The following is a 43,837-nucleotide window of genomic DNA, read 5'->3' on the forward strand; positions in this document are numbered from 1 at the left end:
AACAGGGAACAGGGAACAGGTTTTGGACAACTTTACTTTTCGTTACATATTTCGGTTTTTTTTCCGTTCACCTATTTAATATGATGTTGGGTAACATACGTCAACCAAACCTACTGGAAATTTACACCTTCATAAATATCACTGAAGGGAATTTGAAAATCTATTGATTTTAAAGACAATATATCATTTACTGATTCATATTCAGTTAATACCCATTGTCCTTCGGCATTTTTGGCAAATTGTTCAATAAAACATTCATATTGGTTAATCATAATATATTCTTTTAATTCAGGAAGAGAACGATAAAATCTAAATTTGTCGGTTTTATCATAATTTATAGTTGATTTAGATAACACTTCGACAATCATTAACGGATTTGTTACTTGAGTAGTTCCAGTTCCTTGATATATTGGTTCTCCTTGAATTACCATAATATCTGGATAAGTATAGATTTGATAACGTTGTAGCCATAATTTAACATCACCCATATAAATCTTGTAATTTTGATTCCGCATTTTTAATTTAAAATGTAGATAAAAATTACCTGAAATTTCATTATGATTTGTAGTTCCACCATTCATAGGTATAATTTCCCCATCTATATATTCGTTTTTAAATTCTGATTTTTCTTCTAGTTCTAAATATTCTTCTGGAGTGTAATATTTGCTGGATGTTTGAATTTGCATATCAACCTCATATTTTTAATATCAATTACCCAGGATAATGCTTGGCTAAAAATTCTTGTGCTTCTGCTTTATCCCTAATTATACCATCTACAGTTGCAGTCAATAAATCATCAAGCATTTGCTTATATTGGGGACTAGGTTTATAACCCAATTGTTTTAAATCATTCCCATTTAACAGCGGTTGAATATTTCCCCAGGTTGTTAAATATTGCCAAATCCGTCTTCTGATTTTGCGGGAACTTTGTAAAGCAATTAAGATTAAAGTTTGCAAATCATATTTTCTGAGTAAATAGAGAGTTTGACTAGGTTTTTCAAAAGTTGGTAATAACGTAATTACCTCAGATTCCACTGAAAATAATTTCTCTAATCTAATAATACTATCATCAGTTAATTGCAGATTTTTAGCGACTTTCCCTCGATATTCCGGTTGTAAATAGGCAATTAATACTTCTAGACGCATTTGCCAATTTATTAAAGTTTGTTTTTTGTCAAATTTTCTTAAACAGTGTTTTAATAAATTTAATTGTCGAGAAAGTTCCACATCTAATTTTAAAGTAGGATGAATACATTGTAAAGCCCCCAAATTATCCAATAATTCTAAAGCTGATTGCCAATAATCTGCTGCTAATATATATTTTAATTCAGTTTTTAGTCGAGTTTGCAAAGCCGGAGTTTTACTATTTTCTTGACTAGTGCGATTATAAACTCCGCTATTTATGGCATAACGAATATAGGCTTCTGTTTGTGGTTCTAGGGAAAATCCAAACCGCACCGCAAACCGCACTCCGCGATAAATCCGAGTCGGATCTTCAATAAAACTATTAGGGTGTAAAATCCGAACTTGCTGATTTTGTAAGTCTATAAAACCACCAAAGAAATCTAATAATTCACCAGCACGGGGAGAAGTTAACCGCAAGGCCATTGCATTAATTGTAAAATCTCGCCGATATAAATCTTGCCGAATGGAACTAGCTTCAACTTCTGGATTTGCTGCTGGATAAGGATAAAACTCCGTTCTTGCTGTGGCAATATCTACCCATAATGAGTCTAATACTAAATCTTTATGCCATAATAAAGCCGCAGTTTGAAAAGCACCATGAATTTCTAATCGTGCATTTGGATAAATTTGCTGTAAGGCTTTAGCTAATTCTACCCCTGCACCAACGTCTGCGGTTTTATGAAAACCATCAACGACTAAATCAATATCATTAATCATCAAACTGCGATTCTCTGCTTTTGATAATAGTAAATCTCGGACTGCACCACCCACTAAATAAAGATGCCAACCACGTTTTTCTGCTTCTTGGGATGCGGTACTGAGTAATCGCCAAAGCTGAGGAGTGAGACGTTTTTTTAATTCAGTATTGAGTCCTAAATTTCGAGAATAATTATCAGTTGTTAATTCTATATTTTGAATCGTTAGTTGGTGTAATTCTCTTAAAATATCGGTGCGGGTGACAATACCAACTAATTGCCCATGATCTAATACTGGTAATCTACCAATATCATAAGTCACCATTAAAGACTCAATTTCTGGTAAAGAAGTATCAGGGGTAATTGTCTTTAAATTACTTGTCATATAACCTTTAACTGGTGCATGACTAAACCCATGATGTAAAGCAATATCTAAATCCCGTCGGGAAATAATTCCAATTAATAAATCTTGGCTATTCACTACAGATAAACCTGAATGTCCATAACGTAATAAAATCCGCTGGGCTTCGGCTATAGTAGTATCAGGGCGAATTGTCCGCACTGGAGAAGACATCAAATCTCTAGCTGTGGGAGGATGGGGAATTTGGGCTTTTAAACCATCTAATAATTGTTGTAAAATTGGTTGGGAATCTGTAGTGCGAAGATTAAAAGATGCGGCTTGGGAATGTCCACCACCACCATGAGGTTGAAATAAGGAATTAAGATTTGTTTGGGGAATTTGCGTTCTGCCAATTACTGTTAAGCGCCAATCATTTTCACCTAAAGCATATTCATTTGCTAACAGTACAGCATCGGTTTCTGTTAAATCAATAATTTCCGAAGCTAAACCTGATAAACCGGGGACAAAACCATCGGTTTTTAGTGTCACCCAAGCTATGGTATATCCCCGCAAACAAAGATATTGTAAATTCTCTAAAGCTGCACTTAATAATTGTTGTAATTGTGGTGATAAACCAGGATCACGATAAGTAGAAATAACTGATAAATTTGCCCCTTGCTGCATTAGCCAAGCCAACGCTAAAGCATCTCTGGCTGTAGATTGTTTATAGGTTAATGAACCTGTATCCACATGAATACCCAAAGCCATTACAGTTGCTTGGGCAGAATTTAAAGAAATATTATTTTTTTGCAATTCTTCTACCATTAAGGTAGTTGTCGCCCCCACTTCGTCAATATATAATTGAGTGCTGGGAATGTCTCTATCTTGTCCAAAATGATGATCGTAAACGATGATTTCTTGAACACTGGGTAAATCGAACCAGATAGCGGCTTTACCGAGGCGATCGCGCTTTTGAGTATCCACAACCATTAAAGAGCGAATATTTTCAGGATTTACGGAACGTCTTTCAATCAACGGATACTCATCACGGTGTAACGCTAAAAAGTCCCGTACAGGAGGATGTGCGCCCCCAGTCAAGACAATTTTACTGCCTGGTTTGAGACAAGTTAACCCTACCGCTGCCCCCAAAGCATCAAAATCCGCAGTTGTGTGACAAAGAATTAAATTCATATATTAAAGGTGACAGGGGACAGGTAACAGGTGACAGAGAAGATAATTTCTATCTTAATCATTTTCCCAATCCCCGAAAGAAAAAAAACAGATTGGAAGATCAGAAGTGAGCAACTGTTACAAACCAGACGTAAAATATTAATTGATCAGGCGATGCCATATGAGTTCATAAGGTTCACTGAAAAACCTAAACTGTTTATACAGCAGCAGTTTCGGGAAAACTAAGATTTAGTTATGTTGGGAAAAACAAAATGAGCATAGTATTTCAAATCGCTTTAATATCATTAGTCCTGTTCTCCTTCGTGCTTGTGATTGGTGTACCTGTTGTTTACGCTACTCCTCAAAACTGGGTAGAATCTAAAAAACTACTCTGGGTTGGTTCAGCAATTTGGGCGGCTTTAGTCGTGTTAGTTGGTATATTAAACTTTTTTGTAGTTTAGTTGAATGCTTTAAATATTCACTAACGCATACCATACACACTTTTAGAAGCAGAAAAGCTTAGGTGAAGAGTCAAAAAGAAAAAACTTTCTTTTTTCAATATCTTCGCCATTTTTTGTAGGCTGGGTTAAGAGGTTGTTTGAAAAGTATTAGATGAAACCGATAACCTCCAGAAACCTAACCCCTCTTCCCCCCCCTTCCCTACCTCTGCTAAAAGGAGAGGGAAGCAGAAAAACTTTTTTTACCTGGAAGGAGGGTTTCAAAGCATCTCCTTTGCACCTCTCCCTAGCCTCTCCTAAGACGCTACGGTGTACACACAAGTTATCGAATCACCATTATTCCTCAAATTACCCCTCCCTAACCCTCCCCGATGCTTTGGGGAGGGAACTAATTCTTCCGGTTTCCCCCCAAAGCATCGGGGGGATTAAGGGGGGTAATTTAACTTGTGTTTACATGACTTTTTCCTGATTGTGCTTTCCCGCTCTTCTATTTTCATGGCAGAAAAGTATATTGATAAAGCAGTTATTATAAATTTATTTAGAGGCAGTTATGGCAGTTTTTGAAGGAAATTTTCAGCACACTGAGTCTTTGCGCTTTGGATTGATCATAGCTCGCTTCAATGATCTTGTTACTTTAAAACTAGTAGAAGGATGTAAAGACTGCTTAAAGCGTCATGGTATAGATTCTGACCCTGAAGGACAGCAGGTAGATTACGTATGGGTTCCTGGTAGTTTTGAAGTTCCCAATGTAGCTCGTCAGTTAGCAATGTCTGGTCGTTATGATGCCATAATTTGCCTCGGTGCAATCATTAAAGGACAAACACCGCATTTTGATTATGTATCTTCAGAAGTTTCTAAAGGTATTGCTGCGGTTAGCTTCCAAACAGGTGTACCTGTAATTTTTGGCATTTTAACCACAGATACCATGCAGCAAGCACTAGAACGAGCCGGCATCAAGAGTAATCATGGTTGGGAGTACGCTATGAATGCTATAGAAATGGCTAGTCTCATGCGGCAATTACGCCCGAATCTAGCAGGTTAATTGGGTAATGGGTGATGGGTAATGGGTAATGGGTAATGGGTAATGGGTAATGGGTGATGGGTAATTGGTTAAAAATTCTTGCCACTGACAACTGACAACTGACAACTGGCAATTGAAAAAAAGTTGAGCTAAGGGGTTGACAAAGTTGAATATATCTGGAATAATAAGTTCATTGGTGAGTCTCGCGGGTGTAGCTCAGTGGTAGAGCGCAACCTTGCCAAGGTTGATGTCGTGGGTTCGAATCCCATCACCCGCTTTCTAGTTAAAGTAGATATGTTAAAATAACACTAAAGACTTTCCATCACCACTAAATTTGTAAATGATGGATATTTAGATTGGGAGTTTGTGAGAAAACTTTCCCAGCTACATTATTAGACGCAATTTTAAGGTTTCCCATACTGATTTTCAGGAAAATTAGGGAATAATGTAAAAAACCGCCCAAGTTATTTATCTCGCTTGTGCAACCTCAAAAACCAGATAAAATTGACTTAAATACGGAATACACTTGTCCTTGTCGTCGCAATGGACAGTTAATTCCTATTACACTCACAGAAGCGTTTGGATGCGATCGCTGTCAGCAGATTTTTGTTGTCGAAGAAAACGGATATGTATTAGAACAACTTTCTACTACTTATCCTTACAAGCGTGCTTGGCGCTGGAAAGGCAATAATTGGCAAATTGTTCAACCCCGATTAGGACAAAACTATTTACCAATAGCACTCAGCATTATTTTTGTGTTAGTGATTATATGGCTACCATTAGCTCTACGATTGGCCAATAGTTCCAACATCATAGCTTGGGCAATTGTAGCATTGCTATTGGTAATTCTGCCAGCACTAATGGTCTGGCTTACTTACAGACGTTAACTCCATGACAGGTGAAGTGATTGATGATTACCCCGAACCTATGACAAGTGCTAACCGCGCTTTTCAGGCTTCCTTAAAATTGGGAACGACTAAGGGGACAGATAGGAGTCGCGCTGTGTTAGCAATGGCACAAGCGATAGAAAGCGATTTTGATGAAATTCTCGAAGCTAATACTCTGGATTTAGAAGCAAGTCGAGAAATGGCAGTTCCCGAATTAATTTTGGACTGGTTGAAGCTAACCCCCTCTAGGTTGGAGAATACTATTAAGATTCTGCAACGATTGGGGGAATTATCTGATCCTTTGCGCCGGGTGAGAACTGCTGATTATCAACAGGAAGACTCTCAAAGTTATACTCAATTAATGCCTTTAGGGGTAATTGCCTTTATTTATGAGGCTTTCCCGGATTTGGGGGCGATCGCTGCTGGTTTTTGCATAAAAACTGGCAATAGTATTATTCTTAAAGGTAGTACGGAAGCTAGTAATTCTAATACAGCGATCGCTAACGCCTTGCAAACAGCCATTACAAAAGTCGGATTACCCGCAGGTTGTGTAGAATTAATCACCGCTGAACATGGTGCTTCAGTGCGAGATTTAGTTACCCAAGATCAGTATTTAAGTTTAGTTATTCCCTACGGACGTTCCAGTTTAATTCAACAGGTAGTCAGACAAGCAACCTGCCCAGTGTTAAAATCAGCAATGGGTAATTGTTATCTGTATTGGTCAGTAAATAGTAGCTTAGAAATGATTCGCTGGATGATTATGGATAGCCATGAAAGCGAACCAGATCAAGTCAATGCCATTGAAAAAGTTTTAGTGCATCGTCAAGCCTTACCATCTTCCTTATCAGTGCTGTGGAGTAGCTTGAAAGAAAAAGGTTTTCAACTTAAAGGAGATGCAGAATTAGTTGCAGCATTTCCCCAATTGCAATTAGCCAAAGATGAAGAATGGGGAACACCGTATTTAACCAAAACAGTAGCTTTTAAGTTAGTAGATAGTTTAGAAAGTGCGATCGCTTGGATTAACCAATATAGTAGCAGTCATGCTGATAGTATTGTCACCGAATCCTACCAAGAAAGTCGCCAATTTGCATTAGGAGTAAATAGTGCTTCCACTTACATAAATGCTTCCCCTCGCTTTTCTCGTCACTCCTCACGGGGAGAGGCTGTATTTTTAGGAATGTCCAATCAAAAAGGACATCGCAGGGGATTTATTAGTTTGGAAACATTGACAACGGTGAAGCATATTGTTCAGGGAAATGGACGGTTTTAATAGAAATGTCTGAATCAGGATATCCAGGATTTAAGGATGAACAGGATTTCATTATCTCCATCTTATTCATATTCTTAATATCCTGTCCTGAAAATCCTAAAATCTTGGAAATCCTGATTCAGACAAAATTAATTCTCTCCTCCCAAAATCAAATCCATAGCTTCCTGAATTACCTCATCTTGATTAACAAAATTCCCTAATTTATCTGCTGTATACCTGCCTTCAAAAGCCTCCAAAGCAGCCTTTCTTAAAGCCGATTCGTAAGCATCTTGTAAAGTTTCTAATAATTCATCCTCCTGCAAATAAAAACCCTTACCCTTGGGACGTTGATTAGTGCGTTGAATTTGCTTAACAGAATTAAAAATAGAAGTTTCCCAAAAACGAGTAGAACGTTTTTCAGCCCCTTGTTTAATCAAATGCAATAATAGAATAATCCCATAACTAAAAATCTTATTTAACTTATCAGACTTACTCATTTCTTCCAACTCTTCCACCAAATCCAAAGCTTCTAAAACTTTCCCTTCATGCAATAATTCTTTTAACATTAATAACTCTTCCATACTCCCTTTCCTCCTCTGAGTCTCTGTTGTTAAATTGGAATAAGATATATATATATATATTTTCTATGATAAGCTATGGCTATCAACGCAGCTTGACAATATATCCTGAAAATCCTCAAATCCTGGAAATCCTGATTCAGACATATTTATTTTCCGTAAATCAAGGTAGAATATCAGATAAATGTGCTACCTACCAAGATCATGAGCCTGTGCATCAATCCTAACTGCCCAAAGCCGCAAAATCCAAACAATATCCTATTTTGTGAAACCTGTAGTTCAGGTTTGTTACTACAAGGACGTTATCGGGTAATAAGTGAGTTAGGATATGGTGGCTTTGGTGTGACATTTGAGATTAATGAAGTTAGAACCAATAAAGCCAAAGTTCTCAAACGCTTAATTAATCATGACCCAAAAGCCCTAGAATTATTTAAACAAGAAGCCGAAGTTTTAGGTCAACTCCATCATCCTGGTATTCCTCAAGTAGAACCAGATGCTTATTTTGAATATTATCCCCATAACAGCCAAACCCCAATTCATTGTTTGGTAATGGAAAAAATTCAGGGAGAAGACTTACAAAAGTATATGCAAAAAAATGGGTTGCGTCCCATTAACCAAACTACAGCAATAGCATGGCTAAAAGATTTACTCATTATTTTAGAACAAGTCCATAATAAAAACTTTTTTCATCGAGATATCAAACCATCTAACATAATGTTGAGGGCTGAAAATGCTCAATTAGTGTTAATTGATTTTGGCACAGTTCGCAAACTTACAACCACAGTGGTTAACCAGCAAGGTGGTGTTACAGGAATCATTTCCGCAGGTTTCACACCCTCAGAACAAATTAACAATAATGCCGTACCTCAATCTGATTTCTTTGCTTTAGGACGAACATTTGTTTATTTACTCACAGGTAAAGAACCGCTTAATCCAATCATGTATGATGCTTACAATGAGAAATTAGATTGGCGTAATCATGCACCAAAAATATCATCTATGTTCGCAGATTTGCTAGATGAGATGATGGAACGTTTATATAAAGATCGTCCTGGAAATACTCAGAAGATTTTGCAAAGGATAGCAGCAATAGAAAAATCTTTACAACCAAAACAACCACCAAAAAATATCTTTAATCGTCGTGATTTTCTACAAACTGCGGGTTTAATAGTTGGAACATTTACTATAGCAGTAGTAGGAAAAAATATATTTGGGAGTGAAAATAAAACCTCAAAACCACAAAATACAACTTCTCCAAATACTCCAACACCAGAACCTATAACATCTCCAAAACCAACCCCACAAAATACAACTTCTCCAAATACTCCAACACCAGAACCAACTCCAGAAATTACAACTCTTCCACTTAAAACCTTCAACTTTGAAGTTGTCACCACAGACGCAACCGGAAACATCATCAACCGACGCAACGCAAGTGCAAAATACTTCACAGAAGACTTAGGAAACGGTGTTTTATTGGAAATGGTAGAAATCCCAGGGGGAACATTTATCATGGGTTCACCCGCAAGTGAAGCAGGAAGACAGAATGATGAAAGTCCCCAACACCAAGTTACTGTTCCTAGTTTCTACATGGGGAAATATGAATTGACACAGGCACAGTATCAAGCTATCACGGGAAGTAACCCTTCCCGATTCAAAGGCGATAAGCGTCCTGTTGAAACCGTTAGTTGGAATAATGCGGTTGAGTTCTGTGAAAAGTTAAGTCAAAAAGCACAGAAAAAATACAGATTACCCAGTGAAGCCGAATGGGAATATGCTTGTAGAGCCGGAACTACCACACCATTTTATTTTGGTGAAAGTATTACCCCAGAACTGGTAAACTATAATGGCAATTATCCCTACGCCTCTGCACCTAAAGGAAAATATCGCCAGCAAACCATAGATGTAGGAACTTTTCCCCCTAATGCTTTTGGTTTGTACGATATGCACGGTAATGTCTGGGAATGGTGTCAAGATGACTATGAAGAAAATTATACAAACGCGCCCATGGGTGGCAGTGCTTCAACACTTCAAAATGCATTATACAAAAGACTGAGGGGCGGGTCTTGGTTCACCTATCCTCGAATCTGCCGTTCCGCGTCTCGCACCTACGACGATAGGAACGAGCGCGGCAACGTCAGCGACCCTGTTGGTTTTCGTGTTGTCTGTGTTGTTGGGAGAATTGTTCGGTAGCCCTGTATACTTTTCCTCTTTTGCACTTTGCGCTTGTTCTTTTTCCCTTCTTTTTCCTCGCCGTCAGGCGGAAAATTTTTTTCTACAAAAAACTGGTTTTGGTGTCTAAATCTAGTAGTCTGTCAGTCTGTCAAGAACTAATTGACGGGTAATAAATTTTTCCTCTTCCTTCTTCCTTCGCGCTCTTTGCGTCTTTCGTGGTTCATTTCTTCTTTATCCGTCAAAATTTATTTGACAGACCACTAGTATAGCACACATTTTCCATTTTGTCTGAATCAGGATGTCTGGTTACTGAGCGAAGTCGAAGTACAGGATTTAAGGATTTACAGGATTGAAGAATACGCAAGATGTGAAGATAACGAAATCCTGTTCATCTTCTAATCTTACAAATCCTGATTCTGACAATAATCAAATACAGTTGTAGAATAAAAGAAAGATATCAACAATTGTGTCAGAAATATCAACATGACTACAAATACACACTTTAAAGCCAGAGTAAATAACGGTAAAATCGAAATTCCCCTTGAGTATCAAGACGAAATACACAATGCGGAAATAGTAGAAATTGTAATTTTACAACTTCCAAAAAAGAAACACTTTCCGCAAACAGGTATGATCAACCAATTAACCGCAAATCCCATTAAGATTGCAGATTTTCAACCACTCACTAGAGAACAAGCAAATGAACGCTGGTGAGATGACACAATACTTTATTGATTCCAATATTTGGCTTTATCGTTTTATCGTAAATACAAATGATGCCAGTTCAATAAAAAAACAACAAATAGCCAATCCTGAAAATCCTAAAATCCTGGAAATCCTGATTCAGACAAATTCCTATCCTGAAAATCCTAAAATCCTGGAAATCCTGATTCAGACAAATTCACATCCTGGATATCCTGATTCTGACAATTAAATCATATATAGTAGTTTACAAATAAAAACCATGAATACACTGTACAATTCTGATTTTTATAGCTGGACAAAAACACAAGCACAACTACTCAGAGAAGAAAAATGGGAAACACTAGATAAACTCAACTTAATTGAAGAAATAGAAACATTGGGAAGACAAGAAAGAAGAGAATTAACCAACCGTTTAGCCTTGTTATTAGGACACTTACTAAAATGGCAATATCAACCAGAAAAACGTAGTAATAGTTGGTTAGCAACAATTCGAGAACAACGGACTCAAATCGAACGAATATTAGCAGATAGTCCCAGCTTAAAATCCTATTTAGAAAAAGCCTTTTTATTAAGTTATCAAGATGGAATTAACTTAGCCGTTAAAGAAACCAACCTCCCCTATGAAACCTTTCCAGAAAATTGTCATTATGCAATCACACAAATATTAGAAACTGAATTTTTACCAGAATCATAACCTTCTTCCTTTGCGTCTTTGCGCCTTTGCGTGAGAAATAAAATTAACCCAACCGTTCCCGCAACCACAAAGCCAACAAAGGCATAGCTAACCGATAACCATGTTCAGCATCATAAATTAAACCCTTATGCTGCAACCCAGTTAACGCCCCTTGCAGACTCCCACCCCGTGAAAGTCCATGCTTTTGAATATACTCCTTACTCTGAGGTTTATCAGTAGGATCAATAGCTAAAGATTCCAATAAATGTACCTGATTTGCCGGTAACAACATCAGCAAAGATTCATAAGTCATTGATAAATCTTTCAATAATCCGGCTATAGCCTTTTGCACATCTTCCTCCCGAATTAATCCATCTGCACAGTGCGACGCAGATAACCGCCGAATAATCGCCATTCCATCCCCAATATGTCCCTGTACCGCCTCTAGAAATAGCTGTAAAGCTTGACTATGACAATCAAAGGTGAAACCTTGCATATGTAATATTTCTCTCGCCCACAAGGCTACAACGTCCTTAGCTAAAGGTGCTAATTGAATAGTTTCTATCGGATAATTAGTATCATCTGGATGTTGGCTAGATTCAGCAATCGTGGCTATTAATACATAACTAACATGAGGATAAGCCTTAACTTCTTTCCTAAATGTAGTTTCCCATAAACCATGACGATCCCAAGAACGAATATGGGGAAAACTTTGTAAAATCAGTAATATTCTTTGATTTAAATCAACCGCCATTATTTCCAATAAGTCTAACAAATTGGCGAATGCTTGCCATAGTTGTTCTTGTTCCAAAGAACGAATCACTTTTAGTTGAGTTTCCGAATTAAAAGTAAAAAATGCCGAAGTATTTTCATTTAACCAATTTTGAATTTTTTCCGCTTCCCAGTTTTGACTAATCGCTTCCGCTAGTAATTGCACAAATCTCTCCGCTTCCGTAGCGCGAATACAGTCTATTTCCAAGATAACTGTATTCACCTCCTGTGCTGCACCTCTCACTAAAGTGCGTCTCCCACTACCAGGAACTCCAGTAATTAACAAATCACCATCTTTTGCCAGGATTTCAATAATCCGCTGAAACTCTACAGAACGCCCAATTAATTGTAAGGGAGTAGATAAATTTAAATTCACTCGGTTCTCACTTTTGCGTAATATTATAATAACTATAGGAATAATATTTGATTTATGAAAAGATACGTAGGGTGCGTCAGACCGCATAAATTCTATCAATAAACAGATTTTTAATATCTGACGCACCCTACAATACCTAATTTTTTTCAAAAATCAAATATGAGTTCTATATTAAGCTAAATTTAAAGGCAACTATGGTTAGTACAATCACTAAACCAAACAATATTACTCCAGAAACTAACCCAGCAGAACAGCGAGTAGTTTTTCACGATATCAGTTGGCAAAATTATCAGCAAATTTTAGCAGCATTAGGGCAAAGTCGTTCTTCTCGACTTATCTATGATCAAGGGACATTAGAAATCACCATGCCATTAGAAGAACATGAAAGTGCTACCAGATTAATTGAACTATTCATCCGCATTTTGGTAGAAGAAAGTGGATTAAAAATTAAAACAATGGGTTCAACCACCTTAAATCGTGATGATTTACAAAGAAGTGCTGAACCTGACAACTGTTATTACATTCAAAATCAACCTCAAGTAGTTGGAAAAAAAGTTGATTTAAACGAAGATCCACCACCAGACTTGATTGTAGAAGTAGATATTACTCATACTGACATCAATAAACTCCAGTTTTATGCCAGCATGGGTGTGCCGGAATTTTGGCGGTATAACGGTGAAATGTTGCGAATTTATCAACTTCAAGATCATCAATATATTGAAATAGAAAAAAGTCCCACATTTTCTATAATTACCAAAGAAAAACTTTATCAATTTTTGCAAGATTGCCAAATAGATGAAGTACAGGCTAGTAAATCTTTTCGTACTTGGGTACAACAGGAAATACAAAGTTAAGATATCCCCAGATAAACTGTCTACGGTGTACACACAAGTTATCGAATCACCATTATTCCTCAAATTACCCCACCCTAACCCTCTCCGATGCTTTGGGGAGGGAACTAATTTTCCGGTTTCCCCCCAAAGCATCGGGGGGATTAAGGGGGGTATGGGGTTTCCCCACCCTTACAATTCTTCTAACTAGCTAACAGTGTCTTTTCCAAAGGAGTCCAGCGGAAAGTGCGATCGCCACCTCTCTCAATTACCACTTTAACCCTTGGTTCTAACTTAGGCAAATCCATCAAATACTCAACTTCCTGATCAGAAAGAATATATCCCTCAATAATCCACAACACCAACCCCTTAGACTTAGGAGGTAATTGTGCCAAATGGGAACTGATCATTGGTGGTAAATAATATACATCACCCACAGCCGCACCACTACTATTGCTTCTTTTGCCTAAATGTGGTGGTCTGACACCATGAACTTGCGTCAGATATGCAGCCACATCACCCAGTCCTCTTGCAGTAATGTGGAGGCTAACATAGCCAGCCGCCCGCAATCGGCGCAGATACCGACCTTCATAGCCCCCCTCCAGAGGAACATAAACACCCAACGCCCCAAATTTCTCCAAATTGCGGATGAAACCGTTGCCAGTGGTAATTAGTGCCATATATTTTCTTCCTATCCCACTTAGATATCTCTATTATTCACTCTCTAGTGGTAGATTAAGTTAAATGAACCTGCATATTTTCAACAATTTTGAAAATTCACAGCCGGAACATGGGTAATTTTCCTTACCCACACCTCAGCATCCCATAACAGAGCAAAAAAATACTAGACAAAAATTAACGAATAGTTTATATTATTAGATTGTGACCGAATAGTATAATTAGATAGCCATCTTTCTTATTTAGACTTCCTAGTTAGTCCTAGCATCTGAGTTTCTAGTTAGTTTCCCCAAAAGAATAAAACTGGCTCACTTCATAAGAGACTGCTAAACTAAAAAAGCTTTCAGGTCAAATAAAGAGCCAAAGTCATATTTAAGCTCCCACTCCAAATCACTCCCGTAAATCCTAAAAAAATTAGGCAAAACCTTAAACAATAGTTTAGGGCATGAAAATAAGTAGTTCCTTAGCAATAATGTTGGTTTCATGGCATGATGTTAAGACTAAGGAAAAGGATACTGAGGGTCAATAACCACTTAAGTCCTGCTACAACGGTAGAGTGCCAAAGCAACTGCTTGGACGAAAGCATTGCTGCACACAGCGCAAAGCCATCAAGCCTCGCATTGAATTCCAGAAGTAATCCCTTCTCAATAGAGTAGGCAGTTATTCCTGTTATTGTGATTGAGTAAGTGAAAATAAACAAATTCACTAAAACAAAAGGGACAAAAACTGTTGCGTCGCCAGGAATTTGCACTGTCTAACGCCAGTCCAAATTTTAGAGGTAAAGTTTACACTCAAGCGACAGTAGCAAAACCTGTCCCCATTCGACTTCCAGGTTTAGCCCAAAAAAATAAAACGAAAGGAGAACCAGTAACTGTGTCTGTAGGTATTCTCGGCACCAAACTGGGCATGACCCAAATCTTTGATGAAGCAGGAGTCTCCATTCCTGTTACCGTCATCAAAGCCGGTCCATGCACCGTTACGCAAGTTAAAACGAAACAGACCGACGGTTACTCTGCCATTCAAGTTGGTTATGGCGAAGTCAAACCCAAGGCACTGAACAAACCATTGTTGGGACATTTGGCTAAGTCATCCGCTCCAGCAGTCCGTCATCTGAATGAATATCGCACCGATAGCGCTGGTGATTATGCTTTAGGTCAAGAAATTAAAGCAGATATTTTTAGTGCAGGTGAAATTGTAGATGTAGTTGGTACGAGTATTGGTCGCGGTTTTGCCGGCAACCAAAAGCGGAACAACTTTGGTCGCGGTCCCATGTCACACGGTTCCAAAAACCATAGAGCGCCAGGTTCTATCGGTGCTGGTACAACCCCAGGTCGTGTTTATCCCGGTAAAAGGATGGCAGGACGTTTAGGCGGTACTCGTGTCACAATTCGCAAATTGACAGTAGTACGAGTAGATACAGAACGCAACTTAATCCTGATTAAAGGAGCAATTCCTGGCAAACCAGGAGCCTTAGTCAGCGTCGTTCCTGCAACTATAGTTGGTAAAAAATAGTCATTTAGTCATTGCTTAGTAGTCATTGGTTAGTGGCAAAAAAAGACAACCGACAAATGACAACCGGCAACTGACAACTGACAACTGACAAAGGACACAAAGATGGTAGAGAGTGTAATTAAAAATTGGCAAGGAGAGCAAGTTGGAGAGACAAACTTCGACTTACGAGTTGCCAAAGAAACAACAGCGGCGCATATCGTACACCGCGCCCTAGTCAGACAAATGACCAATTCTCGCCAGGGAACTGCCAGCACCAAGACTCGTGCAGAAGTTCGTGGTGGTGGTCGTAAACCTTGGCGGCAAAAAGGCACAGGTCGCGCCCGTGCTGGTTCTATCCGTTCACCATTGTGGCGTGGAGGCGGTGTAATCTTTGGACCAAAACCCAGAGACTTCGACCTAAAAATGAACCGCAAAGAACGCCGATTGGCATTGCGGACAGCCTTTATTAGTCGTGCTGAAGATTTAATTGTTGTTGAAGAATTTAGCAACGAATTACAGCGTCCTAAAACCAAGGATCTCGTAGCAGCATTAGCTAGATGGGGTGCTGCACCAGAACAAAAAGCACTATTGATTTTGTCTGAAATTGCAGAAAACGTGCTTTTATCAGCTCGCAATATCGAAAATTTAAAACTGATTCCTGCCGACCAGTTAAACGTTTACGATTTGCTCCATGCTGACAAAATTATCGTCACATCATCAACCCTAGAGAAGATCCAGGAGGTCTACAGTGCCTAAAGTAGTTGCCACCCGTGATCTACCGGATTTAGTGCGTCGCCCCATTCTCACCGAAAAAGCGACCATGCTCATGGAACAAAACAAATACACATTTGAAGTAATTCCTAAAGCCACCAAACCACAAATTAGAGCCGCAATTGAAGACCTATTTGCAGTTAAGGTCGTCAAAATCAATACCGCTAACCCACCCCGCAAACAAAAACGGGTAGGTAGATTTATTGGATACAAACCCCAATACAAGCGAGCTATTGTCACTGTTGCTCCTGGGGACGAAGAAAAAATCAGAAAAGTTCTCTTCCCAGAAGTCTAAAAATTTTAGATTTTAAATTTTAGATTTTGGATTGGGCTAATAAATCAAGAAAATGCCAAACAACAATTAAAAATCGGAAATTGAAATCAAAAAATTCTGACTCCAAAATCAAAAATCAAAACTCCAAAACTGAACTATGGGTACTCGTTCTTATCGCCCTTATACCCCCAGTACTCGCCAAGTAATCATCTCTGACTTTGCCGAAATTACGAAAACTGAGCCAGAAAAATCATTAACTGAATCAGTTCATCGTCCCAAAGGTCGGAACAATCAAGGGCGGATAACCAGCCGTCGTCGGGGTGGCGGACACAAACAACTTTACCGCATTATTGACTTTAAGCGAGATAAGCGGAATATCCCGGCTACAGTTACAGCCATTGAATACGATCCTAACCGGAATGCGCGGATCGCTTTGTTGTTGTATGAAGATGGCGAAAAACGTTACATCTTGCAGCCAAATGGCATGACTGTAGGCACAAAGATCATTGCTGGCCCTGAGTCACCCATCGAAGATGGTAATGCCTTACCTTTATCGAATATTCCCTTGGGTACTGGTGTTCACAACGTCGAAATGACCCCAGGTAAAGGTGGTCAAATTGTCCGTGCTGCCGGTGCAGTAGCACAAGTTGTTGCTAAAGAAGGCAACTATGTGACATTGAAGTTACCTTCAGGTGAAGTCCGGTTGATTCGGCGTGATTGCTACGCCACCATTGGACAAGTCGGTAATACAGACGCAAGAAACCTCAGTGCTGGTAAAGCTGGACGAAATCGCTGGAAAGGCCGTCGTCCCAAGGTTAGAGGTAGTGCCATGAACCCAGTGGATCACCCACATGGTGGTGGTGAAGGTAGAGCGCCTATCGGTAGATCCGGTCCTGTAACACCTTGGGGTAAACCCACTTTAGGGGCGAAGACACGTAAGCGCAAAAAAGCCAGCACTAAGTTGATTATCCGTCGTCGCCGCAAATCATCTAAACGTGGTCGTGGTGGCCGTCAGTCTTAGAATTTTAGATTTTAAATTTTGGATTTTAGATGGGAGGCTATTAATGGGCATTAAATGTTCAACTAATTAATCCATAGATAATTTATCCAAAATCCAAAATCCGAAATCCAAAATAGGTAAATCCAAAATCCAAAATTGAACTATGGGTCGTTCTTTAAAAAAAGGTCCTTTTGTTGCTGACCATCTGCTCAAGAAAATTGAGAAGTTAAACGCAAAAGATGAAAAACAAGTGGTTAAAACTTGGTCGAGAGCTTCGACCATTTTGCCCTTGATGGTAGGTCATACTATCGCTGTTCATAATGGACGGCAGCACGTTCCTGTATTTGTCAATGAACAAATGGTAGGACATAAGTTAGGAGAATTTGCTCCTACCCGTACCTACAGAGGTCATGGCAAAAGTGACAAAAAATCAGGGAGATAGTCATTAGTCAGTAGTCAGTGGTCATTTAGTCCTCTTGCAACTGACAACCGCTGACAATAGACAACTGACAAACATAGAGTAAGTTATGAAAATGGCAACTGACACTACTGAAGTTAAGGCGATCGCCCGTTATATACGCATTTCTCCCTATAAAGTGCGCCGTGTACTTGACCAAATTCGCGGGCGTTCATACAGAGAAGCACTAATCATTCTCGAATTCATGCCCTATGGTGCTTGTGACCCTATCTTAAAGGTTCTCAGAAGTGCCGCAGCTAACGCAGAGCATAATGCTGGTTTGGACAGAGCCAGTTTGGTGATTAGTCAAGCCTATGCTGACCAAGGACCAGTGCTAAAACGGTTTCAACCCAGAGCGCAAGGTCGAGCTTACCAAATTCGCAAACCAACGTGTCATATCACTGTTGCTGTTTCCGCTGGCGCTACTGCTGAGTAAACAGCCAGACAGGCACAAAAAAATTGCGTACAGTAAGAAATTTTAGAGGAAGCTTTTGTGGGACAGAAAATTCATCCAGTCGGGTTTCGACTGGGTATAACTCAAGAACACCAATCCCGTTGGTTTGCAGAACCTGACCGTTATCCAGAACTTCTACAGGAAGACTACAAACTCCGTCAATACATTGAACAAAAACTAGGTAGATACGCTCAAAATAACGCCGGTATTTCCGAAGTGAGAATTGAGCGCAAAGCGGATCAGATTGACCTAGAAGTACGGACAGCTAGACCAGGTGTGGTTGTAGGTCGGGGTGGTCAAGGTATTGAATCATTGCGCCTTGGACTACAAGGAGCTTTGGGTGGTAATCGCCAAATTCGCATTAACGTTGTTGAAGTCCAACGAGTTGATGCTGATGCTTACCTGATTGCCGAATACATTGCTCAACAATTAGAACGTCGGGTTTCCTTCCGCCGAGTTGTGCGTCAAGCAATTCAACGCGCTCAAAGAGCAGGTGTACAAGGAATCAAAGTTCAAGTCGGTGGTCGGCTCAACGGTGCAGAAATTGCCCGCTCTGAGTGGACTCGTGAAGGTCGAGTTCCTCTCCACACCTTACGCGCTGACATTGACTATTCTGGCTGCACAGCTAAGACAATTTACGGGATTCTCGGCATTAAAGTTTGGGTATTTAAAGGAGAAATTATTCCTGGTCAGGAACAAGCTCCCGCCCAACCCGCCAGAGAACGTGACCGTGACCGTGGCGATCGTGACCGTGACCGCGAACCCCGTCGCCGACAACAACAACGTCGTCGTCAACAGTTTGAAGACCGCTCCAATGAATCCTAGTCAATGCTCAATAGTCAGTGGCAAAAAAACTGACAACTGACAACTGACAACTGACAACCGACAACTGACAAATCATGTTAAGTCCTAGAAGAACTAAATTCCGCAAACAACAACGCGGACGCATGGAAGGTCTTGCCAGCCGAGGCAGTACCCTCAACTTTGGGGATTTTGGACTCCAAGCCCAAGAACCATCTTGGATTACCTCACGGCAAATCGAGGCTTCCCGTCGGGCAATGACTCGGTATATTCGCCGGGGTGGCAAAATCTGGATTCGGATTTTCCCTGACAAACCAATCACCATGCGTCCTGCTGAAACCCGGATGGGTTCTGGTAAAGGTAACCCAGAATTTTGGGTAGCCGTAGTCAAGCCAGGCCGGATCATGTTTGAAATTGGCGGCGTTACTGAAGAAATTGCCCGCGAAGCTATGCGATTGGCTGACGCTAAGTTACCAATTAAGACCAAATTTATTGTGCGCTCTCAACCACAGGAGCAGGAGTAGGTTATGCCTCTTCCCAAGATTGCGGAAGCTAGAGAATTAAATGACGAAAGACTGGCCGAGGAAATTGTCGCCGTTAAGAGACAATTGTTCCAGTTGCGCTTGCAAAAAGCCACAAGACAACTAGAAAAGCCTCACCAGTTCAAACACGCACGCCATCGTCTCTCCCAATTGCTGACAGTAGAAGGAGAACGGAAACGGGCAGCAAGTCTTTCAGACCAAGAGCAAAAGTAGGAAATTATGGCAGTCAAAGAACGAGTTGGCTTGGTAGTGAGCGATAAAATGCAAAAAACTGTGGTAGTAGCCATAGAAAACCGCGCTCCTCACCCCAAGTACGGCAAAATCGTAGTTCAAACCCGCCGCTATAAAGTTCACGACGAAGAAAATACCTGTAAAACAGGCGATCGCGTGCGGATTCAAGAAACCAGACCCCTGAGCAAAACCAAGCGTTGGCAAGTTGCAGAAATTCTGAACACCAAAGCTACATAGTAAACAGTTGTATTAACTTACAACGACCCCAAAAGAGAGACCAGTTGTGATTCAACCCCAATCTTATCTGAATGTCGCAGATAATAGCGGTGCTAAAAAACTAATGTGCATCCGCGTATTAGGTGCAGGTAACCGCCGTTATGGTGGCGTAGGCGATAGAATTATCGCTGTTGTCAAAGAGTCTTCACCCAACATGGCTGTCAAAAAGTCTGATGTTGTAGAAGCAGTAATCGTACGAACACGTAAAGCAATAAGTCGTGATAGCGGTATGTGCATCCGTTTTGACGATAATGCGGCAGTGATTATCAACAAAGAAGGTAATCCCAGAGGTACACGGGTATTTGGACCCGTAGCTCGAGAACTGCGCGATAAAAACTTTACTAAAATTGTTTCTCTGGCTCCGGAGGTGCTGTAATGGCAAAGCGCCCACAACCCAAAGTTTTTCATAAAATGCACGTCAAAACTGGTGATACTGTGCAAGTCATCGCTGGCAAAGATAAAGGTAAAGTTGGTGAAGTGATTAAAGCACTACCACAACTGAGCAAAGTTCTTGTCAAAGGTGTCAACATTAAAACCAAGCACGTGAAACCTCAGCAAGAAGGTGAATCAGGGCAAATAGTCACCCAGGAGTACCCCATTCATAGCTCCAATGTGATGCTCTATTCCACCAAGCAAAACGTTGCTAGTCGCGTCTGCTACACTTTCACCGCCGAAGGCAAGAAAGTGAGAATGCTCAAAAAAACAGGTGAGATTCTTGATAAATAGTTATTAGTCATTCGTCATTAGTAAACAACAACTGACAACTGACAACTGACAACTGACAAAGAACTTTCCCTGACCAAGACCAGGGAATAACAGGACAAACACTATGGCCATAACACGACTCAAAACCGTATATCAAGAGACAATTACTCCCAAATTAATTAATCAGTTTCAATACACCAACGTGCATCAAGTGCCGAAGGTGATTAAGGTAACTATCAACAGAGGTTTGGGAGAAGCTGCTCAAAACGCTAAATCACTAGAGGCATCCATTAGCGAAATAGCCCTGATTACTGGACAAAAACCTGTGGTAACACGGGCAAAGAAAGCGATCGCCGGCTTTAAAATTCGTCAAGGTATGCCCGTCGGGATTATGGTGACACTAAGAGGCGAACGGATGTACGCTTTTTTAGATCGTCTGATTAACCTGACACTACCCAGAATCAGAGACTTTCGCGGTGTCAGCCCCAAAAGCTTTGACGGCCGTGGCAACTACACTCTGGGTGTGCGCGAACAGCTAATTTTTCCAGAAGTGGAATATGACAGAATCGATCAAGTCCGGGGTTTAGATATTTCTATCATCACCACGGCAAAAACCGACGAAGAGGGCCGCGCCTTACTTAAGGAAATGGGAATGCCCTTTCGCGATCAATAAGTTCATCTAAAGAGGGAACGATGGCGGCTAACGACACAATTGCAGATATGCTGACGCGCATCCGCAATGCCAATATGGCAAGGCATCAAACTACGCAAGTACCAGCTACAAAGATGACTCGTAGTATTGCCAAGGTACTGCGAGAAGAAGGCTTCATTGCGGAAGTTGAAGAAGCAGGAGAAGGAATTAAGCGGAACCTAGTTATTTCCCTGAAATACAAAGGTAAAAATCGCCAACCCCTAATCACTGCCCTAAAACGAGTGAGTAAACCAGGTTTGCGCGTTTACTCCAATAGAAAAGAATTACCAAGAGTGCTAGGCGGTATCGGTATTGCCATTATTTCTACATCCAGTGGGATTATGACTGACCGCGAAGCACGCCGCCAAAATCTAGGCGGTGAAGTGCTTTGCCACGTTTGGTAGTCGTCATTGGTCATTGGTCATTGGTCAGTGGCAAAACAACCAACAACTGACAACTGACAAAAAACAACTGACAAAGAACAAAAAATCATGTCTCGTATTGGTAAACGTCCAATTACCATTCCCGCCAAAGTGCAAGTGGCGATTGATGGTGTCAAAGTAGTGGTGAAAGGTCCTAAAGGTGAACTTTCCCGTCAACTACCTAACAATGTCATACTCTCCTTAGATGGAGAAACATTGCTAGTTACTCGTCGTGATGAAACCCGCACCTCCAGACAAATGCACGGTCTGAGCCGCACCTTGGTGGCCAATATGGTGGAGGGAGTATCCCAGGGTTTTCAACGTCGCTTGGAAATCCAAGGGGTTGGTTATCGCGCCCAACTTGAAGGCCGTAACCTAGTTTTAAATATGGGTTATAGCCATAAAGTGCAAATTGAACCGCCAGAAGGAATTCAATTTGCAGTAGAAGGTACTACTAATGTCATAGTCAGCGGTTATGACAAAGAAATTGTAGGAAATACAGCAGCTAAAATTCGTGCAGTCCGTCCCCCTGAACCTTACAAAGGTAAAGGTATTCGCTATGCAGGTGAAGTGGTCAGACGCAAAGCTGGTAAGACTGGTAAGGGTGGTAAGAAGTAAACATGAAACTTACACGCAAAGAATCAAAACAACGTCGTCATCGGCGCGTTCGGGGCAAAGTCAAAGGTTCTCCAGAACGTCCACGTTTGGCTATATTTCGATCCAATGAGCATATTTATGCTCAGGTAATTGATGATACCAAGCAAGAAACTATAGTTGCCGCATCAACCGTAGAACCAGAATTGAAATCTAACGTAGTTTCTGGTGCTAACTGTGACGCATCAGTGCAAGTTGGTAAATTGGTAGCTGTACGCGCCCTAGAAAAAGGCATCACTAAAGTCGTTTTTGACCGTGGTGGCAACCTCTATCATGGTCGCATTAAAGCACTGGCTGAGGCGGCACGCGAAGCTGGTCTAGATTTCTAAGTCCGTCAGTAGTCAGTAGCAACTGACAACTGACAACTGACAACTGACAACTAAAAGAGAGCATTGATTATGGTAACCGGTCGTCGTAAAGCAAGCCGTACAAAAAAAGAAGAAACCACCTGGCAAGAGCGAGTTATCCAAATCCGCCGGGTGAGTAAAGTCGTCAAAGGTGGTAAAAAACTCAGCTTCCGTGCCATTGTCGTCGTCGGTAATGAACGAGGACAAGTGGGAGTCGGAGTTGGTAAGGCATCAGATGTAATTGGTGCAGTTAAAAAAGGTGTCGCTGATGGTAAAAAACATCTAATTGACATCCCTATCACTAAATCCAATTCCATTCCTCACCCCATTGATGGTATTGGTGGCGGAGCTAAAGTCATGATGCGCCCAGCCGCACCAGGTACAGGGGTAATCGCCGGGGGTGCTGTACGGACTGTACTAGAGTTAGCAGGAATACGGAACATTCTTGCTAAACAACTAGGTTCAAATAACCCTTTGAACAACGCCAGAGCCGCAGTTAATGCTCTATCTACCCTGCGGACATTAAGTGAAGTTGCTGAAGATCGCGGTATCGCCATTGAGAAACTCTATATTTAGTCACCCTTTGTATCAGATTCTCAATCTAAAATCCAAAATCTAAAATCTAAAATCCCAAATCAAAATGAGACTTAATGATGTTAAGCCCCAAAAAGGCTCTAAAAAACGCCGTAAGCGTGTAGGTAGAGGTATTTCTGCTGGACAAGGTGCTAGTGCTGGTCTAGGGATGCGGGGTCAAAAATCCCGTTCCGGTAGTGGCACAAGACCAGGTTTTGAAGGTGGTCAACAGCCATTGTACCGCCGGATACCTAAACTCAAGGGCTTCCCTCTGATTAACCGGAGAATTTACACTACGATTAATGTAGAGAAATTAGCTAACTTGCCTGCTAACTCAGAAGTAACATTGGAATCCTTAAAAGCGGCGGGTATCTTAACCACTGTTAAAGGTGAATTGAAAATTTTGGGTAATGGGGAATTGAATGTTCCTCTTCAGGTAAAAGCTGCTGCTTTCACAGGTCAAGCTCGGATTAAAATTGAGGCTGCCGGTGGAAGTTGTGAAACTGTATAAAAGTCTGAACTATGATTTTTATGATTAAGATGATTCATATGATTTATTTGATGAAGATGATTATCAAAATCACATTCATCAAATAAATTACAAAAATCACAGTTCAGACGACTTAATCATCTTCATCATATAAATCACGTAAATCATAGTTAAGATTTCAAAGGTAAAACTCTATGATCAGTCGAGACAAAGCCCCAACGGCTCAAGAAACTTTTATGCAGATGGCGCAAGCAGCCGGACTGAGAGGTAGGCTGCTTGTAACTGTCGGTATTTTAATTTTGGTTCGCCTGGGGATATTTTTGCCTGTTCCAGGAATTGATAGACCTAAGTTTGCTGAGGCTATATCGGGCAACAATTCCATCTTCGGTTTATTGGATATATTCTCTGGGCGGGGACTCTCTACTTTGGGGATCTTTGCTTTGGGGATTTTGCCCTTTATTAATGCCTCCATTATCATCCAATTGCTCACTGCGGCTCTGCCATCTTTAGAAAATTTACAGAAAAATGAAGGGGAAGCAGGTCGGCGGAAAATATCACAAATTACCCGCTATGTGACAGTAGTTTGGGCAATTATTCAAAGTGTAGCTTTTTCGGCATTATTCCTCCAACAATTTGCTCTCAACCCAGGTCCAATATTTGTCGCAGAAACTGCGATCGCCCTTACTGCTGGTTCAATGTTCGTTATGTGGGCATCGGAACTGATTACTGAACGGGGGATTGGCAATGGGGCATCTTTGTTGATTTTTGTCAACATTGTGGCTTCTTTACCCAAATCTCTGGGAGATACCATTGACTTGGTACAAGTTGGTGGACGGGAAATTGTTGGGCGTGTCATCGTCCTTGTACTAGTTTTTATGTTCACAATCGTGGGTATTGTGTTCGTGCAAGAAGGAATGCGCCGCATCCCTATTATTTCTGCTCGTCGTCAAGTAGGCAGAAGAGTTTTAGCAGAACAGCGGAGTTATTTACCCTTACGGCTTAATTCTGGCGGGGTAATGCCGATTATTTTTGCAGCAGCAATCCTGAGTTTGCCACTTTTAGTCGCCAATTTCACTAAAAATCCCGAATTAGCAAACATTGTTAATACCTATTTAAGTCCCGGTGGTTCTGCACCTTGGGTATATGCCCTCGTTTACTTAACTTCCATTGTTTTCTTTAGTTACTTCTATTCTTCGTTGATTCTCAACCCAGTAGATGTGGCTCAAAATTTGAAAAAAATGGGTTCTAGTATTCCCGGTATCCGTCCCGGAAAAGCTACTAGTGAGTATATCGAAAAGGTGACAAACCGACTGACTTTTTTAGGAGCTATCTTTTTAGGCTTGGTGGCGATTATTCCTACAGCCGTAGAAAGTGCTTTGAAAGTTCCCACCTTTAAAGGTCTGGGAGCAACATCTTTGTTAATTTTGGTTGGTGTAGCAATTGATACGGCTAAACAAATCCAAACTTATGTTATCTCTCAGCGATATGAAGGAATGGTGAAACAATAGTGACGCGATTAATCTTCTTGGGACCACCGGGTGCTGGTAAAGGAACTCAAGCTCAAACCTTGGCTGCATTTTTGCAGATTCCCCATATTTCTACAGGTGACATTTTACGTCAAGCCATTCAAGACAAAACAAATTTGGGAATACAAGCCCAAAGTTTTATGGATAAAGGCGAATTAGTCCCCGACAAATTAGTAGAAGATATGGTTGAAGAACGCCTGAAACAACCAGATGCTAAAACAGGTTGGATTTTAGATGGCTTTCCTCGTAAAGTTACACAAGCAGAGTTTCTAGTAGCATTACTCACAAGTCTAGGACAGGGTGGTGAAAAAGTAGTCAATCTGGATGCACCAGATGAAACTGTTATTACCCGGTTACTAGGACGCGGACGAAAAGATGATACTGAAGAAGTAATTCGTCGGCGCTTGGAGGTTTACCGTGATGACACTGCACCCTTAATTAACTATTACAGCGATCGCCAAAAACTCCTAACTGTCAACGGTAATCAGTCCCAAGAAGAAGTTTTTACCGATTTGAAAAATATCATAGCTGCTTAAAGAAACTCAGGGGTAGCGGTCTATGTCGGCAGAGAGAAAAAACAAAATTTTCCCTTCCCTAATTACCTCGCCCCTATCTTCCAAGCCAGGCGCAAGTCAATTTTAGCTAAGATGTATTAATAAACTGTTGATATTTTCTCTAATTGTGTTCTTGATGCCCATGAAAGTGTACAAGGACAATAGGAGATTGTTGAGTTGAGGAAAAAACTTGTCTAAGCAAGATCTAATCGAAATGGAAGGGACTGTCACCGAATCGTTGCCTAATGCAATGTTTCGTGTTGACTTAGATAACGGCTTTAATGTCCTAGCACACATTTCTGGGAAAATTCGCCGTAATTACATCAAGATTTTACCTGGCGATCGCGTCAAAGTTGAATTAACACCTTACGACTTAACCAAAGGTAGAATCACCTATCGCCTGCGGAAGAAATAAATCTATAGCAGGAGTCATCGAGTCACCGAGTCACCGAGTCAGGAGCTAAAAACCCTTGATGCTTGGTTTTTGGTTGAAATTTTGTACTTAGTTCACCTGCAATCTGCTGTATTTAGAAAATCCTACCATAAATCAATTGGTCTTTTTCTAGTTACATAACTGAAATATTTCTTCTAGAAATGCTATAATTTACTATTTGGAGTCAATTTTAAAAGGCGTTAGTAACTCAGCCCTAAAAAGGACTGAGCTTGTAAGAAATTGCAAGCTGTACTGACCAGTCTAAGTCTTAACTGACTACGTTTTTTGAGTCACGACACCCACCGAATGCGTAGCCCCTTCGGGGTTCAGCAGTCGCTCATGGGGGAAACCCCCAAGACCGCGCTGCTTCACTAGTTCCCTGCTCTGTCATTTGCAATTAAACAGTTTTAAAGTCACTGAAACAGTGTTGCAAGTCTAAAAAGCTCTTAAAACATTGACGTTCGCGCAGCGTGCCGTAGCATCAGCTAACATTACCCCAGAAATGGGAGGCTATGAGTGAGCAAAACATTATGCGTACAGAGTTGGGAAATTTGAATCGGTAATTGTCCCGTTGAAAGTACATCACAAAAGTACCCCGAATTTCTTGATTCCAAGGCGGTAATGACAAAATATTCAAGGCGGTTAAAACCGCACGATTCGTGGCTGGTGAGCCATGTCGAACCATCCCTCTCAGCACGCTTTGTGACTGAGTTTCCCACGTACCACAAGGTCTTATGAAAGTCAGAGCCTCAGTTAAGAAAATTTGTGAAAAGTGCAGCGTGATCAAGCGTCGTGGTCGCGTGATGGTGATTTGTGAAAATCCCAAACACAAACAACGCCAAGGATAGAAACTATCTATCAAAGCAAAGTTAAAACCGCGACAATTAACCGGACAAGAAAAAATTATCGCGCTTTGCTAAATGCAACTACGAAAACAATAGGGAGAGATTCATTGTGGCACGGATTTCCGGAGTAGACCTTCCACGCGATAAGCGTATCGAAATCGGTCTAACATACATTTACGGAATTGGCTTAACTAGATCACATCAAATTCTCGCAGCGACTGGTGTTAACCCAGATACCCGCGTCAAAGAACTGTCCGATGCTGATGTGGCAGCCCTCAGAGGAGAAATCGAAAGCAACTATCAAGTTGAAGGAGATTTACGCCGTTTAGAAGGACTAAATATTAAGCGTTTAGTTGATATTGGCTGTTACAGAGGTCGGAGACACCGCATGGGCTTACCAGTGCGTGGACAAAGAACCCGTACCAACGCTAGAACCAGACGTGGTAGAAGACAGACAGTGGCTGGTAAGAAGAAAGCCCCTGGTAAATAATTTCTCTAAACTTGCTGCAATTAGCAAGTTGTACCTTAAATTCACTAAAGAAATATGGCCAGACAACCAACAAAAAAATCCGGGAGCAAAAAGCAGAAACGGAACGTACCCAATGGGGTTGCCTACATTCAGTCTACCTTCAACAATAGCATTGTCACGATTACCGATCAAAATGGAGATGTTATCTCCTGGGCAAGTGCTGGTTCTAGTGGATTTAAAGGGGCAAAAAAGGGAACACCCTTTGCCGCACAAACCGCTGCTGAAAGCGCAGCTAGACGAGCCACAGACCAAGGAATGCGGCAAATCGAAGTTATGGTGAGTGGTCCTGGTGCAGGTAGAGAAACCGCGATTCGGGCGCTTCAAGGTGCAGGATTAGAAATTACACTCATTCGGGATATTACCCCAATTCCCCACAACGGTTGCCGTCCACCCAAGCGCCGTCGAGTTTAAGCTTTTCTCCTCTAACAGTTAACTGTCAACTTTTGACTGTTGACTGTTGACTTTTGAATTTTGAATTTTGACTTTACGAAGTGAGGGAGGCTACTCCGTGGCGCAGTTTCAAATTGAATGTGTAGAGTCTAATGCTGAGGAAAGTCGGAGCTATTACAGTAAGTTCGTTCTAGAACCCCTAGATCGCGGTCAAGGGACAACTGTTGGCAACGCGTTGCGGCGGGTTCTACTTTCTAACTTAGAAGGAACATCAGTCACAGCAGTGAGAATTGCTGGTGTCAGTCATGAGTTTGCGACAGTTCCAGGGGTAAGGGAAGACGTACTGGAAATGCTCATGCGAATGAAGGATGTCATTCTCAAGAGTTATTCTTCTCAACCCCAAATTGGTCGGTTACTCGTTAACGGACCAGCAACAGTAACTGTGGCACATTTCGATTTACCTAGTGAAGTAGAAGTGATTGACCCGACCCAGTATATCGCCACCATCGCCGAGGGTGGAAAACTGGAAATGGAATTTCGGATTGAGCGAGGCAAAGGCTACCGGACTGTAGAACGAGGCAGAGAAGAAGCCACATCTTTGGATTTTCTCCAAATTGACTCAGTGTTTATGCCCGTACGAAAGGTCAACTATAGTGTTGAAGAAACTCGTGACGATGGCTTTTTGAAAGATAGACTTCTTTTGGAAGTATGGACTAATGGTAGTATTTCTCCTCAAGAAGCACTATCATCTGCTGCTGGAATTTTGGTAGATTTATTTAACCCATTAAAAGATATCTCCTTAGAACCAACAGACACAGGTTCCGATATCCCCGATGATCCCACAGCACAAATTCCCATTGAAGAGTTACAGTTATCTGTTAGAGCTTATAACTGTCTAAAACGCGCCCAAGTAAATTCCGTAGCCGACTTATTGGATTACACCCAAGAAGACCTTTTAGAAATCAAAAACTTTGGTCAAAAGTCAGCGGAAGAAGTAGTGGAAGCTTTACAGCGTCGCTTAGGTATTACTTTACCTCAAGAAAGAAGCTCTAAGCCTAGCTAAATCAAAACCCAATAAATGAAACTTCATTAGTGCATTGTTATGCGTCATCGTTGCCGAGTCAAACAACTTAGTAAACCAGCGGATCAACGTCGCGCTCTTCTCAGAGCTTTGACAACAGAGTTGGTACGTCATGGTCGAATTACTACAACTTTAATCAGAGCTAAAGTTGTCCGCAGTGAAGTAGATAAAATGATTACCCTAGCTAAGGATGGCTCTTTAGCATCTCGTCGGAAAGCACTAGGTTATATCTACGACAAAACCCTGGTTCATGCACTATTCGAGCAAGCTCCTACTCGGTATGCTAACCGTCAAGGTGGTTATACTCGCATTTTGCATACCGTCCCCCGTCGCGGTGATCATGCTGAAATGGCGATTATTGAACTAGTTTAAAGTTATTGGTTATTAGTCATTGGTCATTGGTAAATCGCAAAGAAAAACCACTGACAACTGACAACTGACAACTGACTAAATTATGTTAGAAAGCCGCCAGCAAAATCAGACTCAGCGAGTAGCCTTAGTCATTCAGTATATAGGTACTCATTTTCACGGCTGGCAAAGACAAAAAGGACAGCGAACTGTTCAAGAAGAGATAGAAACAGCTATAGCCACTGTGCTAGGGTATCATGTGACACTACACGGAGCAGGTCGAACTGATTCTGGAGTCCATGCTGCCGCTCAAGTAGCTCATTTTCAAGCCGCAAGTTTAATTCCTGCTCATAGGTGGGCAAAAGTTCTCAATGGCTACTTGCCCCCAGGTATATTAATTAGGGCATCAGCAGGTGTAAGTGAAAGTTGGCACGCTCGTTTTAGCGCGATTTACCGACGATATCGCTACACTATCTACACTGAGGAGTTACCGAATTTATTCGCGCAGCCTTTCAGTTGGCATTATTATTATGCCCCTTTAGATGAAGCCTTAATTAGGTCTGCCTTAAAACCACTGCTGGGAAAACACCATTTATCTGCTTTTGAACGGGCTGGGTCAGCGCGATCGCATTCCTGGGTAGAAGTGCAAGCAGTAGAATGTCGTCGGAGTGGATCATTTATCCATATTGAAATTCAGGCTGATGGATTTTTATATGGCATGGTGCGGCTATTAATCGGAATGGTAGTACAAGTAGGTTCTGGTCAGCGGACTCTAGATGACTTCACTGATATCTGGCAACAGGAACGTCGGGAAGAAGTGAAATATTCTGCACCTGCTCACGGGTTATGCTTGTTGAGAGTCGGTTATCCCGATTTTCCCTTTCCGCCAAAAATTTGGTATGACACCCAACCATACCTAGTCATGAATAATCAATGTCTAAACTATGATTTTCATGATTTGTGTGATTAAGATGATTAAGCTATCGCCTTGAATTTTGACAAGGCACTGACAAAGGACAAACAAAATGAGTAGTAAAACCTACCTTCCCCCTCAAGCATCTCTTGAGCGTGATTGGTACTTAGTAGACGCGACAGATAAACGTCTGGGTCGTCTGGCGAGCGAAGTCGCTATGATCCTCAGAGGTAAAAGAAAAGCTGAATATACTCCCCATTTAGATACAGGGGATTTTGTGATTATTATCAATGCTGAGAAAGTGGCAGTTACAGGTAAAAAGCGCACTCAAAAGCTTTACCGTCGCCATTCTGGTCGTCCCGGTGGTATGAAAACCGAAACTTTCGCCAAGTTACAACAGCGATTACCAGAAAGAATTCTCGAACACGCTATTAAAGGTATGTTACCTAAAAATAGTTTGGGTAAACAGTTATTTACCAAACTGAAAGTGTATGCAGGCCCAACTCATCCTCATGCAGCACAACAACCCAAAGAAATCACAATTAGTACAATTCCTGGAGAAAACTAATGCAGGTAGCAGAAATTACTAGCGGACGTGCTGTTTATTGGGGTACTGGTCGTCGGAAAGCCTCTGTCGCTAGAGTTCGTCTAGTTCCCGGTGAAGGGAAAATGACTGTTAACGGTAAAGATGGAGATTTGTATTTCCAATTCAATCCTAACTACTTAGGCGCGATTAAAGCACCTTTGGAAACCTTGGGATTGGAAAGCGAGTATGACATCGTGGTGAAAGCTGAAGGTGGTGGCTTAACCGGACAAGCAGATTCTATTCGTTTAGGAGTTGCTCGTGCTTTATGTCAACTTGACCCAGATAACCGTTCACCTTTGAAAACTGAAGGCTATTTAACTCGTGACCCACGAGCTAAAGAACGGAAGAAATACGGTTTGCACAAAGCCCGCAAAGCTCCTCAATACTCGAAACGCTAAGATAGGAGTCAGGAGTTCAGAAGTTCAGAATTCAGGAGTATGGCTAACGCCACCCTATGCCTTCAGCACAGTACGTGAAAGCTATCAGAATTCAGGAGTTCAGAAGGAAGAGGGAAAAACTTTTTACCCAGTATCCAATCTCCAGTTCCCTATTCTCAGTTCTAAATTTATATAGATTCCCCACAAAAAAACAATGGCTAAACCTGATATTCATCCCAAATGGTATCCAGATGCTAAAGTCTACTGTAATGGTCAAGTAGTTATGACCATTGGTGCTACTAAGCCCGAACTCCACGTAGATGTTTGGTCTGGAAATCACCCTTTCTACACTGGTACTCAGAAAATGATTGATACGGAAGGTCGTGTAGAACGCTTCCTGCGTAAATATGGTATGTCCAGCACTCAAACTGGCGACGATAATCAAAAGTAGCTGGTTGGCTGTAGCTGTTGATAGTGTGGCGGAAGCCACAGACGACCCTGCATAGTGCTGGGTCGCTTGTCATTTAATGCTTGAGCCAACTTGTTATTTTTTAGGAGCATTTATAGTCATCATGGCAGAATCATACTTACTGGAGAAACTTAAATCTGTTGAACAAACTTTTCATGAATTAACACGCCGTTTAGCCGATCCTGATACTGCTAGTAATCCCGATGAGTATCAAAAAATTGCTAAGTCTCGTTCTTCTTTGGAAGAGGTAGTTAATACCTATGAAACTTGGAAAACAGTCCAGGATGAATTGGTAGGGGCGCGTCAGATCCTCAAAGAGTCCAATAGCGATCTAGAGTTGCATCAAATGGCAGCAATGGAAGTTAGTGAACTGGAAGAAAAGCTAGGATATTTGGAAAGCCGCTTAAAGGTGTTGCTGCTACCCCGTGACCCCAACGATGATAAAAACATTATGTTGGAAATCCGCGCTGGTACTGGTGGTGATGAAGCTAGTATCTGGGCTGGGGATTTACTGCGGATGTATTCCCGCTATGCTGATGTCCAAGGTTGGAAGGTGAAGCTGGTCAGCGAGTCCTTGGGGGAAATGGGCGGGTTTAAAGAAGTAATTCTAGAAATTCAAGGTGATAGTGTTTATAGTAAGCTGAAGTTTGAATCAGGTGTACATCGTGTTCAGCGTGTACCAGCAACGGAATCGGGAGGAAGGGTTCACACTTCGACTGCGACTATAGCGATTATGCCAGAAGTGGATGAAGTGGAAATCCACATTGACCCGAAAGATATTGAAATGAGTACGGCGCGTTCTGGTGGTGCGGGTGGACAAAACGTGAATAAGGTGGAAACAGCCGCTGATTTGTTCCACAAACCTACGGGGATTCGGATTTTCTGTACTGAAGAACGGAGTCAGTTGCAGAATAAAGAACGGGCGATGCAAATTCTCCGGGCTAAGTTGTATGAGTTGAAATTGCGAGAACAACAGGATGCTGTGACTTCCATGCGGCGCTTACAAGTGGGTACAGGTTCTCGTTCGGAAAAAATTCGCACTTACAATTATAAAGATAGCCGGGTGACTGACCACCGTTTAGGTCAAAATTTTACCCTTAACCCTATTTTGGAAGGTGATATAGAGACGGTAATTCAATCTTGTATATCGCAAGATCAACAAGAAAGGTTAGCAGAATTAGCCGCTTCTGGTTCTAGTAGCTAATTTACCTCATAAATATCTTAGAAAACCGCTTGTTGTTATTTTTTGCACTTACAGGCGGTTTTCTTATGGGAATGGGAAGGATTGATTGCTTTTACTCCTCATTTTCATTAACCAAGTAGTATTGACCTTGATTTACACGATAAACTTCTGATTTATTTTCCCCATCGTCACAAAACTGTACTTCAATTCCCACAGCTTGAGAAATCCAATTGGCGTTATTAAAATATTGTTGAACTGAAAAACCTTCTGCTGGATATGTGCGACACCAAGCAGGCCAAACCTCTGGTTTCCAAATATAGCCTTCAGCTTTGAGCAGGTCTTTAATTGCAATAGTACCGTTGCTACCTTTACCATCCTGATTACCAACTTTAACAGTAATATACCGTATAGTCCCCACACCAATAAAAGGTTGATAATCTGACCAATTTAATACAGAAATTTTCGTTCTGCTGTTTAATTCGTCAAGAAAAGGTGATGAATTTGTACTTTCTGTGATAATAAATAAAGTTTCAACTGCACGAGTTAAAGCAACATAAAATAAACGTCTTTCTTCATTTACTACAGACTCAATGCTATCACCAAAGACACGGGTAAACATTAAATCAGGATGTATCAAGGGATAACAACGAGGAATAGCATCAAGTATTATAACTACATCTTTTTGAAGACCTTTATATTTGTGTGCAGTTGATATAGTTACTAATTTTCTTGATTCTTCAGGAAGGTATGAATGCACTAATTCTAAAAAACTCTCAAGTGTACCATTTTTATATTTACTCCTTTTATTTTGATAATTCACATACCAAGGTAAACTATTTTTTCGACTGAGTAATACTACTTTTTTACCTTGTTTAATAGTCTTGTTAATTAGACGTAAGATAGCAGGTGTTATATTGTCACCAGAATAATTTTCTTGCTCTGTGGGAGTTGGTTCAAAGCTAGACATATCAGCAATATTAACTATTCCAGGAATCTTTTTATCAGCGCGAGCAGGAGTACCCAAACCTTGCATTAACTTATTACCAATATCAACAATAGAAATAGCTGAACGGTAATTTGTAGCTATATTTAATTTATGTGATGGCTGGAAGAATTGGTGAAAATCCTGATAAAATCGGAGGTCAGAACCAGCGAAACCATTAATTGCTTGCCAGTCATCACCAACGCAGAAAAATAGTGCTTGAGGATTTTGCTTTCTGATGGCTTCTATTAGATTATAGAATAGTTCCGAAAAGTCTTGATATTCATCAATCATGATGTATCTGAGACTTTTTAAATCACCAGTTCCTAATCTACGGCGAAATATAGTTTGTCCTGATGCAAGTACCTCTACAGCTTTTTGCATTAGTCCATCAAAATCTTCTTCACCTCTATCCTCAAGACATCTTAAATAGGATTTATAAAATCTATGTGCTAAATTCAAAAATTGTTCTTCAATCTTACTCACACATTCGTGTTTATAAATAATTTTTCTTAACTCTTCTGAAGTTAAAGAAAGTTTACGGCATCGTTGAATAAATCCTTTTACTACTGTCGTAAATCTATCTATTGATCTATCTTTTATCCTTGACCAAATTGTTTCTTCACTCAGTCGGTTACATTGAATACCTAAATTTTCTAACTTATCTTTGAGTAATTCACAAAAAACTTCTGCTCCTTGATCTTTAAGAGGTCTTGGTGATAATGCTATTAACTGCCAGTTGGGACGATTTGCCCAATACTCTCGCTTTTCATGGGACATATCATCATAATCTGGATCTCCTTCTAGTCCAAAATATTCAATAACTATTCCCTGTTTTTCTCCAGTCAATATTGTAAAATCAGGACGGTAATTTATGCCATTCCACCAAAAGTTACGCTCATATTTGTATTTAATATTATGTTCAAATAAAAAGTTAGCAATTAGTTTTTCACCAAAAGATTTATAGTAGTTACCATCAATTCCTTCTCTTGGTAATGAGCGACGATAACGCAGCATTTCTTCTGGAGTTTTATCATAGCCACCTGAAATTATGCGCTCCCAGTCTTCATGAAATGCTGCCGTCATCAAATCTCGTATTTTTGCATAAAATATTGGGTGTTGTAAGTATTGATCAATTATAATCTGTAAAGCGCGGCTTTGGTTCTGTTCTCCATCTGGTTCATCAAAAAGAATATTTTCAGGATGAACTAAGGCATAAGCTAAGGCATGGAAAGTCATTGCATGGGGAACAGAATTTTGTAATTCTAACTTTAGACGTTCTCGCATTTCTTCTGCTGCTTTGCGATTGAAGGCTAAAAGTAACATTTCCCCTGGTGCAATACCACAATGTTTCTGTAAAAATATTGCTCGGTTGACTAATGTTGATGTTTTACCACTTCCTGCTCTAGCTATTACTTGTATATGACTTTCAAGAGTGCCAATTGCTGCTACTTGTTCAAGATCAGGAGAGGAGTTTAAATTAGTGTTTACCCAATTTTGGATGTACTTTAATTTTTCCGATTGGTATTCTTTAAATGATATATATTCTGTACAATTTGCTTCATAAAATTTATCAGCATTAAGAAAGTTGTTTTCAAGTTCATTTTTTATATTTTGTAGTAAAGATAATCTTTGAGCATTTCTTCTTTCAATTTCTAATATTTGAGCCTCGCGTCTTTCTGCTTCTCGTTTTTGTGCTTCCAGTTTTTGAGCATTTCTTCTTTCAGTTTCTAATCTTTGAGCCTCGCGTCTTTCTGCTTCTCGTTTTTGTGCTTCCAATTTCTCAGCTTCACACCTTTTTTTATTTTCTTGTTCCATTTGCTCTATTAATGCAAGTCTTTTTTCCAAAGAAAGGGGTAATTCCAAAAAAAAAGGTGGTTCTAAAGCATTAAATTCTCTAATAAATCTATTTTTTTCATACCTACAAGTATAATTACCAACATAATTATAGGCAGACTGACTCCAAGCAGGGTAGGTTACCCCAATCTCTAGAATCGTACTGTTTAGTGAGCTATCATCTTTTAATAAAAATGAAACTCTTCCTTTTCCTCTAACAATGTGGATAACTTCTCTTCCCAAAAGTATTTCCCAGAGGTCATCATTATCACCAATAACCTCTGCAAACTTTTTAACAGTATCAATCTGTGAACTGCTATCCATAAACACCCCTCTATCATAATCAGCAATTGTGAATAAATTGCTAGTAGCGTTATTTTATATAATTGTCATAGTTGTAACATAGATAGGGTACAATTTAACATCAACATTATTGATGATGCTTGTAAAATTATCTTTAACTTCTCTAAGGATGAGGAGTTATTATAAATGGTTATATAACTTTTATCCCTGCTCGAAATTCCCGCAGCGCTTGAGCATGATTTTCTATATTAACACAACGCATCAATAAATCTACATCTAAACTCGGTAAAAGTTGCGATTTACTAACAGCTTCATATCCCTCATTTCCTAAACTATAAAACAATAATTCATCATTCATCCAAAACCAAACTTCAGGAATTTGTAACCGTTTGTATGCTTCCAGTTTATTAATTCCTCCACTACTAACAACTACCTCAATTACTAAATCAGCACGTTTGCTATTTGGTCTCAATTCATAAGATTTATCGCTTTCTTTTTTAACTTTTTCAAATTCATTTTCTAGGGTAACAGAACCAGTAGGAGTAAAATCTAATTCCAAAAATTCTAAATAAATTTCTAGTAAAGCCCCAATACGTTCTTTGATAGTTTCGTGTTTTTTTCCTGGCATTTTCCGAATCTCCAATACTCCATCTAAAAAGGATAACCTTAACCCTGGGCGCTCAATTAGCTGTTCAACAGCTTTAAATTCTCTCCAGGTTAAGTCACTAATTAAAATAGGTTCTGCTTCTCGTTCAATGAGTGTAGTTATCATAATTTAAACCCAAATTTAGAGATTGAATTTTGCTCAACGCGAGATAATACAAAAACAGAGTCTCATGAAAAACATCATGCAAGCATACGAACTCAAAGGAAAAATTGATCAATCTGGTAACTCTTAAGGACTAAATACCTTAAACCACCTATTTAGAACTGTATTGATTGTTTGTTTGATTTGATGGTTGCGATTCCATCGTTGAAAAGCGATTTCGTAATCTTCACCTTGGGTTTGAAAAGTATTCCAAATATCTAAGGATATGGCTAATCCGCAACCTAGTAAGATATAAAGTGACCAAGAAATACCACCACTAATGGCATCCATTGCTAGGAAAAAAACATTAATAATTGCGTAATTTCCCAGACGTTTTTTAAATTTACTTTGACGATAAAGATTAAAAGCTTGACGCTGTTCAACTTCGTTTTGTTTACCTAACCAATCCCGTTCCGCTTGTTGGAGGATATCGGGTGATATTTGTAACTCTGTGGCAATTTCCACTATCTGCTGATAGGAAAATTCTTGATCATTATCGTCTACTTGACGGGCGATCGCTAATTGCAGAATTTGCTGGACATCATCTTGACTGTAGGAACGCAGGCTGTCAGAGTTAAATGCTGTCATAATTGTTACTCAAATAATAGTTTTAATAGAGAACCACGCTACCATCAGCAATATTTACACCATTTCTAGGTTAGCAAATTTAAACCAATCTGGTGTTCAATTAGTTATGGTTGGGAAAAAGATATATAGCCGTTATTAGATGAGGCAAGGGCGCAGGGGCTGCGCTCCTACGGGTTTTCAAGCAGCATTATTATGAAAACTTTTTTATTCATCTCCTGTGGAATCTAATTTAGCCACGCATAAGGGATTATTCAAGGCAATCGTTAATCATACATATATCCATTACCAAGAAGTCAAAAAATTCCATCCTTCTTTTTCGTCTCCTTCCTCTTCTCCTTTTGAAGTGTTGACATTTTCTCCTTGAAGTACATGATTGTATTCTCCTGAATCAACCCATTTTAATAATTCCCCTGTCCGCATCACTAACCAAGAAAGATTAGAATCTGAATAACTTAATATTTTCGTAACTTGATCTAAACTATCAACACTATTAGCAGCAAATTCGCGGGATTGAATGAGGAAATCTTCGATCACATGAGGAGTTAAATACTCTTCTGGTAAACCTGCAAGTTTCATCAGTGCGGTCGTTGCCACATCAATATCCTGACAAGCTAATAAACCAGCACGGTCAGCAGTGAACTTTGCCATCATTACCCAATTATATAACGCTAATTCTACACCACTAGCTATCAATCCTCCTAACCCTAATGTGGTACTGCTGATCCATATCTTTAATACTGGCATCACAATTGACATTTGATGATAAATCATGTGCTGACTTTTAATTCGAGCAATTTCGTATCCAAAAATAAACAGCAATTCATCATAATTTAACCATTCCATTGCTTCTATATTAATACCAACAATGGGTTTTTCTACGCCAATAATATAGGTTCTAATATGTCCTGTACCTCGAAATAAATACAATTCAGGAATAGTTGTCACATCAAGAATTTGGCAAGCTTCTAATAATGGTTGATACAATTGGGGAAAATTCCGAGGTGTGACTCTGATTTCACTAGCAATACTTTGTAATCTCAGTAAACGATCAATACCATATTCGTTGACTTTTTTGAGTAAAGGAGAAAGTCCAGGCATACTTTGTAAAGAAGCTAAGGCTTTTTTATCGAAGGGGTGTTCGTAGGCTGTTGAACTAAGTCCAGTTAATATTTTTTTGGTCATGGGTAGTAATTTTAATTAAATCGGTTGATTCGATAGATTCGATAGATTTTATAAAAAAGATAAAATCCAGGGAATAAATTCCCTGTCTCATAGCTAAAGTCGGTTAAAACCGACTATTTTTTCTTTATTTATGCTATTGAGAACATAAAATTTGATTTTTAGTTATAGGACTTTCGCAAAACAGAATCAAATTATAGGTAATACCCTGCGGGAAGCAAGCTACATGAATTACCATTAGAGGATGTTTGAAAAGTTTTGAATGTATAGACTGACCCCTCTCCAAACCTCTCCCCTGCAAGGGGAGAGGCTTTAAAACCCCCATTCCCTTGCAGGGAAGGGGGGTAGGGGGGTTAGGTTTTTGGAGATTACGGGTTTGATATAATACTTTTCAAACAACCTCTTACACAAGAATAAGGTTTACGGCTGCACCACGCAGGGTATTAGCCACATTTTACGTAATTCGTAAGTTAATTATAGTGCGTTTCAAGGTACTTTAGCTATGAGACTGGGAATTGATTCCCAGGCTTTCTTTTGTTAGCCAGTTCCAATACAGGTTGTGGTTGAAAATGTTCCATCACATACTCCTTAATAACAGGTTGTAAGATATATTTACCTGCTTTTTGTTCAATTAAACAACGTGAATATAACCTTTCTATTCCTTGCCAAAAATGGGATTTAGAAACATGAGCTAATTTATTTGCTAAATCAGTAATTGTAATTTGTGAGTTAATTGCCAAATAGTACATGATTTGCTGTTCCAAAACTGAGAGACAATTTAACTGTTGTTCCAGCAACTTGTGAAGATGAGTATTGACTAATAGGGTATTTTGTGCTAGGAATTTTTTAATATCACCATTAAATAAGTTAATGATGGTATTGACAAGTATTTTTATTTTTAAAGGATTATTGCCATATAAATTGCATAATTGGTATTTTTGTTCATCTGTTCCCAGCATTTGTTGTGATTGCAGTAGAGAAAAGGCTACTTCTGATGAACCCAGCAATCTCAAAGAACGTACAGATGATAACCAGTTTTCCAGTAAGCTGATTTGGGCAGGTTGATTGCGACAGGTGAAAATTAGACAACTTCGATGATTGGTTTCGGCAATCATTTGGATAAAACGACCGTAGTTGAGATTAAGCTTGTCTAACTCTGTTTCTAAATCATCCAAGATAATCAAGCAACGATATGTACACAGATAATGGAGAACTCGATGGATTTTTGGTTTGCTTTCCTGGTCATTGGATATCAAAGACAGCAAATCAGTTATCATCTCATCAAAGGATAGGACTGTAGGCACTGAACGCCAAAAAATGTAATCAAACTGATCATGAATCTGTTGTGCTAGTTGGGTAGCTAAGGTTGTTTTCCCAACTCCACCCATACCAAATAATCCTAACAGACGACAGCTATCTTGTAAAATCCATGACTTTAGCTGTGTCAGTTCTTTGTTGCGTCCGTAAAATGCCGAAATATTAACAACAGTTCCCCAGTCGTGAAATTCATTTAAATTTGGTTTTTTTTTACGTATTTGTGCGTATGCGGGGGGGAGTGGATATTACTTCAATACTGGTAATAATTTCTCGCCAATCTAGATTTAATCTGCGACATAGTTCTTCAAAGTTGGCATAACTAACAGGTTTACCAGTCAGGAAGTTGCTAATTGTAGCTAAAGATAATCCTGTATCATGAGACAAAGCTCTTTGGTGGGGATAGCCATTGTGTGTGACTGCTATTTTAACTTTGTCAATTTGGTCATTATGAACGCATAGTGATCTTGACATTGCTTATCTTTGATTACTGTATAACTTAATCAGTATATATTAGATTGTCCAATTATATCTTACGTATATTCTCATCTTTGTGCCAGTTAAAGATGTGGCATGGGGATTATATTTTTAACTACGGACTATGTATTAACAAAATTCAGTCATAAGTCAGGTTAAGTCAGGATAAGTCAGTACGGAAGTCAGTACAAGGTTGGGTAAACTGGGGAAATTAACTTTTCCAATACAAATTAATACAGGGTTATTTTCATGACAGCATCTACCAAAACCGTTGTTTTTATTGATCCTAACGTTGCTGACTGGCAGGATCTAGTTAATGGTGTCGAACCTGGTTCACTCGTGTTTATTCTTGACCCCCAACGGGATGGAATTAGGCAAATTACCGATAGATTAGCAACGCTGACAGATATTGATAGTGTTCAGATTATCTCTCACGGTGGAGATGGGAGTTTGCAGCTTGGTTCAAGTGTTTTGAACTCAGAAAACCTCAATGGTTATAGTTCACAATTGCAGCAGTGGGGTAAATCTCTCACCGCTACAGGAGACATTCTGCTGTATGGTTGCGATGTGGCTCAGGGATTTGTAGGTAAAGCGTTTGTCCAGCAAATTAGTCAATTAACTGGGGCTGATGTAGCTGCATCTGATGACCTGACTGGTAGTGCTGTATTGGGTGGAGACTGGGTTTTAGAATATGCCACCGGATTAATTGAAGCGCCTCTGGCTTTGCAAGTTCAGGCAATGGAGGCTTATACTTCCGTTTTACCAGATTATGTTGTAGGTGGATATATAGGCTCTTGGAATCTTAATTCTAATACTCCAACTTCGACTCCATTTAATAAACTAACACATTTATTCTACTCATTTGCAAATGTTAATGCAGATGGTACGGTGACACTACCTAATGATGGAGATGCTTTCAATGACATCACTAAACTTCAACAAATTAAGGCTCAAAATCCTAACCTGAAAATCATGCTTTCCATTGGTGGAGCAATAGAACCAGATTTTAGATCTGCTGTTGGCTCGAAAAGTACGGAGACAACGAGAACAAATTTTGTCAATTCTGCTATCAAATTGATGAATGATAATGGTTTTGATGGAATTGACCTTGATTGGGAAGGGCCTGAATCTAAAGTGGTCGCTAATATCAATCCAGTTAATGAAAATCCACTATACATCAATTTACTGAATGCATTAAACCAAGGGATGGGTGACAAGCTATTAACTACTGCCCTTTATGCTTCTAACTGGAGTTTAACAGGAGAGAATGGTAGCCCATACAACTTAGGTGAAAATTTGAATTGGAATGGAAGTAATAAGTCTGTTTTGGCACACACTTCCGATATTGTTGACTTCATCAATGTCATGGCCTATGACTACAGAGGCAGTTGGACAGGTGATACGACAACAGGACATCAAGCGGCTTTGGGGAACACCACCACAACTGATACTGTTGCTTGGGCGGTTAACTACTATATAAACAAAGGCGTTGATCTTAAAGACATTGTACTAGGGATTCCTCTCTATGGTCGTGACTGGACTGGTGTAAATGCGGGAGCAACCAATGGTCTAAATATGACAGGTACTCCCACAGTAGTTAATCCCCTTTCCGAAATAAGACCTTACAATGAACTCTATCCAAAATTATCGGGGACTCCTGTTAATACAGTTGGCGCAAATGGCTATGGATATTACCGGGGTACGACTGTCATTAATGGTGTTACTTACGACGAAGTTCCTCATATCTACAATTCTCAACTAAAGGAATTCATTACCTACGAAGATACAAAATCAGTTCAAGCCAAAACTAATTACGTCAAAAACCTGGGACTCGGTGGTGCGTTCTTCTGGGAAACCCCACAGGATCTGCCCGTTACTAATCCTGATTCCTTAATCAATGTTGCGGCGACAAACTTAGGGTTTAATAATGTTGTTTTACCCAGTATTACCTTAGCAGTATCATTCTTCAGCAGCGTTGCTGAAGATGGAAATCGGAGTGACGGAAATACCTTTAGGAGTAGCTTAAGTTACACCTTCACCCGCACAGGAGCAACAACCAACGCCTTAACTGTTAACTATGGCATCACTGGTACAGCCGACAGTAGCGACTATACAGGTGCAACACCAGGAACAGGAAAAACCATCACCTTTGCTGCGGGTGCAAGTACAGCCACTCTCACTATTTACCCCACACCAGATACCGACTTTGAAAATGATGAAACCGTTCTTTTAACTCTGGCTTCAGGAACAGGTTACACCATTGGTACAACCACAGCCGTCACGGGAACTATTACCAATGATGATAGTGTTGTTGTTTCCCCCAGCATCACCCTAGCGGTATCACCCAGCAGCGTGACTGAAGACGGAACTACCAACCTAATTTACACCTTCACCCGCACAGGAGCAACAACCAACGCCTTAACCGTTAACTACGGCATTGCGGGTACAGCTAACAGTACAGACTATACAGGAGCAACACCGGGAACAGGAAAAACCATCACCTTTGCGGCGGGTGCAAGTACAGCTACTCTCACTATTAACCCCACAGCCGATACCACCGTTGAAAGTGATGAAACCGTTCTTTTAACTCTGGCTTCAGGAACAGGTTACACCGTTGGTACAACCACAGCCGTGACGGGAACTATTACCAATGATGATGGCACAAATACAATGGTCAATTTTGGTAATATTTATACGGCTCACACAGACTTAACTCTAGCGCAAGGATGGACTGGCTTTGATAAATATCCACGCCAGTTAGCAGATGTAAATGGTGATGGACGTGCTGATATTATTGCCTTTGGTTATGATCATGTCTTTGTATCTATTGGAAAAGCTGACGGCACTTTTGCACCTAAAATTACAGCCCTGAGTAATAATTTTTCTTACGCAACGGGGTGGACTAGTTTCGAGCAATCTCCACGCCAGGTAGCAGATGTCAATGGTGATGGTTATGCTGATATTGTCGGTTTTAGTTCTAACGAAGTATCAGTGGCTCTGGGCAATCAAAATGGTGTCTTTGGTACTCCAAAAACAGCCCTTCTTGGAGATTTCGTCCAAGCAGGGGGATGGAATAGCTTTGATCAATATCCACGCCAGTTGGCAGATGTCAATGGTGATGGACGTGCTGATATTGTCGGTTTTGG

At 40.2% G+C, this 43,837-nt stretch carries 52 protein-coding genes and 1 tRNA gene; 42 read left to right on the plus strand and 11 right to left on the minus strand.

Annotation, left to right across the window (positions count from 1 at the left end):
- Positions 1-110: 110 nt before the first annotated feature.
- Both FJR37_RS09425 and FJR37_RS09430 read right to left on the minus strand, forming a co-directional pair.
- A complete protein-coding gene (locus FJR37_RS09425) occupies positions 111-686 on the minus strand; it encodes a Uma2 family endonuclease (RefSeq protein WP_168465878.1) in 576 nt (191 codons plus the stop codon).
- Positions 687-711: 25 nt separating this feature from the next.
- Positions 712-3,411 carry a CBS domain-containing protein gene (locus tag FJR37_RS09430; RefSeq protein WP_168465879.1) on the minus strand — a complete coding sequence of 900 codons (2,700 nt, stop codon included), beginning with the start codon at positions 3,409-3,411 and terminating at the stop codon, positions 712-714.
- Positions 3,412-3,662: 251 nt separating this feature from the next.
- On the opposite strand from FJR37_RS09430, the gene psbZ reads away from it, so the two are divergent.
- The 5 genes from psbZ to FJR37_RS09455 all read left to right on the plus strand — a co-directional run bounded on the left by psbZ (position 3,663) and on the right by FJR37_RS09455 (position 7,026).
- The gene (gene psbZ / locus FJR37_RS09435; protein WP_168465880.1) at positions 3,663-3,851 is read left to right on the plus strand and encodes a photosystem II reaction center protein PsbZ; all 189 of its coding nucleotides are present in this window, start codon (positions 3,663-3,665) and stop codon (positions 3,849-3,851) included.
- 547 nt (positions 3,852-4,398) lie between these two features.
- Positions 4,399-4,890: a 6,7-dimethyl-8-ribityllumazine synthase gene (gene ribH / locus FJR37_RS09440; protein WP_027402119.1), complete on the plus strand. Its 492-nt coding sequence runs from the start codon at positions 4,399-4,401 to the stop codon at positions 4,888-4,890.
- A 184-nt stretch (positions 4,891-5,074) separates the two neighbouring features.
- Positions 5,075-5,146 (plus strand) — tRNA-Gly (locus tag FJR37_RS09445).
- A 202-nt stretch (positions 5,147-5,348) separates the two neighbouring features.
- Complete coding sequence (locus tag FJR37_RS09450) at positions 5,349-5,756, plus strand: hypothetical protein (protein ID WP_168465881.1); 408 nt, start codon at positions 5,349-5,351, stop codon at positions 5,754-5,756.
- Between the two features lie 4 nt (positions 5,757-5,760).
- Complete coding sequence (locus tag FJR37_RS09455; protein ID WP_168465882.1) at positions 5,761-7,026, plus strand: glutamate-5-semialdehyde dehydrogenase; 1,266 nt, start codon at positions 5,761-5,763, stop codon at positions 7,024-7,026.
- A gap of 128 nt (positions 7,027-7,154) precedes the next feature.
- Here FJR37_RS09455 and FJR37_RS09460 read toward each other — a convergent pair whose 3' ends face one another.
- Positions 7,155-7,586, minus strand: a complete 432-nt coding sequence (locus FJR37_RS09460) for a DUF29 family protein (RefSeq protein WP_168465883.1) — start codon at positions 7,584-7,586, stop codon at positions 7,155-7,157.
- A 201-nt stretch (positions 7,587-7,787) separates the two neighbouring features.
- Between FJR37_RS09460 and FJR37_RS09465 the strand changes: the two genes are divergently transcribed.
- From FJR37_RS09465 to FJR37_RS09480, 4 genes are all read left to right on the plus strand, one after another.
- Positions 7,788-9,776: a bifunctional serine/threonine-protein kinase/formylglycine-generating enzyme family protein gene (locus FJR37_RS09465; protein ID WP_168465884.1), complete on the plus strand. Its 1,989-nt coding sequence runs from the start codon at positions 7,788-7,790 to the stop codon at positions 9,774-9,776.
- Between the two features lie 465 nt (positions 9,777-10,241).
- A complete protein-coding gene (locus tag FJR37_RS09470; protein ID WP_168465885.1) occupies positions 10,242-10,472 on the plus strand; it encodes a hypothetical protein in 231 nt (76 codons plus the stop codon).
- Positions 10,459-10,692: a hypothetical protein gene (locus tag FJR37_RS26410; protein WP_217355223.1), complete on the plus strand. Its 234-nt coding sequence runs from the start codon at positions 10,459-10,461 to the stop codon at positions 10,690-10,692. Before FJR37_RS09470 ends, FJR37_RS26410 begins: the two co-directional genes overlap by 14 nt.
- 30 nt (positions 10,693-10,722) lie before the next feature.
- Positions 10,723-11,157 (plus strand): DUF29 domain-containing protein, encoded by a 435-nt coding sequence (locus FJR37_RS09480; RefSeq protein WP_168465886.1) that lies wholly within the window; start codon positions 10,723-10,725, stop codon positions 11,155-11,157.
- Positions 11,158-11,200: 43 nt separating this feature from the next.
- Here FJR37_RS09480 and FJR37_RS09485 read toward each other — a convergent pair whose 3' ends face one another.
- A complete protein-coding gene (locus FJR37_RS09485) occupies positions 11,201-12,283 on the minus strand; it encodes an ATP-binding protein (RefSeq protein WP_174763407.1) in 1,083 nt (360 codons plus the stop codon).
- A 194-nt stretch (positions 12,284-12,477) separates the two neighbouring features.
- On the opposite strand from FJR37_RS09485, the gene FJR37_RS09490 reads away from it, so the two are divergent.
- Complete coding sequence (locus FJR37_RS09490) at positions 12,478-13,137, plus strand: Uma2 family endonuclease (protein ID WP_168465887.1); 660 nt, start codon at positions 12,478-12,480, stop codon at positions 13,135-13,137.
- Positions 13,138-13,316: 179 nt separating this feature from the next.
- Here FJR37_RS09490 and FJR37_RS09495 read toward each other — a convergent pair whose 3' ends face one another.
- On the minus strand, positions 13,317-13,793 hold the full coding sequence (locus FJR37_RS09495) for an NAD(P)H-quinone oxidoreductase subunit N (RefSeq protein WP_168465888.1): 477 nt from the start codon (positions 13,791-13,793) through the stop codon (positions 13,317-13,319).
- Positions 13,794-14,664: 871 nt separating this feature from the next.
- Here FJR37_RS09495 and rplC point away from each other — a divergent pair.
- The 31 genes from rplC to prfA all read left to right on the plus strand — a co-directional run bounded on the left by rplC (position 14,665) and on the right by prfA (position 33,225).
- Positions 14,665-15,303 (plus strand): 50S ribosomal protein L3, encoded by a 639-nt coding sequence (gene rplC / locus FJR37_RS09500; protein WP_168465897.1) that lies wholly within the window; start codon positions 14,665-14,667, stop codon positions 15,301-15,303.
- A 102-nt stretch (positions 15,304-15,405) separates the two neighbouring features.
- A complete protein-coding gene (gene rplD / locus FJR37_RS09505) occupies positions 15,406-16,038 on the plus strand; it encodes a 50S ribosomal protein L4 (RefSeq protein ID WP_027402106.1) in 633 nt (210 codons plus the stop codon).
- Positions 16,031-16,348: a 50S ribosomal protein L23 gene (locus FJR37_RS09510; RefSeq protein ID WP_027402105.1), complete on the plus strand. Its 318-nt coding sequence runs from the start codon at positions 16,031-16,033 to the stop codon at positions 16,346-16,348. Before rplD ends, FJR37_RS09510 begins: the two co-directional genes overlap by 8 nt.
- Before the next feature lie 136 nt (positions 16,349-16,484).
- Positions 16,485-17,348 carry a 50S ribosomal protein L2 gene (rplB, locus tag FJR37_RS09515; protein WP_027402104.1) on the plus strand — a complete coding sequence of 288 codons (864 nt, stop codon included), beginning with the start codon at positions 16,485-16,487 and terminating at the stop codon, positions 17,346-17,348.
- 142 nt (positions 17,349-17,490) lie between these two features.
- Positions 17,491-17,769, plus strand: coding sequence for a 30S ribosomal protein S19 (gene rpsS, locus FJR37_RS09520; RefSeq protein ID WP_027402103.1), 279 nt, complete (start codon positions 17,491-17,493; stop codon positions 17,767-17,769).
- Positions 17,770-17,860: 91 nt separating this feature from the next.
- Positions 17,861-18,220, plus strand: coding sequence for a 50S ribosomal protein L22 (gene rplV, locus FJR37_RS09525; RefSeq protein ID WP_027402102.1), 360 nt, complete (start codon positions 17,861-17,863; stop codon positions 18,218-18,220).
- 57 nt (positions 18,221-18,277) lie between these two features.
- A complete protein-coding gene (gene rpsC, locus FJR37_RS09530) occupies positions 18,278-19,063 on the plus strand; it encodes a 30S ribosomal protein S3 (RefSeq protein WP_027402101.1) in 786 nt (261 codons plus the stop codon).
- Between the two features lie 74 nt (positions 19,064-19,137).
- On the plus strand, positions 19,138-19,563 hold the full coding sequence (gene rplP / locus FJR37_RS09535; RefSeq protein ID WP_027402100.1) for a 50S ribosomal protein L16: 426 nt from the start codon (positions 19,138-19,140) through the stop codon (positions 19,561-19,563).
- A gap of 3 nt (positions 19,564-19,566) precedes the next feature.
- A complete protein-coding gene (gene rpmC / locus FJR37_RS09540; RefSeq protein WP_027402099.1) occupies positions 19,567-19,794 on the plus strand; it encodes a 50S ribosomal protein L29 in 228 nt (75 codons plus the stop codon).
- A gap of 6 nt (positions 19,795-19,800) precedes the next feature.
- Positions 19,801-20,049, plus strand: coding sequence for a 30S ribosomal protein S17 (gene rpsQ / locus FJR37_RS09545; RefSeq protein WP_027402098.1), 249 nt, complete (start codon positions 19,801-19,803; stop codon positions 20,047-20,049).
- A gap of 46 nt (positions 20,050-20,095) precedes the next feature.
- Complete coding sequence (gene rplN / locus FJR37_RS09550; protein ID WP_027402097.1) at positions 20,096-20,464, plus strand: 50S ribosomal protein L14; 369 nt, start codon at positions 20,096-20,098, stop codon at positions 20,462-20,464.
- Positions 20,464-20,814, plus strand: coding sequence for a 50S ribosomal protein L24 (gene rplX / locus FJR37_RS09555; protein WP_027402096.1), 351 nt, complete (start codon positions 20,464-20,466; stop codon positions 20,812-20,814). The genes rplN and rplX overlap by 1 nt, the downstream gene beginning before the upstream one ends.
- A 103-nt stretch (positions 20,815-20,917) precedes the next feature.
- Positions 20,918-21,466, plus strand: a complete 549-nt coding sequence (gene rplE / locus FJR37_RS09560; RefSeq protein WP_027402095.1) for a 50S ribosomal protein L5 — start codon at positions 20,918-20,920, stop codon at positions 21,464-21,466.
- Between the two features lie 20 nt (positions 21,467-21,486).
- Complete coding sequence (gene rpsH, locus FJR37_RS09565) at positions 21,487-21,888, plus strand: 30S ribosomal protein S8 (protein WP_027402094.1); 402 nt, start codon at positions 21,487-21,489, stop codon at positions 21,886-21,888.
- Between the two features lie 87 nt (positions 21,889-21,975).
- Complete coding sequence (gene rplF / locus FJR37_RS09570; RefSeq protein ID WP_027402093.1) at positions 21,976-22,524, plus strand: 50S ribosomal protein L6; 549 nt, start codon at positions 21,976-21,978, stop codon at positions 22,522-22,524.
- 2 nt (positions 22,525-22,526) lie between these two features.
- Positions 22,527-22,889: a 50S ribosomal protein L18 gene (gene rplR / locus FJR37_RS09575; RefSeq protein ID WP_027402092.1), complete on the plus strand. Its 363-nt coding sequence runs from the start codon at positions 22,527-22,529 to the stop codon at positions 22,887-22,889.
- Between the two features lie 69 nt (positions 22,890-22,958).
- A complete protein-coding gene (gene rpsE, locus FJR37_RS09580; protein ID WP_027402091.1) occupies positions 22,959-23,483 on the plus strand; it encodes a 30S ribosomal protein S5 in 525 nt (174 codons plus the stop codon).
- Between the two features lie 64 nt (positions 23,484-23,547).
- Positions 23,548-23,991, plus strand: coding sequence for a 50S ribosomal protein L15 (rplO, locus tag FJR37_RS09585; protein ID WP_027402090.1), 444 nt, complete (start codon positions 23,548-23,550; stop codon positions 23,989-23,991).
- Between the two features lie 173 nt (positions 23,992-24,164).
- Entirely contained in the window at positions 24,165-25,478 is a 1,314-nt protein-coding gene (gene secY / locus FJR37_RS09590; RefSeq protein ID WP_027402089.1) for a preprotein translocase subunit SecY, read from the plus strand.
- Positions 25,478-26,032: an adenylate kinase gene (locus tag FJR37_RS09595; protein ID WP_027402088.1), complete on the plus strand. Its 555-nt coding sequence runs from the start codon at positions 25,478-25,480 to the stop codon at positions 26,030-26,032. Before secY ends, FJR37_RS09595 begins: the two co-directional genes overlap by 1 nt.
- A gap of 208 nt (positions 26,033-26,240) precedes the next feature.
- Complete coding sequence (infA, locus tag FJR37_RS09600; RefSeq protein WP_006276978.1) at positions 26,241-26,465, plus strand: translation initiation factor IF-1; 225 nt, start codon at positions 26,241-26,243, stop codon at positions 26,463-26,465.
- A 752-nt stretch (positions 26,466-27,217) separates the two neighbouring features.
- Positions 27,218-27,331, plus strand: coding sequence for a 50S ribosomal protein L36 (gene rpmJ, locus FJR37_RS09605; RefSeq protein WP_015079193.1), 114 nt, complete (start codon positions 27,218-27,220; stop codon positions 27,329-27,331).
- A gap of 106 nt (positions 27,332-27,437) precedes the next feature.
- Positions 27,438-27,818 carry a 30S ribosomal protein S13 gene (gene rpsM, locus FJR37_RS09610; RefSeq protein ID WP_027402087.1) on the plus strand — a complete coding sequence of 127 codons (381 nt, stop codon included), beginning with the start codon at positions 27,438-27,440 and terminating at the stop codon, positions 27,816-27,818.
- Between the two features lie 54 nt (positions 27,819-27,872).
- Positions 27,873-28,268, plus strand: a complete 396-nt coding sequence (gene rpsK / locus FJR37_RS09615) for a 30S ribosomal protein S11 (protein WP_015079191.1) — start codon at positions 27,873-27,875, stop codon at positions 28,266-28,268.
- A gap of 97 nt (positions 28,269-28,365) precedes the next feature.
- Positions 28,366-29,310 (plus strand): DNA-directed RNA polymerase subunit alpha, encoded by a 945-nt coding sequence (locus FJR37_RS09620; protein ID WP_027402086.1) that lies wholly within the window; start codon positions 28,366-28,368, stop codon positions 29,308-29,310.
- Between the two features lie 39 nt (positions 29,311-29,349).
- The gene (rplQ, locus tag FJR37_RS09625; RefSeq protein ID WP_027402085.1) at positions 29,350-29,700 is read left to right on the plus strand and encodes a 50S ribosomal protein L17; all 351 of its coding nucleotides are present in this window, start codon (positions 29,350-29,352) and stop codon (positions 29,698-29,700) included.
- An 82-nt stretch (positions 29,701-29,782) separates the two neighbouring features.
- Positions 29,783-30,646 (plus strand): tRNA pseudouridine(38-40) synthase TruA, encoded by an 864-nt coding sequence (truA, locus tag FJR37_RS09630; protein ID WP_174763408.1) that lies wholly within the window; start codon positions 29,783-29,785, stop codon positions 30,644-30,646.
- A gap of 55 nt (positions 30,647-30,701) precedes the next feature.
- On the plus strand, positions 30,702-31,157 hold the full coding sequence (gene rplM, locus FJR37_RS09635; protein ID WP_027402083.1) for a 50S ribosomal protein L13: 456 nt from the start codon (positions 30,702-30,704) through the stop codon (positions 31,155-31,157).
- The gene (rpsI, locus tag FJR37_RS09640; protein ID WP_039201058.1) at positions 31,157-31,573 is read left to right on the plus strand and encodes a 30S ribosomal protein S9; all 417 of its coding nucleotides are present in this window, start codon (positions 31,157-31,159) and stop codon (positions 31,571-31,573) included. The genes rplM and rpsI overlap by 1 nt, the downstream gene beginning before the upstream one ends.
- A 193-nt stretch (positions 31,574-31,766) precedes the next feature.
- A complete protein-coding gene (rpmE, locus tag FJR37_RS09645; RefSeq protein ID WP_039201059.1) occupies positions 31,767-32,003 on the plus strand; it encodes a 50S ribosomal protein L31 in 237 nt (78 codons plus the stop codon).
- 121 nt (positions 32,004-32,124) lie between these two features.
- Entirely contained in the window at positions 32,125-33,225 is a 1,101-nt protein-coding gene (gene prfA / locus FJR37_RS09650) for a peptide chain release factor 1 (RefSeq protein ID WP_168465889.1), read from the plus strand.
- Between the two features lie 91 nt (positions 33,226-33,316).
- On the opposite strand, the gene FJR37_RS09655 is transcribed toward prfA, so the two are convergent.
- The 6 genes from FJR37_RS09655 to FJR37_RS09680 all read right to left on the minus strand — a co-directional run bounded on the left by FJR37_RS09655 (position 33,317) and on the right by FJR37_RS09680 (position 40,688).
- On the minus strand, positions 33,317-36,346 hold the full coding sequence (locus FJR37_RS09655) for a UvrD-helicase domain-containing protein (protein ID WP_168465890.1): 3,030 nt from the start codon (positions 36,344-36,346) through the stop codon (positions 33,317-33,319).
- Positions 36,347-36,515: 169 nt separating this feature from the next.
- Positions 36,516-37,097, minus strand: a complete 582-nt coding sequence (locus FJR37_RS09660; RefSeq protein WP_168465891.1) for a Uma2 family endonuclease — start codon at positions 37,095-37,097, stop codon at positions 36,516-36,518.
- Positions 37,098-37,220: 123 nt separating this feature from the next.
- Positions 37,221-37,721, minus strand: a complete 501-nt coding sequence (locus tag FJR37_RS09665) for a 2TM domain-containing protein (RefSeq protein ID WP_168465892.1) — start codon at positions 37,719-37,721, stop codon at positions 37,221-37,223.
- A 282-nt stretch (positions 37,722-38,003) separates the two neighbouring features.
- The gene (locus FJR37_RS09670; protein WP_168465893.1) at positions 38,004-38,903 is read right to left on the minus strand and encodes a M48 family metallopeptidase; all 900 of its coding nucleotides are present in this window, start codon (positions 38,901-38,903) and stop codon (positions 38,004-38,006) included.
- Positions 38,904-39,400: 497 nt separating this feature from the next.
- Positions 39,401-40,435 carry an NB-ARC domain-containing protein gene (locus tag FJR37_RS09675; RefSeq protein WP_168465898.1) on the minus strand — a complete coding sequence of 345 codons (1,035 nt, stop codon included), beginning with the start codon at positions 40,433-40,435 and terminating at the stop codon, positions 39,401-39,403.
- Positions 40,428-40,688 carry a helix-turn-helix transcriptional regulator gene (locus FJR37_RS09680; protein WP_168465894.1) on the minus strand — a complete coding sequence of 87 codons (261 nt, stop codon included), beginning with the start codon at positions 40,686-40,688 and terminating at the stop codon, positions 40,428-40,430. Before FJR37_RS09680 ends, FJR37_RS09675 begins: the two co-directional genes overlap by 8 nt.
- A 252-nt stretch (positions 40,689-40,940) precedes the next feature.
- On the opposite strand from FJR37_RS09680, the gene FJR37_RS09685 reads away from it, so the two are divergent.
- The coding region (locus FJR37_RS09685) for a glycosyl hydrolase family 18 protein (RefSeq protein WP_168465895.1) at positions 40,941-43,837 on the plus strand (2,897 nt) is incomplete at its 3' end.

The sequence above is a fragment of the Aphanizomenon sp. UHCC 0183 genome (genome assembly GCF_009712065.1).
In the GTDB taxonomy this organism is placed as follows: Bacteria; Cyanobacteriota; Cyanobacteriia; order Cyanobacteriales; family Nostocaceae; genus Dolichospermum; species Dolichospermum heterosporum.

Excerpts from the sequence above, each read along its gene's own strand:
- FJR37_RS09425 (WP_168465878.1), bottom strand. The coding sequence starts at position 686 with ATGCAAATTCAAACATCCAGCAAATATTACACTCCAGAAGAATATTTA.
- FJR37_RS09430 (WP_168465879.1), bottom strand. The coding sequence starts at position 3,411 with ATGAATTTAATTCTTTGTCACACAACTGCGGATTTTGATGCTTTGGGG.
- psbZ (WP_168465880.1), top strand. The coding sequence starts at position 3,663 with ATGAGCATAGTATTTCAAATCGCTTTAATATCATTAGTCCTGTTCTCC.
- ribH (WP_027402119.1), top strand. The coding sequence starts at position 4,399 with ATGGCAGTTTTTGAAGGAAATTTTCAGCACACTGAGTCTTTGCGCTTT.
- FJR37_RS09455 (WP_168465882.1), top strand. The coding sequence starts at position 5,761 with ATGACAGGTGAAGTGATTGATGATTACCCCGAACCTATGACAAGTGCT.
- FJR37_RS09460 (WP_168465883.1), bottom strand. The coding sequence starts at position 7,586 with ATGGAAGAGTTATTAATGTTAAAAGAATTATTGCATGAAGGGAAAGTT.
- FJR37_RS09465 (WP_168465884.1), top strand. The coding sequence starts at position 7,788 with ATGAGCCTGTGCATCAATCCTAACTGCCCAAAGCCGCAAAATCCAAAC.
- FJR37_RS09470 (WP_168465885.1), top strand. The coding sequence starts at position 10,242 with ATGACTACAAATACACACTTTAAAGCCAGAGTAAATAACGGTAAAATC.
- FJR37_RS26410 (WP_217355223.1), top strand. The coding sequence starts at position 10,459 with ATGAACGCTGGTGAGATGACACAATACTTTATTGATTCCAATATTTGG.
- FJR37_RS09480 (WP_168465886.1), top strand. The coding sequence starts at position 10,723 with ATGAATACACTGTACAATTCTGATTTTTATAGCTGGACAAAAACACAA.
- FJR37_RS09490 (WP_168465887.1), top strand. The coding sequence starts at position 12,478 with ATGGTTAGTACAATCACTAAACCAAACAATATTACTCCAGAAACTAAC.
- FJR37_RS09495 (WP_168465888.1), bottom strand. The coding sequence starts at position 13,793 with ATGGCACTAATTACCACTGGCAACGGTTTCATCCGCAATTTGGAGAAA.
- rplD (WP_027402106.1), top strand. The coding sequence starts at position 15,406 with ATGGTAGAGAGTGTAATTAAAAATTGGCAAGGAGAGCAAGTTGGAGAG.
- rplB (WP_027402104.1), top strand. The coding sequence starts at position 16,485 with ATGGGTACTCGTTCTTATCGCCCTTATACCCCCAGTACTCGCCAAGTA.
- rpsS (WP_027402103.1), top strand. The coding sequence starts at position 17,491 with ATGGGTCGTTCTTTAAAAAAAGGTCCTTTTGTTGCTGACCATCTGCTC.
- rplV (WP_027402102.1), top strand. The coding sequence starts at position 17,861 with ATGGCAACTGACACTACTGAAGTTAAGGCGATCGCCCGTTATATACGC.
- rplP (WP_027402100.1), top strand. The coding sequence starts at position 19,138 with ATGTTAAGTCCTAGAAGAACTAAATTCCGCAAACAACAACGCGGACGC.
- rpmC (WP_027402099.1), top strand. The coding sequence starts at position 19,567 with ATGCCTCTTCCCAAGATTGCGGAAGCTAGAGAATTAAATGACGAAAGA.
- rpsQ (WP_027402098.1), top strand. The coding sequence starts at position 19,801 with ATGGCAGTCAAAGAACGAGTTGGCTTGGTAGTGAGCGATAAAATGCAA.
- rplX (WP_027402096.1), top strand. The coding sequence starts at position 20,464 with ATGGCAAAGCGCCCACAACCCAAAGTTTTTCATAAAATGCACGTCAAA.
- rplE (WP_027402095.1), top strand. The coding sequence starts at position 20,918 with ATGGCCATAACACGACTCAAAACCGTATATCAAGAGACAATTACTCCC.
- rpsH (WP_027402094.1), top strand. The coding sequence starts at position 21,487 with ATGGCGGCTAACGACACAATTGCAGATATGCTGACGCGCATCCGCAAT.
- rplF (WP_027402093.1), top strand. The coding sequence starts at position 21,976 with ATGTCTCGTATTGGTAAACGTCCAATTACCATTCCCGCCAAAGTGCAA.
- rplR (WP_027402092.1), top strand. The coding sequence starts at position 22,527 with ATGAAACTTACACGCAAAGAATCAAAACAACGTCGTCATCGGCGCGTT.
- rpsE (WP_027402091.1), top strand. The coding sequence starts at position 22,959 with ATGGTAACCGGTCGTCGTAAAGCAAGCCGTACAAAAAAAGAAGAAACC.
- rplO (WP_027402090.1), top strand. The coding sequence starts at position 23,548 with ATGAGACTTAATGATGTTAAGCCCCAAAAAGGCTCTAAAAAACGCCGT.
- secY (WP_027402089.1), top strand. The coding sequence starts at position 24,165 with ATGATCAGTCGAGACAAAGCCCCAACGGCTCAAGAAACTTTTATGCAG.
- rpmJ (WP_015079193.1), top strand. The coding sequence starts at position 27,218 with ATGAAAGTCAGAGCCTCAGTTAAGAAAATTTGTGAAAAGTGCAGCGTG.
- rpsK (WP_015079191.1), top strand. The coding sequence starts at position 27,873 with ATGGCCAGACAACCAACAAAAAAATCCGGGAGCAAAAAGCAGAAACGG.
- rplQ (WP_027402085.1), top strand. The coding sequence starts at position 29,350 with ATGCGTCATCGTTGCCGAGTCAAACAACTTAGTAAACCAGCGGATCAA.
- truA (WP_174763408.1), top strand. The coding sequence starts at position 29,783 with ATGTTAGAAAGCCGCCAGCAAAATCAGACTCAGCGAGTAGCCTTAGTC.
- rplM (WP_027402083.1), top strand. The coding sequence starts at position 30,702 with ATGAGTAGTAAAACCTACCTTCCCCCTCAAGCATCTCTTGAGCGTGAT.
- rpsI (WP_039201058.1), top strand. The coding sequence starts at position 31,157 with ATGCAGGTAGCAGAAATTACTAGCGGACGTGCTGTTTATTGGGGTACT.
- rpmE (WP_039201059.1), top strand. The coding sequence starts at position 31,767 with ATGGCTAAACCTGATATTCATCCCAAATGGTATCCAGATGCTAAAGTC.
- prfA (WP_168465889.1), top strand. The coding sequence starts at position 32,125 with ATGGCAGAATCATACTTACTGGAGAAACTTAAATCTGTTGAACAAACT.
- FJR37_RS09655 (WP_168465890.1), bottom strand. The coding sequence starts at position 36,346 with ATGGATAGCAGTTCACAGATTGATACTGTTAAAAAGTTTGCAGAGGTT.
- FJR37_RS09660 (WP_168465891.1), bottom strand. The coding sequence starts at position 37,097 with ATGATAACTACACTCATTGAACGAGAAGCAGAACCTATTTTAATTAGT.
- FJR37_RS09665 (WP_168465892.1), bottom strand. The coding sequence starts at position 37,721 with ATGACAGCATTTAACTCTGACAGCCTGCGTTCCTACAGTCAAGATGAT.
- FJR37_RS09670 (WP_168465893.1), bottom strand. The coding sequence starts at position 38,903 with ATGACCAAAAAAATATTAACTGGACTTAGTTCAACAGCCTACGAACAC.
- FJR37_RS09680 (WP_168465894.1), bottom strand. The coding sequence starts at position 40,688 with ATGTCAAGATCACTATGCGTTCATAATGACCAAATTGACAAAGTTAAA.